The 57,671-nt window shown below is 41.3% G+C and carries 55 protein-coding genes (1 of these 55 running past the window's edge); 18 read left to right on the top strand and 37 right to left on the bottom strand.

What is annotated here, in order from left to right; genetic code table 11:
* From nagA to ACLN19_RS03200, 9 genes are all read right to left on the bottom strand, one after another.
* Positions 1-1,050: the 5' portion of an N-acetylglucosamine-6-phosphate deacetylase gene (gene nagA / locus ACLN19_RS03240; RefSeq protein WP_413383236.1), read on the bottom strand. The gene continues 96 nt to the left of window position 1, outside the view; 1,050 of the gene's 1,146 nt are visible here — the first part of the coding sequence; its start codon is at positions 1,048-1,050; the stop codon falls past the left edge of the window.
* Between the two features lie 174 nt (positions 1,051-1,224).
* Complete coding sequence (gene manA, locus ACLN19_RS03235; RefSeq protein ID WP_413383234.1) at positions 1,225-2,166, bottom strand: mannose-6-phosphate isomerase, class I; 942 nt, start codon at positions 2,164-2,166, stop codon at positions 1,225-1,227.
* A 166-nt stretch (positions 2,167-2,332) separates the two neighbouring features.
* Positions 2,333-4,351 carry an ATP-dependent DNA helicase RecG gene (recG, locus tag ACLN19_RS03230; protein ID WP_413383232.1) on the bottom strand — a complete coding sequence of 673 codons (2,019 nt, stop codon included), beginning with the start codon at positions 4,349-4,351 and terminating at the stop codon, positions 2,333-2,335.
* Position 4,352: 1 nt separating this feature from the next.
* Entirely contained in the window at positions 4,353-5,450 is a 1,098-nt protein-coding gene (gene alr, locus ACLN19_RS03225; RefSeq protein WP_413383230.1) for an alanine racemase, read from the bottom strand.
* On the bottom strand, positions 5,447-5,806 hold the full coding sequence (acpS, locus tag ACLN19_RS03220) for a holo-ACP synthase (protein WP_413383228.1): 360 nt from the start codon (positions 5,804-5,806) through the stop codon (positions 5,447-5,449). The genes alr and acpS overlap by 4 nt, the downstream gene beginning before the upstream one ends.
* 74 nt (positions 5,807-5,880) lie before the next feature.
* Positions 5,881-6,936 carry a 3-deoxy-7-phosphoheptulonate synthase gene (locus tag ACLN19_RS03215; RefSeq protein ID WP_413383226.1) on the bottom strand — a complete coding sequence of 352 codons (1,056 nt, stop codon included), beginning with the start codon at positions 6,934-6,936 and terminating at the stop codon, positions 5,881-5,883.
* Between the two features lie 2 nt (positions 6,937-6,938).
* Entirely contained in the window at positions 6,939-7,973 is a 1,035-nt protein-coding gene (locus ACLN19_RS03210) for a 3-deoxy-7-phosphoheptulonate synthase (RefSeq protein ID WP_413383224.1), read from the bottom strand.
* Positions 7,974-8,042: 69 nt separating this feature from the next.
* On the bottom strand, positions 8,043-10,583 hold the full coding sequence (gene secA, locus ACLN19_RS03205) for a preprotein translocase subunit SecA (protein WP_413383222.1): 2,541 nt from the start codon (positions 10,581-10,583) through the stop codon (positions 8,043-8,045).
* 127 nt (positions 10,584-10,710) lie between these two features.
* Positions 10,711-11,922: a pyridoxal phosphate-dependent aminotransferase gene (locus tag ACLN19_RS03200; RefSeq protein WP_413383220.1), complete on the bottom strand. Its 1,212-nt coding sequence runs from the start codon at positions 11,920-11,922 to the stop codon at positions 10,711-10,713.
* 214 nt (positions 11,923-12,136) lie between these two features.
* On the opposite strand from ACLN19_RS03200, the gene ACLN19_RS03195 reads away from it, so the two are divergent.
* Positions 12,137-12,589, top strand: a complete 453-nt coding sequence (locus tag ACLN19_RS03195) for a universal stress protein (protein WP_413383218.1) — start codon at positions 12,137-12,139, stop codon at positions 12,587-12,589.
* Positions 12,590-12,621: 32 nt separating this feature from the next.
* On the opposite strand, the gene ACLN19_RS03190 is transcribed toward ACLN19_RS03195, so the two are convergent.
* Positions 12,622-14,004: an HAD-IIB family hydrolase gene (locus tag ACLN19_RS03190; protein WP_413383216.1), complete on the bottom strand. Its 1,383-nt coding sequence runs from the start codon at positions 14,002-14,004 to the stop codon at positions 12,622-12,624.
* Positions 14,005-14,133: 129 nt separating this feature from the next.
* Between ACLN19_RS03190 and ACLN19_RS03185 the strand changes: the two genes are divergently transcribed.
* On the top strand, positions 14,134-15,096 hold the full coding sequence (locus ACLN19_RS03185; protein WP_413383214.1) for an asparaginase: 963 nt from the start codon (positions 14,134-14,136) through the stop codon (positions 15,094-15,096).
* 22 nt (positions 15,097-15,118) lie between these two features.
* On the opposite strand, the gene scrK is transcribed toward ACLN19_RS03185, so the two are convergent.
* The 3 genes from scrK to ACLN19_RS03170 all read right to left on the bottom strand — a co-directional run bounded on the left by scrK (position 15,119) and on the right by ACLN19_RS03170 (position 20,160).
* Positions 15,119-16,000, bottom strand: coding sequence for a fructokinase ScrK (gene scrK, locus ACLN19_RS03180; RefSeq protein ID WP_413383212.1), 882 nt, complete (start codon positions 15,998-16,000; stop codon positions 15,119-15,121).
* Between the two features lie 146 nt (positions 16,001-16,146).
* The gene (locus ACLN19_RS03175; protein ID WP_413383210.1) at positions 16,147-18,057 is read right to left on the bottom strand and encodes a sucrose-specific PTS transporter subunit IIBC; all 1,911 of its coding nucleotides are present in this window, start codon (positions 18,055-18,057) and stop codon (positions 16,147-16,149) included.
* A 177-nt stretch (positions 18,058-18,234) separates the two neighbouring features.
* Positions 18,235-20,160, bottom strand: a complete 1,926-nt coding sequence (locus ACLN19_RS03170) for a sucrose-specific PTS transporter subunit IIBC (RefSeq protein WP_413383208.1) — start codon at positions 20,158-20,160, stop codon at positions 18,235-18,237.
* Positions 20,161-20,340: 180 nt separating this feature from the next.
* Here ACLN19_RS03170 and ACLN19_RS03165 point away from each other — a divergent pair, with 180 nt between their 5' ends.
* Entirely contained in the window at positions 20,341-21,780 is a 1,440-nt protein-coding gene (locus tag ACLN19_RS03165) for a sucrose-6-phosphate hydrolase (protein ID WP_413383206.1), read from the top strand.
* A 12-nt stretch (positions 21,781-21,792) separates the two neighbouring features.
* Positions 21,793-22,758, top strand: a complete 966-nt coding sequence (locus ACLN19_RS03160) for a LacI family DNA-binding transcriptional regulator (RefSeq protein ID WP_413383204.1) — start codon at positions 21,793-21,795, stop codon at positions 22,756-22,758.
* Positions 22,759-22,790: 32 nt separating this feature from the next.
* Here ACLN19_RS03160 and nusB read toward each other — a convergent pair whose 3' ends face one another.
* The 5 genes from nusB to ACLN19_RS03135 form a co-directional block, all read right to left on the bottom strand.
* The gene (gene nusB / locus ACLN19_RS03155; RefSeq protein ID WP_413383202.1) at positions 22,791-23,237 is read right to left on the bottom strand and encodes a transcription antitermination factor NusB; all 447 of its coding nucleotides are present in this window, start codon (positions 23,235-23,237) and stop codon (positions 22,791-22,793) included.
* Entirely contained in the window at positions 23,230-23,619 is a 390-nt protein-coding gene (locus ACLN19_RS03150) for an Asp23/Gls24 family envelope stress response protein (RefSeq protein WP_413383200.1), read from the bottom strand. Before ACLN19_RS03150 ends, nusB begins: the two co-directional genes overlap by 8 nt.
* A 35-nt stretch (positions 23,620-23,654) precedes the next feature.
* Positions 23,655-24,215, bottom strand: coding sequence for an elongation factor P (efp, locus tag ACLN19_RS03145; protein WP_413383198.1), 561 nt, complete (start codon positions 24,213-24,215; stop codon positions 23,655-23,657).
* Between the two features lie 68 nt (positions 24,216-24,283).
* Entirely contained in the window at positions 24,284-24,745 is a 462-nt protein-coding gene (locus tag ACLN19_RS03140) for a deoxycytidylate deaminase (protein ID WP_413383196.1), read from the bottom strand.
* A gap of 13 nt (positions 24,746-24,758) precedes the next feature.
* The gene (locus ACLN19_RS03135) at positions 24,759-25,829 is read right to left on the bottom strand and encodes a M24 family metallopeptidase (RefSeq protein ID WP_413383194.1); all 1,071 of its coding nucleotides are present in this window, start codon (positions 25,827-25,829) and stop codon (positions 24,759-24,761) included.
* Positions 25,830-26,297: 468 nt separating this feature from the next.
* Between ACLN19_RS03135 and ACLN19_RS03130 the strand changes: the two genes are divergently transcribed.
* Positions 26,298-26,537, top strand: coding sequence for an XRE family transcriptional regulator (locus ACLN19_RS03130; RefSeq protein WP_413383192.1), 240 nt, complete (start codon positions 26,298-26,300; stop codon positions 26,535-26,537).
* Here the strand turns inward: ACLN19_RS03130 and uvrA are convergent.
* Positions 26,518-29,343, bottom strand: a complete 2,826-nt coding sequence (gene uvrA, locus ACLN19_RS03125) for an excinuclease ABC subunit UvrA (protein WP_413383190.1) — start codon at positions 29,341-29,343, stop codon at positions 26,518-26,520. The two genes, ACLN19_RS03130 and uvrA, sit on opposite strands and share 20 nt — an antisense overlap.
* A 222-nt stretch (positions 29,344-29,565) precedes the next feature.
* On the opposite strand from uvrA, the gene ACLN19_RS03120 reads away from it, so the two are divergent.
* The 9 genes from ACLN19_RS03120 to ACLN19_RS03080 all read left to right on the top strand — a co-directional run bounded on the left by ACLN19_RS03120 (position 29,566) and on the right by ACLN19_RS03080 (position 38,426).
* Positions 29,566-30,510, top strand: coding sequence for a magnesium transporter CorA family protein (locus ACLN19_RS03120; protein ID WP_413383188.1), 945 nt, complete (start codon positions 29,566-29,568; stop codon positions 30,508-30,510).
* A 33-nt stretch (positions 30,511-30,543) separates the two neighbouring features.
* A complete protein-coding gene (locus ACLN19_RS03115; RefSeq protein WP_413383186.1) occupies positions 30,544-31,215 on the top strand; it encodes a DUF1129 domain-containing protein in 672 nt (223 codons plus the stop codon).
* A 79-nt stretch (positions 31,216-31,294) separates the two neighbouring features.
* A complete protein-coding gene (locus tag ACLN19_RS03110; protein WP_413383184.1) occupies positions 31,295-33,625 on the top strand; it encodes an HAD-IC family P-type ATPase in 2,331 nt (776 codons plus the stop codon).
* A gap of 208 nt (positions 33,626-33,833) precedes the next feature.
* A complete protein-coding gene (locus ACLN19_RS03105; protein WP_413383182.1) occupies positions 33,834-34,316 on the top strand; it encodes a MarR family winged helix-turn-helix transcriptional regulator in 483 nt (160 codons plus the stop codon).
* Complete coding sequence (locus tag ACLN19_RS03100; protein ID WP_413383180.1) at positions 34,309-35,037, top strand: ATP-binding cassette domain-containing protein; 729 nt, start codon at positions 34,309-34,311, stop codon at positions 35,035-35,037. Before ACLN19_RS03105 ends, ACLN19_RS03100 begins: the two co-directional genes overlap by 8 nt.
* On the top strand, positions 35,034-36,554 hold the full coding sequence (locus ACLN19_RS03095; protein ID WP_413383178.1) for an ABC transporter permease/substrate-binding protein: 1,521 nt from the start codon (positions 35,034-35,036) through the stop codon (positions 36,552-36,554). The genes ACLN19_RS03100 and ACLN19_RS03095 overlap by 4 nt, the downstream gene beginning before the upstream one ends.
* Before the next feature lie 126 nt (positions 36,555-36,680).
* A complete protein-coding gene (locus ACLN19_RS03090; RefSeq protein ID WP_413383176.1) occupies positions 36,681-37,010 on the top strand; it encodes a PadR family transcriptional regulator in 330 nt (109 codons plus the stop codon).
* Positions 36,997-37,578 carry a DUF1700 domain-containing protein gene (locus ACLN19_RS03085; protein WP_413383174.1) on the top strand — a complete coding sequence of 194 codons (582 nt, stop codon included), beginning with the start codon at positions 36,997-36,999 and terminating at the stop codon, positions 37,576-37,578. The genes ACLN19_RS03090 and ACLN19_RS03085 overlap by 14 nt, the downstream gene beginning before the upstream one ends.
* Complete coding sequence (locus ACLN19_RS03080) at positions 37,575-38,426, top strand: DUF4097 family beta strand repeat-containing protein (protein ID WP_413383172.1); 852 nt, start codon at positions 37,575-37,577, stop codon at positions 38,424-38,426. Before ACLN19_RS03085 ends, ACLN19_RS03080 begins: the two co-directional genes overlap by 4 nt.
* 26 nt (positions 38,427-38,452) lie before the next feature.
* Here ACLN19_RS03080 and ACLN19_RS03075 read toward each other — a convergent pair whose 3' ends face one another.
* Positions 38,453-38,809, bottom strand: a complete 357-nt coding sequence (locus ACLN19_RS03075; protein ID WP_413383170.1) for a DUF1304 domain-containing protein — start codon at positions 38,807-38,809, stop codon at positions 38,453-38,455.
* 209 nt (positions 38,810-39,018) lie between these two features.
* Positions 39,019-39,768, bottom strand: a complete 750-nt coding sequence (locus tag ACLN19_RS03070; protein ID WP_413383168.1) for a CPBP family intramembrane glutamic endopeptidase — start codon at positions 39,766-39,768, stop codon at positions 39,019-39,021.
* 177 nt (positions 39,769-39,945) lie between these two features.
* On the opposite strand from ACLN19_RS03070, the gene ACLN19_RS03065 reads away from it, so the two are divergent.
* Positions 39,946-40,245, top strand: coding sequence for a YbaB/EbfC family nucleoid-associated protein (locus ACLN19_RS03065; protein WP_413383166.1), 300 nt, complete (start codon positions 39,946-39,948; stop codon positions 40,243-40,245).
* Positions 40,246-40,307: 62 nt separating this feature from the next.
* Here the strand turns inward: ACLN19_RS03065 and ACLN19_RS03060 are convergent, their stop codons facing one another.
* From ACLN19_RS03060 to ACLN19_RS03050, 3 genes are all read right to left on the bottom strand, one after another.
* Positions 40,308-41,051 (bottom strand): MerR family transcriptional regulator, encoded by a 744-nt coding sequence (locus ACLN19_RS03060; RefSeq protein ID WP_413383164.1) that lies wholly within the window; start codon positions 41,049-41,051, stop codon positions 40,308-40,310.
* A 108-nt stretch (positions 41,052-41,159) separates the two neighbouring features.
* Positions 41,160-41,759: a 3'-5' exonuclease gene (locus ACLN19_RS03055; RefSeq protein WP_413383163.1), complete on the bottom strand. Its 600-nt coding sequence runs from the start codon at positions 41,757-41,759 to the stop codon at positions 41,160-41,162.
* Positions 41,760-41,814: 55 nt separating this feature from the next.
* Positions 41,815-42,357 (bottom strand): DUF536 domain-containing protein, encoded by a 543-nt coding sequence (locus tag ACLN19_RS03050; protein WP_413383161.1) that lies wholly within the window; start codon positions 42,355-42,357, stop codon positions 41,815-41,817.
* Positions 42,358-42,483: 126 nt separating this feature from the next.
* Between ACLN19_RS03050 and aao the strand changes: the two genes are divergently transcribed.
* Positions 42,484-43,656, top strand: a complete 1,173-nt coding sequence (gene aao / locus ACLN19_RS03045; RefSeq protein WP_413383159.1) for an aminoacetone oxidase — start codon at positions 42,484-42,486, stop codon at positions 43,654-43,656.
* A 46-nt stretch (positions 43,657-43,702) separates the two neighbouring features.
* Here the strand turns inward: aao and ACLN19_RS03040 are convergent, their stop codons facing one another.
* From ACLN19_RS03040 to tsaB, 5 genes are all read right to left on the bottom strand, one after another.
* Positions 43,703-44,032: an AzlD domain-containing protein gene (locus ACLN19_RS03040; protein ID WP_413383157.1), complete on the bottom strand. Its 330-nt coding sequence runs from the start codon at positions 44,030-44,032 to the stop codon at positions 43,703-43,705.
* On the bottom strand, positions 44,019-44,720 hold the full coding sequence (locus ACLN19_RS03035) for an AzlC family ABC transporter permease (protein ID WP_413383155.1): 702 nt from the start codon (positions 44,718-44,720) through the stop codon (positions 44,019-44,021). Before ACLN19_RS03035 ends, ACLN19_RS03040 begins: the two co-directional genes overlap by 14 nt.
* A gap of 89 nt (positions 44,721-44,809) precedes the next feature.
* Positions 44,810-45,823, bottom strand: a complete 1,014-nt coding sequence (tsaD, locus tag ACLN19_RS03030; protein WP_413383153.1) for a tRNA (adenosine(37)-N6)-threonylcarbamoyltransferase complex transferase subunit TsaD — start codon at positions 45,821-45,823, stop codon at positions 44,810-44,812.
* A 9-nt stretch (positions 45,824-45,832) separates the two neighbouring features.
* The gene (gene rimI / locus ACLN19_RS03025) at positions 45,833-46,237 is read right to left on the bottom strand and encodes a ribosomal protein S18-alanine N-acetyltransferase (protein ID WP_413383151.1); all 405 of its coding nucleotides are present in this window, start codon (positions 46,235-46,237) and stop codon (positions 45,833-45,835) included.
* Position 46,238: 1 nt separating this feature from the next.
* Positions 46,239-46,931, bottom strand: coding sequence for a tRNA (adenosine(37)-N6)-threonylcarbamoyltransferase complex dimerization subunit type 1 TsaB (gene tsaB / locus ACLN19_RS03020; protein WP_413383305.1), 693 nt, complete (start codon positions 46,929-46,931; stop codon positions 46,239-46,241).
* A 174-nt stretch (positions 46,932-47,105) separates the two neighbouring features.
* On the opposite strand from tsaB, the gene ACLN19_RS03015 reads away from it, so the two are divergent.
* Positions 47,106-47,336, top strand: coding sequence for a DNA-dependent RNA polymerase subunit epsilon (locus ACLN19_RS03015; protein WP_413383149.1), 231 nt, complete (start codon positions 47,106-47,108; stop codon positions 47,334-47,336).
* 1 nt (position 47,337) lies between these two features.
* Positions 47,338-49,071, top strand: a complete 1,734-nt coding sequence (gene rnjA / locus ACLN19_RS03010; protein ID WP_413383147.1) for a ribonuclease J1 — start codon at positions 47,338-47,340, stop codon at positions 49,069-49,071.
* Between the two features lie 69 nt (positions 49,072-49,140).
* On the opposite strand, the gene glnA is transcribed toward rnjA, so the two are convergent.
* The 8 genes from glnA to rpsL all read right to left on the bottom strand — a co-directional run bounded on the left by glnA (position 49,141) and on the right by rpsL (position 57,423).
* Positions 49,141-50,487: a type I glutamate--ammonia ligase gene (gene glnA, locus ACLN19_RS03005; RefSeq protein ID WP_413383145.1), complete on the bottom strand. Its 1,347-nt coding sequence runs from the start codon at positions 50,485-50,487 to the stop codon at positions 49,141-49,143.
* A gap of 31 nt (positions 50,488-50,518) precedes the next feature.
* A complete protein-coding gene (locus ACLN19_RS03000) occupies positions 50,519-50,890 on the bottom strand; it encodes a MerR family transcriptional regulator (protein WP_413383143.1) in 372 nt (123 codons plus the stop codon).
* A gap of 75 nt (positions 50,891-50,965) precedes the next feature.
* Positions 50,966-51,496 carry an FUSC family protein gene (locus ACLN19_RS02995; protein ID WP_413383141.1) on the bottom strand — a complete coding sequence of 177 codons (531 nt, stop codon included), beginning with the start codon at positions 51,494-51,496 and terminating at the stop codon, positions 50,966-50,968.
* Between the two features lie 111 nt (positions 51,497-51,607).
* Positions 51,608-52,804 carry a phosphoglycerate kinase gene (locus ACLN19_RS02990; protein WP_413383139.1) on the bottom strand — a complete coding sequence of 399 codons (1,197 nt, stop codon included), beginning with the start codon at positions 52,802-52,804 and terminating at the stop codon, positions 51,608-51,610.
* Between the two features lie 123 nt (positions 52,805-52,927).
* Positions 52,928-53,938, bottom strand: coding sequence for a type I glyceraldehyde-3-phosphate dehydrogenase (gene gap / locus ACLN19_RS02985; protein ID WP_413383136.1), 1,011 nt, complete (start codon positions 53,936-53,938; stop codon positions 52,928-52,930).
* Between the two features lie 190 nt (positions 53,939-54,128).
* Entirely contained in the window at positions 54,129-56,207 is a 2,079-nt protein-coding gene (gene fusA / locus ACLN19_RS02980) for an elongation factor G (RefSeq protein ID WP_413383134.1), read from the bottom strand.
* 309 nt (positions 56,208-56,516) lie between these two features.
* The gene (gene rpsG, locus ACLN19_RS02975; protein ID WP_413383131.1) at positions 56,517-56,987 is read right to left on the bottom strand and encodes a 30S ribosomal protein S7; all 471 of its coding nucleotides are present in this window, start codon (positions 56,985-56,987) and stop codon (positions 56,517-56,519) included.
* Positions 56,988-57,009: 22 nt separating this feature from the next.
* A complete protein-coding gene (gene rpsL / locus ACLN19_RS02970) occupies positions 57,010-57,423 on the bottom strand; it encodes a 30S ribosomal protein S12 (RefSeq protein ID WP_115271088.1) in 414 nt (137 codons plus the stop codon).
* Positions 57,424-57,671 lie beyond the last annotated feature (248 nt).

Below are 57,671 nucleotides of genomic sequence, written 5' to 3'. Positions count from 1 at the left end.
ACTACCGCAGACATGGTCAATACCCGCTGATTTGGCTGCGACGTGACTGGCCATTTGAATCGCTTGATGAGGTGTCGCAATCCCCCAGTCAATCACATGCTTAACACCGTCTTTTAACTCTAAAATAGAACCTGCTAGACTACCACCGTCTTTAAGACGCGCTGTACCATCTTTGACAATCACAGGAAATTCACCCAGCATATAATCCCCTTCTGGACTACCCCCTGCGCTCATACAATCCGTAATCAAAGCCACATGGTCATAACCTTTATGCGTCATCAATATATGACAAGCCGCTGGATGAACATGATGACCATCACAAATCAACTCGGCATAGGTGTCTTCTAAGTCTAAGACAGCACCTACCATCCCTGGCTCTCTATGATTTAAGCCACGCATGCCATTATAAGCATGCACCCAGACACTAGCGCCTGATGCTACTGCACGTTTGGCCTCTTCATACGTTGCATTAGAATGCCCCAAAGCTATGATAATACCTTCTTTACTGAGCGTTTCGATAAAGGTATCAACCCCTTCTCGCTCAGGTGCGACAGCAATTTTTTTAAGCAAACCTTGTGCCGCTTCTTGCCAAGCTGCAAATTCCTCCAAGCTAGGATCTTTCATATAGTCTGGATTTTGAGCACCTTTATGCTCAGTCGTAAAAAATGGCCCCTCAAAGAAAATACCTTGAATCTTAGCGCCACGCTCACTACCTTTGACTTGTGCAATCGTCTGACAAATATCTCTCAATGTCTCAAAAGACGCCGTCAAAGCCGTTGGTAAAAACGAGGTGACACCTGTAGCTAACAAGGCCTCACTCATCGCTTTAAGACCTTCTTGTGAATTATCCATGACATCATGCCCAGCAAAGCCATGAATATGTGTATCCACCAAACCAGGGGCTATCGTTGAGCCTGTATAGTCAATCACCTCAGCGTCACTAGCGACATCTGAGCGCCATTTTCCAAAAGTATCGCCATTGATTTCAAGATAACCTGCTGGCTTCACCTGATCTTTGTAATAAAATGCATCTGCTTTGATATAATACATAATAACCTCTTTTCCGATGACAACTAAGAGTAGGAGATAGGATTGATATCAAATCCCATCTATTTCTCATTTTATTATACGCCTTCTTGACCCTAAGAACAAGATAAAAAGCAAGATAGAAAGAAAAGAAAAACAGGTCTTTCTTTCGTTCTTACTTTCAATTGTCTGATAATATTATAATTCACTCATTATAAAAGTCATCTGTCCTGATAACTGCCAGTCTGTGACATCACTTGGTAGGATAAAGTTATCAGCTTTCTTGATAGGATAGGTCTTGTCAGCTACACTAATCTCTCCTACGCCATCAATAAGTGTAAAAAGCTTGTAACTACTATCTTTACTAAGTGACACGTGTCCATCTAATTCCCATTTTTCAACGGTAAAAAAGCTGTTTGACATAAAGCGTGTGATAGCCAAGTCCCCTTGTTTTTGGTAGTGCTTACGATAGACGATAGGGTCTTTGATAGAGGTCACTGCCTTTGAATCTGCCAAGTGTAAATCACGGGCCACACCCTTAGAGTCAAGACGATCAAAATCATACACACGGTAAGTCGTATCACTAGACTGCTGTGTCTCTAAAATCACAATACCTGGACCAATGGCATGAAGCGTACCGCTAGGCACATAGAAAAAATCTCCCGCCTTGACAGGCACTTTCTTAAGAAGCGTCTCCCACTCTCCCTTATCAATAGATGACTCTAGCTCAGCTCTTGTCTTGGCATGATGCCCAAGAATAATCTCCGCACCTTCTTTAGCCTCTAAGATATACCAACACTCTGTCTTTCCCAACTCACCCTCATGCTCTAAGGCATAGGCATCATCAGGATGAACCTGAACGCTCAACCAGTCATTAGCATCTAAAATCTTAGTCAATAAGGGAAACTGCTGGTCATCTGCATCATTAAATAATTCAGGATGTTTGAGATACAACTGATCCAAAGTCCAACCCTTGAAATGTCCATTTTTAATCGTAGAGAGCCCATTTTGATGCCCTGAAATCCCCCAATACTCTCCAGTCTTGTCGCTTGGAATGTTTAAACCAAAGATAGTCTCAAGCTTATTGCCACCCCAGATCTTCTCATGAAGAACTGAGCTTAAAAATAATGGTTCTGCCATAATATACCTCCCATTTCTATCTATTCTTTGTTATTATCTGATAAATTAGCCTAAGATGCAAGAAAAAACATGCTAAAATGACTATATATTTTTAAAAATAATATAGACTTATATGTGACTTCTTACTTAGAAAACCAACAAAAAAACTGGTGTCAACCAGTTTTTACTAATCAAAGGCATGATGATCTTTTAAGTGCCCAACAATCAGCTGCCATCTTGGATCGTCTTGCCACTCTTTTTGAGCTACTATCTGACTAGCAACGCGGCGTGCTTCTTCTAAAATCGGATAATCTTCGATGACATCAGCCACTTGAAATTCAGGAATACCTGACTGTCTTGTGCCAAATACCTCCCCTGAACCTCTCATTTTAAGATCTTCTTCAGCTAAGACAAAACCATCTGTTGTCTCTGTCATGATAGTCATGCGTTTTTTCCCACTATCAGTCTTAGGGTTGGCTACTAAAATAGCATAAGATTGCTTGCTACCACGTCCCACGCGCCCTCTTAGCTGATGCAGTTGGCTAAGCCCAAAACGCTCGGCATCCATAATAATCATAATGCTAGCATTAGGGACATTAACCCCTACTTCGATGACCGTCGTTGATACCAAGACCTGACTATGACCTTCCTTAAAACGCTGCATCACTTGTTCTTTCTCGTCGTTTTTCATGCGACCATGGATAAGTGACACTTCTACAATACCCTCAAAATACTGACACAAATCCTCATAAAGAGCCGTGGCATTTTTTAAATCAAGGGTCTCTGATTCTTCTATCAAAGGGGATATAACATAGGCTTGTGCACCTTTTTGCACTTCTTGTTTTAACCAAGAAAGGACGGCATCTAGCTGTTCATGCTTGACCCAGCGAGTAACGATAGGTTTACGCCCTTTTGGCAGCTCATCAATAATAGACACATCCATCTCACCAAAAGCAGTGATAGCCAAAGTCCTAGGAATAGGGGTAGCTGTCATCATCAACACATCAGGATTATCCCCTTTTTCACGAAAAAGCCTGCGCTGATTGACCCCGAAGCGATGTTGCTCATCTGTAATAACCAATCCTAAACGGTGGTACTCTACCTTATCTTGAATCAGTGCATGAGTGCCGACAATCATATCCACACTTCCATTTTTAATCATCTCTAAGGTTGTTTTTTTGACAGCGGCTTTCATCCCTGAAGTCAAAATGGCAATCGAGAGTTCAGGAAAAAGCTGATGTAGACTCTCATAATGTTGCTCTGCTAAAATCTCTGTCGGTACCATGAGAGCAGACTGCAGACCAGCACTATGAGCAGCGTACATAGCTAGGCTAGCAATGACAGTCTTTCCAGAACCTACATCTCCCTGAAGCAGACGATTCATATGAGAAGCATCTGCCATATCCGCTAAAATCTCCTCTAAAGCTCTCTTTTGTGCACCTGTCAACTCAAAAGACAAAGAGGCTATCTTAGTATCAAGCAATGTCTGATCATAACTAATCATCTGACCTCCTGTTTTAAAGCGATTATCATGCTTTAAGGTCTGAAGGTTCATCTGAAAGTAAAACAATTCTTCAAACTTGACACGGCGAAGAGCTTGTTTATAGTCCGCTAGATGTTTAGGAAAATGCATAGCAACAATGGCATCTTGACGAGACAATAAGCGGTATTTGTCACGCAAAACCTCAGGAAGTGTCTCAGGAAGTGCCTCAAGGACGCCTGTTTGAAAGGCTTGGCTAATAGCTTTAACAAGACTTGACTGGCTGAGCCCTTGAGTAACATGATAGACAGGCTGCATCTCATCTTGCACTTGCGCAAGTACTTTCATGCCTGTCAAAGCTTTCTTTTTACTATCCCACTTACCAAAAACTGCTATATTATCACCCATCTGGAGCTTGTCCTTCAGATAAGGCTGATTAAAAAAACTCACAGCAATAACCAACTCGCCCTGCCTTAGCTTAAAGGTCAGTCGATTACGCTTATGCCCGTAATATTGCACAATAGCTGGTGTCGCAATCTCACCTGTCAAGACTGCCTTTTCCCCATCTAAAAGATCTAAGGCAGACCTTGCCTTATAATCTTCATAGCGAAATGGAAAATAAAGCAATAAATCCTCTAGCGTCTCTATGCCAAGTTGATGAAACTTTTGAGCAGATTTTTCGCCAATACCTGATAATTGTGTAATCGGAGATGTCGCAGATACCATATCATTCCCCTTTATAGATACGTGGGATACGGTCACTTAGCAGACAGACCACCTCATAATTGATCGTCCCACGCCAAGTCGCTACATCTGTCGCACAAATGCCATCTCCAATAAGGGTAACGACCGTTCCTAGAGGATATTTTTTAGGCAGGCGAATAGTGATTTGATCCATAGAGACACGCCCTACAATATCACAAAAAACACCATCCACTAGCACACGAAATCCCTGCATATCCCGTGTCCAACCGTCTGCATAACCAATAGGAATCGTCCCTATCCACTCAGTCTCGCAACTCTCATAAGTCGCCCCATAGCCCACATGATCTCCCCTTTCCACGCACTTAACATGAACCAAGCTAGACATCAAACAAAGAGCTGGCTTTAGAGGATAAGGGAGCTCTAAGGCTGTATTACTCGGATTAAGCCCATAGAGGACAAGACCTAGACGTACCGCATTAAAAACGCTCTCGCTATGCCACAAGCTGGTTGCTGAATTGCTGGCATGCACTAGCTTGGGACAATCGTCTAATTCTGATAAGAGCTTTTTAAAAGCTGTCAACTGCTGGTTAAAATACGTCGTATCTGCTTCATCTGCTGTCGCAAAATGTGTAAATATACCTTCCACAAGAGCGCCTAGACTCCGTAAGGTTTTAATCGCCTGATTAGCTTCTTGGCTCGTCCTAAACCCAATACGACCCATACCTGAATCTACCTTAATATGACAGCGCAAGCCTTCTATGCTTTGAGCTGTCTCAAGCGCTAAATCCAACCACTCTTGGCTAGCTACCGTTATGATAAGGTCATGCGCAAGCGCTAGCGCTAGCTCTTCTGGCATAACGACTCCTAAAATCAAAATAGGCTTGTCAATCCCTGCCTCTCTGAGCTCTAAGGCTTCATCAATATTGGAAACGCAAAACCCATCCGCTTGATCAGATAGTGTTTTAGCTACCCTAACAGCTCCATGACCATAAGCATTAGCTTTGACAACTGCAAAAATCTGCTTATCCTCTGGCAAATGAGACCGAACAGCCTCCAGATTAGCCACAATAGCTGTCAAATCAACTTGAGCTACTGTTGGACGATGAATACTTGAAATCATTTCTCTTCCTCCAAAATAACACTAGCCTGTGCTACATTACCACTATGCGAAATGGACAACCATACTTTTCCCGAAAAAGGAGACTGATTGACAAAAGGAGCCCCTAAACGGTCATTTAGCACTTCAATATCTTTAAAGGACAATTTCCCAATACCTGTGCCCATCGCTTTAGAAAAGGCCTCCTTAGCGGCCCAACGTCCTGCTAAAAACGTCGCCTGACGTCTTGAGCTAGTAAAACTATTAAAAATAGTTCTCTCTTTTGGTGTCAACAGACGCTCTAAAAAGCGCTCTTTTTTTTCATAGACCTGCCATATCGCATCAATCTCTTGTATATCTATACCATGTCCCACAATCATCACACACCTCTATATACAAAAAGAAAGACTAAAGCTAGCCAGAGGACTGGCAGTTAGTCTTTACTTCTTTTCTTTTAGAAAATCAACTCCTCAAACGAGTCATGACTAAGGGTTGCATGAATTTCACGAATGAGTTTTTCTGTCTTATCCCAGCCAAGACAAGGGTCAGTGATTGACTTTCCAAAAACATCTGGATGATCTTGACGACCATCTTCGAGATAAGACTCAATCATAAAGCCACGCACATAACGGTTAATTTTATCACTCCAATCACGGTTAATCAAGGTTTGACGCACAATACGGATTTGCTCCATATATTGCTTACCTGAATTATCGTGGTTGGTATCAATCACGATAAACGGATTTTTAAGTCCCATAGCTTCATACTTATCAATAGCCTTAATCAAACTATCATAGTAGTAGTTTGGAAGGTTATCGCCATGCTCATCCAAAGCCCCACGTAAAATCGCATGCGCTAGAGGATTACCGTCCGTCTCTACCTCAGCATTATTGTAGATAAAGTTTTGTGAGCCTTGCGCTGCGTAAATGGCATTAAGCATGACATTTAGATTTCCTGAGGTTGGATTTTTCATCCCTGTGGGATTGTCAATGCCTGACGCGACAAAGCGATGTTCTTGATCTTCCACAGAGCGAGCACCGATAGCATGGTAAGAGACCAAATCATCAACCAAACCTAGGTTGGATGGGTAGAGCATCTCATCAGCAGTGGTTAAGCCTGTCTCTGTAATCACACGATAGTGGAGATGACGAACGGCTGCAATCCCGTTGATTAAATCAGGTAATTTAGAGGTATCAGGCTGGTGCATAAGACCTTTGTAGCCATCGCCATTAGTCCTTGGTTTTGCGGTATAGACACGCATCACCATAAAAATTTTATCCTTGACTTGCTCTTGAAGAGCTGCTAAACGCTTAGCATATTCGATCACTGCCTCTTCATTATCAGACGAGCATGGTCCAATCACCAAAAGCAAACGCTCGTCCTCGCCCTTAATAATGCGAGCAAGTTCTTCATCACGCGCTTCTTTACGCTCTAAAAAGGCGCCCTCTAGTTTTGATAATTCTTTCACTTGTGCAATATCAATTGTTGCACTTTTTTGATGTATTCCCATTTCTATTTACCTTCTAAGGTTGCGTAAATCTCACGCACCAACTCTTGTGTTTTGTCCCAACCAAGACAAGGGTCAGTAATAGATTGCCCAAAGACTTCAGGCTGATCCTGACGCCCATCTTCAAGGTAAGACTCAATCATAAAGCCACGCACATAACGCTTAATCGTATCACTCCAATCACGGTTGATCAAGGTCTGACGTACAATACGGATTTGCTCAAGATATTGCTTACCAGAGTTATCATGATTAGTATCGATGACGATAAAAGGATTCGCTAAGCCTTGCTCCTTATATAGCTCAATAGCTTCTAAAAGCGTGTCATAGTAGTAATTAGGGATGTTTTTACCAGATTCATTGAGTGCCCCACGTAAAATGGCATGCGCTAGAGGATTACCACTAGTTTCGACTTCTTCATTGTTGAAGAGGAAAGTTTGCTTATTTTGAGCAGCATAAATACCATTGTACATCACCTTTAGATTGCCAGAAGTGGGATTTTTCATGCCTGTTGGGACATCAAAACCAGACGCCACAAAGCGGTGTTGCTGATCCTCAACAGATCGCGCACCAATAGCCACATAAGAGACTAAATCTGACACCAAAGGCCAATTTTCTGGATAAAGCATCTCATCAGCAGTTGTCATACCTGTCTCTGTAATCACACGATAGTGAAGATTACGAACAGCCTTGATACCGTTGATCAAGCTCGGTGCAGCATCTGTATCTGGCTGGTGCATAAGTCCCTTGTAGCCATCGCCATTCGTTCTTGGCTTGGCGGTATAGACACGCATCACCATAAAGACACGATCTTTAACTTCCTCTTGCAATTTCGCTAAACGCTTAGCATATTCTAAAACAGCCTCTTCATTGTCTGATGAGCATGGGCCAATGACCAAAAGCATACGGTCATCTTCGCCCTTCATGATCGCCTCTAGCTCACGGTCACGAGCTTGCTTAATCTCTAAGGCTTGTCCACTTAATTTTGAGAGGCTACGAACCTCATCGACGTTGATTTTAGGGCTGAGTGATTTAAATGACATGATAACTCCTCTATTTAGGTATCTTTTAATAAAATGAGGAGCCTAGCTTAATCAGCTATAAGCTAGTCCTCAATGTTGTTTACGAGCGTGACAATTTTTGTATTTTTTGCCAGAACCGCATGGGCAAGGGTCATTTCGCTTCACATCGGTAAAATCGAGAGCTTCAGCTGGCGTAGCTGTGGCTCCTACTGGCTTAGCATTGATATTTGCGGTAGCTGTTGTTGTCGCATGGATTTCAGCACGTTCACGCTCTTGTTCATGAATTTGTGCTTTCATCATCGTACGCGTCACTTCAAACTCAATAGCTCCAATCATATCTTGGAACATACGAAAACCTTCTGTTTGATATTCGACAATCGGATTATTTTGAGCGTATCCACGTAAGCCAACAGCATTTCTAAGCTGGTCTAGGGCATCGATATGCTCTGTCCATTTATTATCTACCACCATCAAAATCAAGACTTTCTGGAATTCAATAACGGCTTCTGGACCCTTTAACTTAGCGATTTGTTGGTCATATACTGCCAAGGCACGTTGATAAAGCTCTTCTTTAATAGCCTCATCCTTAAGATTTCGCAAATCAGAAAGACCGATAGATGTCTCTGGAACCAAGACTGAGCGAGCAAAGGTCACAATAGCTTCAAGAGCATCGTTGCGACTAGCACTTGCTCGACTATGACTATCCACCGCACGTCCAATAGTACGCTTAATCATCGCTTGAATTTCTGGTGTCAAATCACGCTCCGCCACAATGACATCGTAGCGATTAGCATAGATGATTTCACGCTGTTCACGCATGACATCATCATATTGTAAGACTTGTTTACGCGTATCGTAGTTATTACCTTCAACGCGTTTTTGGGCAGACTCTACCTGACGCGTCAGCATACGAGACTTGATGACGGTATCATCGTCATGCATGTTCATACGCTCAAGAACCGCCTTGATACGATCAGAACCAAAGCGACGCATCAAATCATCTTCTAAAGAGAGATAGAATTGCGATTCCCCTGGGTCACCTTGACGACCTGAACGTCCACGCAACTGATTGTCAATACGGCGGCTCTCGTGACGCTCTGTTCCGATGACACAAAGCCCACCGAGCTCACGAACACCCTCACCGAGCTTAATATCGGTACCACGTCCAGCCATATTGGTCGCAATAGTCACAGCACCACGCTGTCCAGCGTTCATAATGATTTGGGCCTCTTTAAAGTGGTTCTTGGCATTGAGAACCTCGTGAGCAATACCTGCTTGTACCAGCTTTTTCGACAATAAATCACTGGTTTCAACAGCCACTGTACCCACAAGAACAGGCTGTCCTTTGGCATGATGTGCACGAACATCCTCTACCACAGCATCAAACTTAGCATTGAGACTTGGGTAGAGCAAATCAGGATGATCAACACGCTGAACAGGACGATTAGTTGGAATAGGAATGACACGCATGTTATAAATTTCGCGAAACTCTTCTTCCTCAGTCTTTCCTGTCCCAGTCATCCCTGATAGCTTACGATACATACGAAACATATTTTGGTAAGTGATAGAAGCGCTGGTCTTTGATTCTTCTTGGATAGGGACTGATTCTTTTGCTTCGATAGCTTGATGAAGCCCATCAGAAAAGCGACGTCCCTCCATTGTACGTCCCGTAAACTGGTCAACGATAAGAATTTCCTGCTCTTCACTAACCACATAATCAATGTCTAACAACATAATGTAGTTTGCTCGCAAAGCATTATCTATGTAGTGAGTCAAGGCAACATTTTCAATGTCGTAGAGATTATCAAGATTAAAGTAGGCCTCTGCCTTATCAATCCCTGAGTCAGCTAAACCAATAGTCTTTGTCGGCACATCTATGATATAGTCATTAACCGTCAAGGTTTTGACAAATCGATCCGCACGGATATAAAGTTGATTTGTCTCTGAGCTGACAGGACCTGAGACAATAAGAGGCGTTCTCGCCTCATCAATCAAGACCGAATCAACCTCGTCAACAAGGGCATAATTTAGAGGACGCTGTACCATATCTTCTTTACGGACAACCATATTGTCACGAAGATAGTCAAATCCAACCTCAGAGTTGGTAGAGTAGGTTATGTCACAATTATAGGCCTCACGTTTTTCAAAGGGTGACTTAGCGGCTAGGTTGATCCCAACAGATAAACCAAGCCAACTATAAACCTCTCCCATCTCTGTCGCATCACGCTCGGACAGATACTCATTAACCGTGATAACATGCACACCATCACCTGATAAAGCATTGAGATAAACAGGCATCGTCGCCGTCAAGGTTTTTCCTTCCCCTGTGCGCATCTCTGGAATATCTCCATGATGAAGAACAATGCCTCCCATAATCTGAACACGATAAGGAAAGAGCCCCAAGACGCGCTTAGCTGCCTCACGGACAACTGCAAAAGCTTCTGGCAAAAGATCATCCAAACTTTCCCCATTTTGATAGCGTTGCTTAAATTCTGGCGTCTTTGCTTGTAACTGTTCGTCACTTAGGGCTGCCATCTCATCAGCATAAGACTCGACTTTCTTTGCTGTTCTTTCTAATTTTCGCAATTCACCCTTATCGTTTTCGACGATACTTCTTAGAAGATTTGCCATTCCTTTTCCTTTCGATAACTATACTTAACTAACCAATTCTATCACATTTTCCAAGCCTTTTCAAGATAACACCTAAAGGCTTATGAAAAAGTAGGTTAGAGCTTCACACTCCAACCTCTCTTGTCTTTTAGCGCTTATATTGTTCCAAAAAGCGACTGAGTTTTGTTTGCAATTCACTAAGCTCATCTACTCGTGGTAGATAAACAATTCGAAAATGATCTGGCGTATCCATATTAAACCCACGACCATGAGTCAGGAGCACTTTTTCCTGCTTTAAAAAGTTCAAGACAAAGTCCTCATCATCGTCAACACGATACATATTAAGATCTATCTTAGGAAAAATATAGAGCCCAGCATTTGGTTTTACCGCAGATAGACCTGGGATATCCTTAATGGCCTCATAGATAAAATTGCGTTGCTCATAAATACGCCCACCTGGATGGAGAAGCTCATCAGAAGATTGATAGCCTCCTAGCGAGGTTTGAATCACTTGCTGCGCTAATACATTTGAGCAGAGGCGCATATTTGACAGCATATTTAACCCTTCAATGTAGCCTTTAACATGCTGTTTAGGTCCTGCCAGAACCATCCAACCTACACGAAATCCGCAGACACGGTGGGACTTTGATAAGCCTGACATGGTCACTGTAAAGACATCTTTGGCTATACTTGCAATAGGAATATGCTTTTTGCCATCCATGACTAAGCGATCATAGACCTCATCAGCAAAAATCAACAAATCATTACGGCGCGCAATATCAACGATATCCTCTAGTAACTCCCGTGGATAGACCGCACCTGTCGGATTATTCGGATTGATAAGGACAATGGCCTTAGTATTTGACGTGATCTTTGATTTGATATCATCGATATCAGGAAACCAGCCAGCTTGTTCATCACAAATGTAATGCACTGCTTTGCCTCCTGCTAGACTGATACAAGCCGTCCAAAGCGGATAATCAGGCATAGGCACCAAGACCTCATCACCATTATCAAGAAGGGCTTGCATTGACATGGAAATCCCCTCACTGACACCATTGACGACATAGATGTCATCAATATCAACATAAATGTCTTGCAATTGATAATACTGCATAATCGCCTTACGTGCTGAAAAAATCCCTTTGGAGTTGGAGTAGCCTTCAGAATTTCTAGCGTTACGAATCAAATCACGAATAACCTCATCAGGCGCCTCAAAACCAAATTCTGCTGGATTACCTGTATTTAGTCTTAAAATTTTCTCGCCGTTAGCTCTCATGCGGTTAGCCTCTTCTAAGACTGGACCGCGAATATCATAAGCCACATGCTCTAGTTTATAGGATTTATCAAATAATTTCATACTTACTACCTCGTGTCCTTATTATAACCTAAATCCTCTGAAAAAAGAAATTATTTTCTACTGACGTATCTTTAGGGTAAAAACAAAAGAATGTTTAAACAATTTCATAATTTTTGCACAATCTCTTTTCCCTTTCTCAAAAAAAGAGTATAATAAAGGTGAAAGTAAAAAGACTCACTGATAGTCTATCTACCAGCGAGCTAAGGAGGTTTTTATGTCTCATCAATACCAACACATTATGGTCGCTATCGATGGTTCTTACGAATCAGAACTCGCTTTTGAAAAAGGTGTTAATGTCGCTCTTCACGATGGTGCTGAGCTGATTTTAGCCCATGTCATCGACACCCGTGCCTTACAAAGTGTAGCCACTTACGATAGCTACATTTACGAACGCTTAGAAAACGAAGCCAAGAGTGTCTTATCTGATTATGAAAACCAAGCTAAAAAACGTGGCTTAAATAAGGTTCGCAAGATTATTGAATTTGGCAATCCAAAAACTCTTCTTGCTCGTGATATTCCTGATAAAGAAAATATCGACCTTATCATGGTGGGCGCCACAGGACTCAATACCTTTGAGCGCTTATTGATTGGATCCTCATCTGAGTATATTTTACGTCATGCCAAGGTCGATTTATTGATTGTACGAGATTCTGATAAGACCTTTTAACTTAAAAAGTCAGCTAGAAAGCTGACTTTTTCTTATTTTCGTCTCAAAGACTGCTGCAATTGACGGTCTAATTCACGCTTTATCATAGGTTCTGGGGCAAAACGTTCCTCCCAGTCATCTGGCTTTAAAATCTTATGCGTCACAGGATCAAAGTGCGCTTTTCCATCAGGGAAAATCTTGCCCATATTAGCCTCATGAACTGTATCAAAGAAAGGCTTTGGATCTACCCCCATCAAGACAAAGGAGCCATAGGTGAAGTAGAGCAGATCTGTCAGGGCATCTACCTCACCCACCAGCGGTGTTTCTGGATGATCTTTTGAGGAGACCTTTTGTGCGGCCGCATCAAGAGCTTCATGCAAAGCCGTTAAGCTTTTGTGAAAGGCTTTTATATCACCTTGACTAGCTGCATATAAAAACTCAACAATTTCCTCAACCTTAAAGGCTGAACGGTGTGTTGCTTCTGTAATGTCATACAAACGTGGGGTGTCATTGGTCTCACCATCCATAAGATGATGAAAAGCCTTGACTTTATTAAAATTAGGATCTTTACTATCAAACTGCCCTTCTCGCTCTACGTGGATAAGACCATAATGAGATAGCGCTTTAGCGATACCATCATTATTGTTTGAGGCAGTCGTATAGTCAGCTAGCGCCTTAACCCTGTCATCAGCATTACCCATTGCCACACCCAAACCAACGCCTGAGAGCATCTCTAGGTCGTTTTCAGAGTCCCCAAAAGCCATCACTTCTGACAAATCAAAACCAAAAAGCTCACCAACCCTCTCAATGCCTCGGATTTTTGATTGTTTAGCACAAATGATATCTGCCGAATAGGGGCTACTACGTGTGATTTTAAGGGTCGGAAATTTCGAGCGAATCTTGTCCGTCTCGCCTTCTGTCGCAACCATGACAATTTGATACACTGGCTCACGCATAGCCGTATAGAGCACATTGATATTTTGTGGTTTAATACGCCTTATCAAATGTTTGAAACTACGCTCTACTGTTTTGGCCATCTTTCTAGGCACAATACTTGAGACCACCTGACCAAAACGGCTAGTTCCCATGCCGATGATGCCTGAGCCTAGAAGACCTGACGCCGTTCCTAGAGAAATCTCACGACGCTTATCACTGGCATATCGAATCAAGCGATAGATCATAGATTTGGGCAATTGCTTAGCAAACAAAACCTTATCCCTTGTGTATATATACTGACCGTTATAAGTGATAGCCACATCAAGACCTAGATTTTCCAAGTAAGGCTGCACAAAGCTAGGACCACGCCCAGTTGCCACGCCGACAAAACAACCCTGCTCTTTTAAATCCTGAATCGCTAACCGCGTTGACTTTTGAATACTTTTTCTGTCATTCAATAATGTGCCATCAATATCAAAAAATACTGCCTTGACTGCCAAATCGTCCCTATCCCCTCTAGCTGACCTCAGCTCAGTTATTTGACTCCTTTTAAAACAACCTGAGCTTGTTACAAAGTTCTTTTATGTTAAAATAGATTATATCATAATTTTGGAAAGAAGATTGACCAAATGACAAAAATCCTTGCCCTCCATACAGGAGGTACTATCTCAATGAACGCAGACAACAACGGGCAGGTCAATTCAAACACTGAAAATCCCATAGCACAACTCTCTTTTGATATGGCAAACCTTGACATTGACAGCTTTGATTTTCTAAATCTCCCTAGCCCTCACATCACTCCAAAACACATGCTTTCTCTCTATCATAAAATCAGAGAAAGTGCTGGAAAATACGACGGAGTCGTCATTACACATGGTACAGATACTCTGGAGGAAACGGCTTATTTTTTAGATACCATGACGCTTCCTGATATTCCTATCGTCCTGACAGGTGCTATGCGTAGCTCAAATGAGTTAGGCAGTGACGGTGTTTACAACTACCTATCCGCTCTTAGAGTCGCTAGCCACAAAGCTGCTAGAGATAAGGGAGTACTTGTGGTGATGAATGATGAAATCCACGCTGCTAAATACGTCACCAAAACCCACACCACCAACGTCTCAACCTTCCAAACACCTACTCACGGTCCTTTGGGTATTATCATGAAACACGAGATTCTTTTTTTCAAAACAGCCGAAGCCCGTGTGCGCTTTAATCTTGAGCACATTTCAGGGACAGTCCCCATCGTAAAAGCTTATGCTGGTATGGGAGATAGCGGTATCATCAGCTTTTTAAACCCTGATAACATCGACGGTCTCGTCATCGAAGCCCTAGGAGCTGGCAATGTCCCTCCAAAAGCTGCCGATGAAATAGAGCAACTTATCTCAGCAGGCGTCCCTGTAGTTTTAGTCTCTCGCTGTTTTAATGGTATTGCAGAACCTGTCTATGCTTACCAAGGGGGAGGTGTTGCTCTAGCTAAGGCTGGTGTCATGTTCGTCAAAGAATTGAACGCTCCCAAAGCTAGACTTAAACTGCTCATTGCTCTTAACGCTGGACTAAAAGGACAAGCCTTAAAAGATTATATTGAGGGATAAAAAAAGAGCCTAGGCTCTTTTTTTAGCGTTCTGATATACGTTTTGCTAAAGCAAAGTTCCCCAAAGTTGCAGAACCATTTTCAGCTACGGCTGGCGTCACGATATACTCATTCACATCTGGAGTTGGTAGATAGTTGTTCATCAGACCCTCAAATTTTTCACGAACACGCTTAAGCATATGCTCTTGTCCCATGACACCTCCTCCAAAGACAATGACTTGAGGGCGATATAAAAGGGTTGCTTGAACAGCAGCTTGAGCGATATAGTAGGCTTGCACATCCCAAACCGTAGAATTTTGCTCAATCAATTCACCGCGTGTCCCTGTACGCGCTTCAAGACTAGGACCAGCAGCCAAGCCCTCTAAGCAACCATTATGAAATGGACATGTCCCTACAAAATCATTGGCACGGTCTTGAGGATGAACAGCCACATAAGTATGTCCAGCTTCCGTATGACCAAGGCCTCCGACAAACTCACCGCGCTGTATCGCTCCAGCACCAATGCCTGTCCCAATCGTATAATAAACTAAACTATCAACACCTGTTCTGACCATCGCCTCACCGTAGGCAGAACTATTGACATCTGTTGTAAAGTAAAAAGGGATTTTAAATTCTTTAGAAATCAGACCAACCAAATCAACATTAGACCAATGTTCCTTTGGAGTCTTTGTGATGTAGCCATAAGTTGATGAATTTTCATCAATATCAATGGGGCCAAAAGAGCCGATAGCAACACCTACCAAATCTTCTTCAAAACGCTTGAAAAAAGCTACTGTACGCTCAATCGTTTCGTATGGTGTTGTTGTGGGAAATTGTACTTTTTCAACAATTTGAAAGTCCTCATCACCGACTGCACAGACGAATTTTGTCCCGCCTGCTTCCACACTTCCATATAATTTTGCCATAATATGAATTCCTCATCTCTTTATTATATTCTCTATTATACCTCAAATAATCCTACTCAGGTACTAAATCACTGTCAAATCCTAACTTTTAAAAAGAGTTTGGGATATACATCTCAAACTCTTATCTACCTAGCTAGGCTAGAGGCTTATTTGACAACTAAAAGGTCATCACCGACTGCCACCTCAGTATTGGCGTCTGCCATAACTTCCTTATAGTCTGCTGTATTTGTGATGATGATCATTGTTGTATCATCAAGTCCAGCTGCTTTAATCTCTTTAGTATCAAAGGTTCCAAGAACGTCACCTTTTTTAACTTTTTGATTAGCTTTAACCTGTTGTTTAAAGCCTTTACCATCCATAGATACAGTGTCAATACCAATATGGATAAGAACTTCAGCACCACTATCTGAGCGTAACCCATAAGCATGTCCTGTTTCAAAAGCGATTTGGACAACACCATCTACAGGTGAATAAACGGTATCACCACTTGGCTTAATCGCAATTCCTTTACCCATCGCTTCAGAAGCAAAGACAGGGTCAGCCACATCGGCCAAGGCTACTGTCTGACCAGCAAGTGGGCTTGCTAGTGTTTCTGCTTTGACAGCTGTATTTTCTTTAACATCAGTAGGGTTAGCTTCTTCGTAAAGCTCTTCTGTACGCTCTTCTTCAGTTTCTTTATCTTCATAACCAAACATATAAGTCAAGACAAAGGCAAGAGCAGTAGTGGCAAGTACCATGATGACGTATTTAAGTACTTGACCATTCAAATAGAGGAGTGTTCCTGGGATGATTGTAATCCCAAAACCAGTACCCGCAAGGTCAAAGATAGACGCTAACCATCCGCCTGCTGCACCAGCAATAAGACCCATAACAAATGGTTTACCAAAGCGTAAGTTGACCCCAAAGATAGCAGGCTCAGTGATACCCAATCCTGCAGAAAGAGCTGCTGGGAAGGCAAGAGCTTTTAATTTTTTAGATTTTGTCTTAACACCAACGGCTAAAGTTGCACCAGCTTGCGCTGTCATAGCAGCAGTGATAATAGCGTTAAATGGATCGCGTCCATCTGCGGCAATCAATTGTGACTCAAGTAGGTTGAAGATATGGTGAACCCCTGTCACAACGACGAGCTGGTGAAGACCACCAATGATAAGCCCAGACAAGCCAAATGGTAGAGACAAGAGGAATTTAGTGGCAATAAGAACGTAGTCTTCGATAGTATGGAAGATAGGTCCGATGACAAAAAGAGCCAAGATTGACATAACAAGGAATGTCAAGAACGGAACTACCAAAAGATCTAAGACATCAGGTACTTTTTTGTGCAACCATTTTTCAAACTTAGCACCAAACAAACCAACAAAGAAGGCTGGAAGGACTGAGTTTTGATAACCTACAACTGGAATGAAGCCAAAGAAGTAGAGTGGGCTAGCATCACCAGAAGCCACTGCCCAAGCATTTGGCAAGGTTGTGTTAACCATCATCAAACCAAGCACCAAACCAACGATTGGATTGCCTCCAAAAACGTTAAAGGCAGACCAACAAATCAATGCTGGGAAGAAAGCAAAGGCTGTATCTGTCAAGACAACCGTATAAGTGTAAAAGTCTGATGATGAGAATGCTTCAGACGTTGTACCAAACAACGAAAGAATCGTATCGTTGTTGATAGCGCCACGAATTCCCATGAAAAGACCTGTCGCTACGATAGCTGGAAGAAGTGGGACAAAGACATCACCAAACGAGCGAATAGCACGTTGGAACCAATTGCCTTGTTGTGCTGCTTGAGCCTTTTGGTCTTCTTTTGACGCTGTTGGCAAACCAAGCGCTACCACTTCATCATAAATTTTGTTGACAGTACCTGTCCCAAAAATAATCTGGTACTGACCTGAATTGAAGAAAGCTCCCTGTACTTTCTCAATCTTTTCCACAGCGTCTTTATTGATCGCTGATTCATCTTTTACCATGATACGTAGGCGTGTTGCACAGTGCGCTACACTGTTGACATTGCCACGACCACCGATGGCATCGATGACTTGTTTTGCAATTTCTGTATTAGAAACCATCTGCAAAATCTCCTTTTTCCTTTTTTATCCATTGAAACGTGAAAGCGTTTCACGACTTTACTCTATGAGTATAACATTTTTAAAAGATATGTCAAGCGTTTGGCAGAATTTTTTCTTTTTTACAAAAATTGAGACTCGACTTAAACAAAAAAGAGCCCAAGGCTCTTTGACATTGATTTAGCTAACCTCGATTAAGGGTTGAGCGGCTTTGACTGTATGACTAGCTAAAGGCTTGATCGTCGTATAGTCAGAGCTATTGGTAATGACAAGCATGGTTGTATCCTCAAGCCCTGCTTCTTTGATTTTAGCACCATCAAAATAACCTAGTAGATCTCCTTTTTTAACAACTTGATTCGCTTTAACGTTTGGCACAAAACCGTCTCCATTCATCGATACGGTGTCAATACCAATGTGAATCAATAATTCCACACCTTCAGTTGAACGTAAGCCATAAGCATGACCCGTCTCAAAAGCTATCTGCACCACCCCATCAAAAGGAGCGTAAATCTGATTAGTACAAGGCTTAATGGCAATCCCTTTACCCATAGCTTCAGATGAGAAGACAGGGTCATTGACCTGACTTAAAGGAATCAGGTCACCATCCAAGGGACTAAAAATCATCTCTACGCGAGACAGAGACTCTTCAGCTGGAGCTGTTTGAGGAGCATCCGACTCACTATCTGGCCCTACTACATCAACTACAGGCGCAAAAACGCTAGCCATTTGGCGTTTACCATACACATAAGTCAAGATGAAAGTAACAGCAAAGCTGATAACGACACAAATAGCATAATAAGGAATAGACGGTGCGTTAATGGAGAGAAATCCTAAAAGTCCTGCTGAGCCAAGAGAGACGGCGACGACATTTAAAATACCTGCGACGGCTGCTGCCACCGCTGATCCGATTAAGGCACAAAAGAAGGGAAACTTGTATTTAAGGTTGACACCAAACAAGGCAGGCTCTGTGATACCAAGTAAAGCCGACACACCAGCTGAGGACGTCAAACTTTTTGTCTTGGCATCTTTAGCTAAGAAAAAGACGGCAAAAGTCGCTGCCCCTTGGGCAATATTGGCCATAGAAGCCACTACAAAGATAAAATCGCCGTGCCCTATTCCATTAGTCCAAGCTGATAGCAATTGTGTTTCGATCGCAGGAAATGATTGGTGAAGACCGGTCATGACGATAAGAGAATAAGTCCCTCCAAAAATCCCCATACCAATAAAGCCTGTGGTATTGTATAACCATACAATAGCATCTGTGATAGCATTGGATAAAAATAGCATGACTGGTCCTATGACCGTAAAAGTGAGAAAACCTGTAATCATCACCGATAAAAGCGGTGTAAAGGTAAAGTCAATGGATGATGGCAACTTTTGATGGAAAAATTTCTCCAAAACGGCTAACAACCATACCGCAGCCAAGACAGGAATCACCTGATAAGCGTAATTGGTCTGAGCTATCTGAAAGCCCATAATGTCCCAATAAGCTTCTGAGCCACCCAACTGAGGTGTGGTCATAATCATCCCCATAGCTGCCCCTAAAAAGGGATTGGCACCAAAACGCTTAGCAGCTGAAATACCAACCAAAATAGGCAAAAACATAAAAGGAGCTGCTGACATGAGCTGAATCATATCAGAAATCCCTTGAATGGCAGGGTACATCTCCTCGATAGACTGCGGTCCAAAAAGACCCGTTGAGGTCAAAAAATTCCTCAGCGCCATCAATAGACCACCTGCAACTAAAGCTGGAATAATCGGCACAAAAATATCTGACAAGAGCTTGATAAAGGCCATAATTGGATTAAAAGCCTTATCCTTACGGACTAACTCTTTTAAATCATCTGTTGACACTTCTGACAGGCCTGTTTCTTTAATCAAGGCATCGTAAACAAAATTAACATCACCAGCACCGATAATGACTTGATACTGGCCATCAATCTTAAAAGTTCCCTTGATATCAGGATTGTTGTCTAGGGCCTTTTGATCCACCTTAGTATCATCTTTTAATACCAGACGAAGTCTTGTGGCACAATGAGCTGCAGCGATAAGATTGTCTCTACCAACTGCTGCAATGACATCAGTGGCTACTTTAGCATAATCCATACAATAACTCCTTTGTCGCTTTCTCTGAAAACGTTTTTATAATATTTCTTTAATTATTTTATCACTTTTAAAAAAGATGTCAAGCGTTTGACATTTTTTGTCTTTTTTACGTTAAATCATTGCTTTTTAAGGCGAAAACGTTTACTATATCAATATAATCATTAACAATGGGAGTATCTTATGAATTTACCAACAGAAGTTCGTTATCGTCCATATTCGGACTGGAGTCAAGAAGAAATCGCTACCATCAAAAAGCATATGGCGCAATCACCTTGGCATGCTAGCTATCATATCGAGCCTAAAAGCGGGCTTTTAAATGACCCAAACGGCTTTTCTTACTTCGATGGCAAGTTTCATCTCTTCTATCAAAATTGGCCTTTTGGAGCTGCCCACGGTCTCAAACAATGGGTACACACAACAAGTGATGATTTGGTGCATTTTACAGAAACAGGTGTCACTCTTGAGCCTGATCACCCACATGATAGCCATGGGGCTTACTCAGGAAGTGCTTATCCTATTGATGACAAGCTCTTTATCTTCTACACTGGAAATGTCCGTGATGCCAACTGGGTACGTGATCCCCTTCAAGTAGGTGCTTTCATGTCAAAAGACGGCGATATTGACAAATGTGATGAGGTCCTCATTAGACAACCTCAAGATGTCACAGAGCATTTTCGTGATCCTCAAATTTTCAATTACGAGGGCGATTTTTATGCCATTATCGGCGCACAAAGTCTGGACAAAAAAGGCTTTATCAAGCTCTACAAAGCTGTGGACAATGATGTCTTAAACTGGGAGTTTGTCGGTAACTTAGACTTTGCTGGCACAGGTAGTGAATACATGATTGAATGTCCTAATCTCGTCTTTGTCGATAACAAACCTGTGCTTATCTACAGCCCACAAGGACTCGACAAGACTGAGTTAGACTATCAAAACATCTACCCCAATACTTATAAAATAGCCGATAGCTTTGATCCCAAACAAGCACGTCTCAACAACCCTTCAGCCATTCACAACCTTGACTATGGCTTTGAAGCTTACGCTACTCAAGGATTTAATACCCCAGATGGTCGAGCACTTATTGTTAGCTGGATTGGCTTACCTGACGTTGACTATCCTAGTGACCGCTATGACTATCAAGGAGCTATGAGTCTTGTCAAAGAACTCACTATCAAAGATGGGAAACTCTACCAGTACCCTGTCGCAGCTATCAAAGACTTGCGTGTGTCTAAGGAAAGCTTTTCTGATAAAGACATGAGCCAAAACACTTATGAGCTAGAACTTGATTTTGCTGCAGATACTCAAACTGACATTGTCCTTTTTGCTGATAAAGACAAAAAAGGACTTGTGCTTAGCGTCGATACTCAAAATGGTATCGTCACACTAGATCGCTCACAAGCAGGCGAACAATACGCTAGTGCCTACGGAACAAGCAGAAGCTGTGATATCCCTCGCGGTAAGACAAGTGCCTCTATCTTTGTGGATAAGTCTATCGTTGAAATCTTTATCAACAATGGTGAGAAGGTCTTTACCAGCCGTGTCTATCCATTTGCTGACCAAAATGGTATCTATGTCACAAAAGGAGACGTGTCTGGTGACTATTTTGAGCTAAAAGCATAGAATGAGGCTCTTATGGTGACAAAACTAACTGATGTCGCGAAATTAGCAGGTGTCAGCCCCACCACAGTCTCTCGTGTCATCAATAAAAAAGGCTATCTTTCCCAAAAAACGATTGATAAAGTCCAAGCAGCCATGAGAGAGTTAGGCTATAAGCCTAACAATCTGGCTCGTAGTCTGCAAGGAAAATCTGCCAAACTCATCGGGCTGATCTTTCCTAATATCAGCAATATCTTCTATGCCGAACTCATTGAGTACCTAGAGATTGAACTCTTTAAACTAGGCTATAAAACCATTATCTGTAATAGTGAAAATGACCCCACTAAAGAGCGTGATTATCTGGAAATGTTGGCTGCTAATCAGGTTGATGGTATCATCTCAAGTAGCCACAATTTAGGCATTGACGATTATGAAAAAGTCGAAGCTCCTATCGTTGCTTTTGACCGTAATCTAGCGCCAAATGTCCCTATCGTGTCCTCAGACAACTTTCAAGGTGGCATTTTGGCTGCTAAAACCTTGGAAAAAAATCACTGCCAAAACATTATCATGATTTCAGGAAGTGACAACTCCGACTCACCCACAGGCTTACGCCAACTTGGCTTTTCCTATCATCTCAAACATAAGGCTAGGGTTATCTCTATTCCTAGAAACTTATCGCCTGTTCGTCGTGAGATGCAAATCAAAAATACACTGATGTCTCATCGTCCTGACGGTATCTTTGCCTCAGATGATCTGACAGCTATGGTCGTGATGAAGGTCGCTGAAGAACTTGGCATGTCTATCCCTCATGACCTCAAAGTCATCGGCTACGATGGGACTCAATTTATCCAAAATTACTTTCCGCAATTGACAACAGTCAAGCAGCCTATTGCTGACATTGCCGCCCTTTGCATTGAGATTCTCATGAAAAAGATGGCTAAAGAAAAAACAGCTAAGGACTATATCCTACCTATCAGCCTCCATGCTGGTAGCAGTAGCTAAAAAACACCAACCCTAGGGTTGGTGTTTTTATCTTATACTTCTGCTTGGTCTTCCTTGACAAATTGGCTCAAAACGCCGTTAATAAATTTAACAGACGATGGCGCTGCATATTTTTTAGCAATTTCAATGATTTCGTTGACAGCGACACGGTCAGGTGTTGCTTCATAAGCAGTAATCTCAAACATACCTAAACGCAACAAAGCCTTATCAGTCAACGTCAGACGCTCAAGTGACCAGCCTTCTTTCAACTTCTCAGAGATATGCTTATCAATCTCTGGCGTATTGTCCACAGTCCCTTTGACAAGAGTCAATAAAAACTCTGGTAGATTAAGCTCAGTATCCTCTGAGACAGGCTTATCATAGCTATAAGCAAAATAGCTAGCTTCTAAAAAATCACCGCCAAACTCAAGGCTAAAGAGTGCCTGAAAGGCACGCTCACGTAAATCACGTCGTGAATCAATTATTTCCCTTCTAGTCATCCAAGAAATCCTCATCAAATAGTGATTTCATATCTGGCTTAGGTGTCTTTTCTGGCACGATACCTTCAACGTGAATATTGACCACTGAGATAACCACTTCTGCCATATCATAGACAGATGACTTGACAGCCTGTTGGATAGCCATAGAGACCGCAGGGACATTGACCCCATACTGAAGCGAGACGTAGATATCAGCTACTACTTCACCATCTTCATTAGTTGTCAAATAAACACCCTTGCTAAGTGTTGGTTTACTCAAGCTATCTGTCACACCTTTATTGCGGAGGGAGTGAACACCTTCTACTTTTGTCGCAGAAATACCTGTAATCACTTCGAGTACACGAGGGGAGATGACAATATCTCCAATAGTTTCACTGACCATAGTTTATCCTTTCTTATTCTAATGAAAACAAGATGTTAGGCACGAGAGACGTATGTTCCTTCTTGCGTATTGATAACCAATTTTTGACCTGCTTCGATAAAGTCTGGTACGTTGACAACAAGACCTGTCTCAAGAGTCGCTGGCTTACCAGATCCCGTAACGGTTGCACCTTTGATAGATGGTTGTGTCTCTGTTACAGTCAACTCAACCGTCGTTGGCACTGTCACACCAATCACTTCTGTACCGTAAAATTGGATTTTAACATCGGCATTTTCAAGGATGTAGAGAAGTTCTTCTTTGACATTAGCGACTGGAATTTCATATTGTTCATAGTTTTCAGTGTCCATGAAGTAAGCTGTATCATCCATTTGGTAGAGGTATTGGGCTGGGCGTGTTTCGATGATAGCCTGCTCAAATTTTTCCTCTGGACGATAAGTCGTGTCAAAGGTTGATCCTGTACGGACATCACGCAACTTCATACGCATAACAGTATTTCCCTTACCTGGTTTGTGGTGACTTGCTTCAAGGACTTTGATGAGCTTGCCATCAGCAGTCTCAAAAGTCATACCAGCTTTAAGTTTACTTGCTTCAATCATGTATTTTATACCTCTTGTTAATTGTTAATCACCTCATTTTATCATAAAACGAAGTGATACTCAACCTTTTACGATGAGCTATCCCCACCTAGATGGACATCTGGCACACGGTGCTTTAGATACGTCACCTTCTTCTTCTCCAAAAGCTCAATAGCAAAAGGATGGGGGCGATAAGCTGTTTTATAGGTGATTTTCTTGATACCAGCTTGAAGCAGGGCCTTCGTACAGTTGATACACGGAAAATGGGTCACATAAATCTCTGTATTATTCGTTGAGATACCTTCTTTAGCACACTGGATCAGAGCATTCATCTCTGCATGGACTGTACGGATACAGTGTCCGTCTTCCATATGATGTCCCGCTTCACTACAATTATCTAAACTAGAAACACCGCCATTATAGCCTGTGGCGATGATACGGTTGTCTTTGACAAGTACAGCTCCGACAAAGGCACGATTACAAGTAGAGCGTTTTGAGATAAGCTCCGCATTTGCCATAAAATAATCCTGCCATGATAGACGTCCATCCACTTCTAAATACCTCCTAGAGAATAATCAACTCTTTTGGGGCTAAGGTGAGTACCTCACACCCTGTCTTTGTGATAAGGATATCATCTTCGATACGTACCCCGTATTTGCCATCAAGATAAATCCCTGGCTCATCTGTAAGCGTCATACCTGCTACTACCTTGTCATCTGATTTACCAAAATACGGAATTTCATGAATATCTAGGCCAATGCCATGTCCAATACCATGTGTAAAGTAAGCGCCGTATCCAGCCTCTTCAATCACGCGCCTAGCGATCTTATCATAATCACGATACGTCATGCCTTCACAAACAGCGTCAATCAAGGCTTGATTACTCGCTAAAACGCAGTCATAAATGGCACGCTCCTCATCACTTGGCTCACCGATATGAATCGTGCGTGTCATATCACTGACATAGTGCTCATAATAACACCCAAAATCTAAGGTCAGCATCTCGCCTTGTCTGATAATCTTGTCTGTCGCCACACCGTGTGGCATCTCAGAACGAGCACCAGAGGCAACAATAAACTCAAAAGATGGGCCTGTCGCACCTAGCTCACGCATGCGAAAGTCTAAGAAATTCGACACGTCAAGCTCTGTTGTGTGATTGGGCTTGATAAAATCCAGAACATCATGGAAAGCTTGATCAGAAATCTGGCAAGCTTTTTTGATAATCGCAATCTCATCCTCATCCTTAACCATCCGTAAACGCTCAATCACGTGAGACATAGGCAACAGACGATAAGCACTAAAGGTAGTCTCAATCTCCTTATAGGTACGATAAGACACCTCATCGTCAAAGCCAATCGTTGCGATATTATCCTCAGCTATCAGCTGACTAAGCGCTACAAATGGCTCTCTAGACTCGATAATATCAACATCATGGACAGTCTCTTTAGCCATTAAGCTGTAACGCGAATCTGTCACTAAGACACGGCGCTTACTACTGATAAAAAGGGTCGCCTCTGTCCCATGAAAACCACTAAGGTAGTAAATATTGGTCAGATTAGTGACCAATAAAGCATCACAAGCTATCTCCCTTAAGACAGCTTCACACGCTTGTAATCTCTGTTTTTGGTATCCCATAGTCATCTCCTTAGCTTTTTTACCTCTATTCTAGCATGAAACCCAAAAGAATTCTATGATTTATGGCTCTTCTCCAAGCTAAAAAAAGAAGACAAAAGTCTTCTTTACAGGTTATCTCCACACCATATACCAGTTAGTTATAACTTACAAATAAAAACGGAGGTAAAGATATGGAAACTAGCCTAGTAACAATAATCGGCGAAGTGACTGCTCTAGTAACGGCATTAACGCTATTGATTAAAGCAATAACAAAGCTGATTATTGTTATAAAGGAAAAGCCCCAACACTACGAAGGCAAACACCGTAAGCGTTAGGGCTGAACACTAGTAAATGGGGCGTAAGCCCCTGCTACTAGTGTTAGTATATCATGGTTATTTAAAAAATGCAATTTATAGTAACGTTGCTTATGTTTATTATTTTCTTATGGATTTACAAAGAAAATCACAAAGACGATTAAGGGGGTAAAAAATGACACCACTTACAACTAAGGTAGAGCGCTTGCTGGCTAGTGAGCTGACGACCTACCGCATCGGTAAAGATGCCAAGGTTAATGACGTATCTATTGACCGTTACCGTAAAGGTAAGGCAAGCATTGCCAACATGCCTTTGGGTGTTGCTGAAAAGCTTGGGGCTTACTCTGATAAGTATTTCAAAGCACAAAAAGAAGACAAACGTCTTCTTTTTTGGTCTAATCTAGTTTTTGTTTGAGGTATTGTCCTGTATAGCTCTTAGGATTTTGAGCGACGTCTTCTGGTGTGCCTGTGGCAACAATCTGCCCACCACCGACACCTCCTTCAGGACCTAAGTCAATCAAATAGTCTGCTGTCTTGATGACATCGAGATTGTGCTCGATGACAAGAACTGTATTACCATCATCGACAAAACGCTCTAAGACGGTCAAGAGCCTAGCAATGTCGTCCGTATGAAGCCCTGTTGTTGGCTCATCTAAAATATAGAGGCTCTTGCCAGTGGAGCGCTTATGAAGCTCACTAGCTAATTTCATGCGCTGAGCCTCACCTCCAGATAAGGTCGTAGCTGACTGACCTAGCGTGACATAGCCAAGCCCCACATCTTTGATGGTTTGCAGTTTTCGCACAATTTTAGGAATAGCTGCAAAGAAGTCCACCGCATCGTTGACCGTCATCTCTAAAATATCGGCGATATTTTTTTCTTTATAGTGTACCTCCAAGGTCTCACTGTTGTAGCGTGTTCCGTGACAGACCTCACAAGGGACATAGACATCAGGCAAGAAGTGCATCTCAATCTTGATAATACCATCTCCAGAACATGCCTCACATCGACCACCCTTGACGTTAAAGGAGAATCTTCCTTTCTTGTAGCCACGAATCTTAGCTTCATTGGTCTGTGCAAAGAGGTCACGAATATCGTCAAATACGCCTGTATAAGTCGCTGGATTAGAGCGTGGTGTCCGTCCGATAGGACTTTGGTCAATATCAATCAAGCGATCGACATGCTCAATGCCCTCAATACTCTTGTGCTTGCCTGGCTTATCTGAATTACGGTTGAGCTTTTGAGCGACTGCTTTTTTGAGGATACTGTTGATAAGTGTGGATTTCCCAGAGCCAGACACACCTGTCACTGCGATAAGCTTACCTAGTGGAAACTTGACGTCCAGATTCTGCAAGTTGTTTTCAGAAGCTCCCTTCACCTCAATAAAATGACCATTACCCACACGACGCTCACTAGGGACAGGAATGCTTTTCTTACCAGAGAGATATTGGCCTGTGATAGATTTTTTGTTTCTAGCTACTTGTTTGGGTGTACCTGAGGCGACTATCTCACCGCCAAAGACACCTGCCCCAGGTCCCACATCAATCAGCCAGTCTGCCTGCATCATGGTATCCTCATCATGCTCAACAACGATGAGGGTATTGCCTAAATCACGCATTTTTTTCAGACTAGCAATCAAGCGGTCATTGTCACGCTGATGCAGACCAATCGATGGCTCATCCAAGACATAGAGGACACCGCTCAAATTGGAACCTATCTGTGTGGCTAGGCGGATACGCTGACTTTCACCACCAGACAAGGTCCCTGCTGAACGAGAAAGCGTTAGGTAATTTAGCCCTACATTATTTAAAAAGGTCAAGCGGTCTTTTATCTCCTTGACAATCGGCCTTGCAATAGTCTCTTCGTTAGTGTTTAATGTCAACTTCTCAAGGACAGCCAGATGGTCTCCAATAGACAACTCTGATAATTGTCCGATATTGAACCCTTCTGGTCCGCCTACACGCACACTTAGGGCTTCTTCATTGAGGCGGTAGCCATGACAAGTCGTACAGGTCAGCTCATTCATATACCCCTTCATGACATTTCGTGTAAAGTCACTACTCGTCTCATGATAACGACGGTTAATATTGGTCACAACACCCTCAAAAGGAATATCAATGTTACGCTCACCACCAAAATCATTGACATAATGAAAATGAAATTCACGCTCCCCAGATCCGTATAAGACCAAGTCCTTCTCTTCATCAGACAAGTCCTTAAATGGTGTATCCATATCCACACCAAAAGTTGTCATCGCCTGCTCAAGCATAGTCGGATAATAATTAGAAGAGATGGGATTCCAAGGCGCTAATGCGCCCTCGCGCAAGGTTTTGCTATCATCTGGGATAACCATGTCAAGATCCACTTCCAGCTTATTACCTAAGCCATCACAGGTCGGGCAAGAACCAAACGGCGCATTGAATGAAAAGAGACGAGGCTCAAGCTCTGGAACGGTAAATCCACAGACAGGACACGAATAATGCTCTGAAAACAAGAGCTCTCTCTCATCCATGGTATCAATAATCACATAACCATCTGATAGGTAAAGAGCGGACTCCACAGAATCAAACAAACGGCTACGAATCCCCTCTTTTTTGACCAAGCGATCGACCACTATCTCAATATCGTGCATCTTGCTCTTAGATAGCTCTGGCACTTCTGTCACATCGTAAATGGTCCCATCCACACGTACCCGTACATAACCATCCTTTTGAATCTTCGCAAAAGTTGTTTTGTGCTGCCCTTTTTTACGACGAATAACGGGTGCTAAAATCTGCATACGTGTCTTATCAGGAAGCTCTAGTACCTGATCGACAATCTGCTCGACTGATGTGGCGGTGATAGCACCATGTCCATTTTTACAGTAAGGCACACCCACACGAGCATACAACAGACGCAAATAATCATTGATTTCAGTAGCTGTACCAACCGTTGAACGAGGATTTTTACTGGTTGTTTTTTGGTCGATTGAGATGGCTGGGCTTAGCCCATCGATGCTATCGACATCTGGCTTTTCCATATTGCCCAAAAACTGCCTAGCATAAGCTGATAAGCTCTCTACGTAGCGTCTTTGACCTTCTGCATAGATGGTATCAAAGGCCAAACTCGACTTCCCAGAGCCTGATAGACCTGTCACAACCACAAGCTTATCTCTAGGAATCTCAACATCAATATTTTTTAAATTGTGCGCACGCGCACCATGTATCACTAATTTATCTTGCATAAGTTAGGCTTTAGCTAGCTAACGCTATCCTCCTTACTTTCTTGTTATCATCTCTTCATTATACCAAAACTCAGCTAAAAAAGGGCGTGAAAAATCTCGCTCTTTTTCTCACATACACCCTATCTTATTCCTCCTAAAATCACAAAAAAGCATTTCCCAAATGACCTGATTTTTAGTATAATAAAACATACGTGCATAAAACGTTTAAAAAGGAGGGACGCTATGAAGCAGCTGTTTTTATCAACCGCACTAGATTTCAATAAAATTGACACCTTCGAGCCTGGCGCTTGGATTCATCTGGTCAATCCTTCACAGGAAGAATCTATGCAGATTGCTGAGCAGTTCAATATTGACATCGCTGACTTGAGAGCGCCTCTTGACGTTGAGGAAACTTCTCGTATTGCTGTCGAGGATGACTACACCTTGATTATCGTGGACGTGCCAACCTATGAAGAGCGTAGCAACAAAAGCTACTACGTGACTATTCCTTTAGGTATCATCGTCACAGACAATGCTGTCATCACCACCTGTATCGAAGAGTTGACTTTATTTGACACCTTTTTTGAGCGCCGCGTTAGAAATTTTTACACTTTTATGAAGACACGCTTTGTTTTTCAGATTCTCTATCGCAATGCGCAGCTCTATCTGACTGCCCTACGCTCTATTGACCGTCAAAGTGATAAGCTGGAAGCTGAGATGGCCAATGCCACACGTAACGAACAGCTAATTGATATGATGGAGCTTGAAAAATCCATCGTCTATCTAAAAGCCTCTCTCAAGATGAATGAGCGTATTGTCAAAAAACTCTCAAGCAATGCTAGCAGTCTTAAAAAATACATCGAAGATGAAGACCTGCTAGAAGACACCTTGATTGAGACACAACAGGCCATTGAGATGGCAAGTATCTACGAAAACGTCCTCAATGCCATGACCGAAACGTCTGCTGCTATTATCTCCAACAACCAAAATACCATCATGAAAACCTTGGCTTTAATGACCATGGCACTTGACATTCCCACAGTTATCTTCTCGGCATATGGTATGAACTTTCAAGATAACTGGCTACCACTAAATAGCATGCCCCATGCCTTTTGGTATGTCGTCTTAATCGCAGCAGGCCTTAGCCTCTTGGTTGTTGTCTATTTTATCCGCAAAAAATGGTTCTAACAAAACCCACACTATCACCTTCAAGGAGACTTTATGACTACCCACAATTACCCACAATTAACCCACAAAAATCAAGAATTCATCTATATCGCTACTAAGCAACTAAGACAAGACGGTAAGTCTGAGCAAGAAATCACAGATATTATCAACGACGTCATGCCTGTTATTATTGAAAACCAAGAAAAAAGCATCCCTGCTCGTAATATCCTTGGTGCACCTACCGTTTGGGCGGCTTCATTTTCACAATCAGAAGGTAGCAAAGAGCACCAAGCTAGCCAAAAAAATACCAATCCTTGGCTTATGTGGCTAGATACGTCACTTCTTTTTATCGGTATTATCGCCCTTGTCAATGGTTTAATGCTTCTCTTTAATGCTAAGACAGCTACCAACGGTCTCTTTTCTATCCTGACACTTGGCTTTGGTGGAGGGGGCGCTATGTATGCGACCTATCATTTTGTCTATCGCCACCTCGGCAAGCCTAAGAGTGAGCGCCCTAGCTGGTTTAAAGCTCTCTTTATGATTGCACTGGCAACCCTTCTTTGGCTTACCCTTGTCTCTATCATCACGTTACTACTTCCTGCTAGCTTCAATGTCGCACTACCTTATGGTTTACTCTTCTTATTATCCCTTGTAAGCCTTGGTTTGCGCTACTACCTCCAAAAGAAATACAATATTCAAAATAGCTTAGCACCTACACCAAAATAAACCCTAAAGCTAGATGAAACAAATCTCCTTACAACTTGTTTCGTCTAGCTTTTTTATCATCTTGTGTTATAATAATCATATGAAATATTCATGGTCAAACGAAGGACTTTCAAAAGCTGAAGTTGAAGCTGCCTTTGCCAGTGGTAATGTCAATCATATCACCAAAGAAAAGCAAAATGGTTATTGGCAAATCATCAAACGCAATGTCCTCACCCTATTTAACCTTTTAAATCTCTGTATTGTCCTTGCCCTTTTTCTAGTGGGTGCTTGGTCAGATACTGTCTTTTTTCTCGTCATCATCATCAATGCGCTCTCTGGTATATTAGTTGAAGTGCGGGCAAAACGTATGATTGATAGACTCAATCTCCTCAGCCAAGAGCCTGTACGAGTGATTAGAGAGGCCAAAGAGCAGCTGCTTTCAGCTGAGCAGCTAGTCTTAGGTGATCTGATCGTCTTATCCACTGGTGATCAAATCCCTAGTGATGCTAGAGTGGTTTCTGGTTTTGCTGAAGTCAATGAAGCTATGCTGACAGGTGAGAGTGATCTCGTCCAAAAGCCTATCGGCAGTGATATTTTAGCAGGTAGTTTTCTTGTCAGTGGGCATATTCATGCCATCATCACCAAAGTCGGTGATGACAACTATGCCGCCAAACTCATGAAAGAAGCCAAAAAAGACAAGGCAGTCGGCTCTCGCATCATTCAATCACTCGATCGTATCGCTTCCTTTACAGGAAAAATCATCCTCCCTTTTGGGATTGGGCTATTACTTGAGGCTATCTATCAACAACACCTCTCTCTCAAAACAGCAGTCGTCTATACCGCATCGCCTCTTCTTGGTATGCTACCAAAAGGTATCGCTCTTTTGACCATAACCGCCTTGCTGACAGCTGTTATCAAGCTAGGACGCCAAAAAGTCCTCGTACAGGAGATGTACTCCGTCGAGACACTCGCTCATGTCGATACGCTTTGTCTCGATAAGACAGGAACCATCACAGAAGGCAAGATGCGCGTTGAATCCATTATTCCCCTACATCAGACAAGTAAAGAAGAGCTACAAGAAGCCCTCACGACTTACATCACTGCTAGCGAGGATAATAATCCTACGGCAAAAGCGCTTCGAGATTCCTATGGTCAGCAGCTTAATAAAGAGCGCATCATCACCTCTATTCCTTTTTCCAGCAGTCGCAAGTGGGGAGCTATCCAATTTGCAGAGCTAGGTGTCTTATACTTAGGAGCTCCTGAGGTTTTGATGTCAGAGCGTCCAGAGCAACTGCTAAAAGAACAATCACATGGCTCAAGGCTCCTTGCCTTATGTATCAGCCACAAAGCGCTTGATGTCGAAAAGCTCACTCCTGCAGACGACCTCAAAACACTAGGCTTGGTTGCTATTTCTGACCCTATCCGAAAAGGGGTTAAACAAACACTTGATTATCTCAAGACACAAGACGTTGATCTGCGCATCATCTCTGGTGACAACCCTATCACTGTGTCTAATATTGCTAAAAAAGCAGGTTTTGACAACTACCACTCCTACTTGGACTGCTTTCAACTCACAGAAGCTGAACTATCAAAAAAGATTGCAGATACCACTATCTTTGGTCGTGTTTCCCCTGAACAAAAACGTCAGATTATCCGTGAATTAAAAGAAGACGGCAGAACAGTCGCTATGACAGGAGACGGCGTTAATGATATTTTGGCATTACGTGAGGCAGATTGTTCCATTGCCATGGCCGAGGGTGATCCTGCCACACGCCAAATTGCCAGCCTCGTGCTTTTAGAGTCTGACTTTAATGATGTCCCTGAAATCTTGTTTGAAGGACGACGAGTGGTCAATAACATTGCTCGTGTGGCTCCTATTTTTCTGGTAAAGACAGTCTATTCTTTTATTCTAGCTAGCCTTTGCCTTATTAGCCCTGTCTTTGGGGAAACCATTATTTTCCCATTTACACCGCTACAAATCACTCTAGCCGATCAATTTATGGAAGGGCTCCCGCCATTTCTTCTTAGCTTTGAAAAAAATAATAAGCTAGTCGAAAAAGACTTTCTCAAGACAGCTATCTTAAAAGCTATCCCTAGTGGGCTTTTGATTACAGCAGGTGTCCTCTTTAGTCGTGTCCTTGCTTACTTATTGGCTTGGCATATCAGTGAACAGCATGCCTTAGCGTACTATATCTTGGGTATGGTGACTTTGCTATCGGTCTGCCGAGCTTGCTGGCCACTTAATCTCTGGCGCGGACTTCTCCTTTTTATCTGGTCATTTTTAGGCTTTATCATCTCAGCTTACTATCTCTACGATTTGCTAGAAATCAGCCCACTCACTCAGCCTATTCTAAACGCTCTGATAAGCTTTATGGCTGTGGCGTGTCTGGTCTTTTGGCTCTCAGATAAATGGATCACTAAACACTATTAAAAGCGCCTAGGCGCTTTTTTAGTAATACAAAATGAAAGGGCGCTTGATAACTCAAGCGCCCTTTCAGGAGATTTATGAAAAAGAAAAGTTTTAGGATGACTATATTATATAAACGCTAGCTTAAAGAAACCTTAAACACATTTTAATTGATTAGATGTTAATGGCATGCTATACTAGATAAATATTTCTATATAGAAAGGTTTTGTTGATGAACAGTCAAAAAGGAGAAAAAGGCGGTTACTTGACCCTTCATATCCGCTTATTAAACGGACGTTTGTTTAACAAACTACTTGCTAAGGAAAAAAAGGCACTCTACTCTGCTGAGCAAGGCAAAATCTTAAGCGTTTTGTGGCACAAAGAACCTCAGACAGCAACAGACTTAGCCCTACAGACAGGGCTTGCCAACAATAGCTTGTCTATTATGCTAAAACACTTAATCCAAAAAAATCTCATCTATGCTCAGACACACCCTACCGATAAACGGAAAAAAAACTACTATCTAACACCGCTAGGCCGCAAGCAACAAACCATTGGACAGCACGTCAGCCAAGAACTTGCTGCTATTTTTTACAAGGACTTTTCAAACGACGATATCGCTCAATTTGAAGCTTATCTAGAGCACATCAAAGCAAACCTTGAAGAAGCACTCTATAACGCCAACAACAAGCCTAAGGAGAAACATCATGATTAACTTCTCACACATCTATCAACATTACAATGACAAAAACGTTTTAGAAGATATCACTCTTGATATTAAAGAGGGAGAATGCTTTGTACTGGTAGGTCCTAGTGGTAGCGGTAAAACAACACTACTAAAAATGATAAACCGCCTCGTCATTCCCAGCCAAGGAAGCATCCAACTAGACAACAAAGCACTCGAAAGCTATGACCTGAGAAGCTTGCGTCTTGAGATAGGCTACGTCCTTCAGCATATCGCCCTCTTTCCCAATCTCACAGTAGCTGAAAATATCGCGCTGATTCCCAAAATGAAAGGTTGGTCAAAAGAGAGACGCGATAGAGACATCAAGTACTTGCTAGACAAGGCAGGTCTTAATCCCAACGATTACTGGAATCGCTACCCAAAAGAGCTTTCTGGAGGCGAACAACAACGTGTCGGTATTTTGAGAGCCATCATCACCAAACCAAAATTGCTCTTGATGGATGAGCCCTTTTCAGCGCTTGATCCTATCTCGCGGCGTCAACTGCAAGACTTGACCAAGAACTTACAACAGGAGTTTAAAATGACCTTGGTCTTTGTCACCCATGACATGACAGAAGCCATGCGCTTAGCTGATCGTATCTGTGTTTTACATCACGGTAAAATCCTTCAGATAGATAGCCCAGAAAATCTTAAAAAATCCCCTAAAAATGCCTTTGTTGCCCGTTTGTTTGAAAAGGAGGACAAGTCATGACGACACTTTTAACTACCTTTCAAGAGCGCTTTTCAGACTGGACACAAAGTCTCCTAGAACATATCCAGATTTCACTGTTAAGTTTACTGATAGCCCTGCTAATCGCTATTCCCTTAGGGATTGTCATCAGCCAATCTAAACATGCTAGTCGTTGGTTACTTCAAGTGACAGGTGTCTTTCAGACGATTCCGTCTCTAGCCCTACTTGGCCTCTTCATTCCTTTTACAGGTATCGGGCTTTTGCCAGCTGTCCTTGCTCTTGTCATCTATGCACTCTTTCCCATCCTCCAAAACACCGTCACAGCTTTAAGACAAATTGACCCTAATCTTATCGAAGCCGCGCAAGCCTTTGGTATGACACGCTGGGAGCGTCTTAAAACCTTTGAACTTGCTCTTAGCCTACCTGTTATCATCTCTGGTGTTCGGACAGCTACGGTCATGATTATTGGAACTGCCACACTAGCTAGCTTGATTGGCGCAGGAGGTCTTGGCTCATTTATCCTCCTTGGTATAGACCGCAATAACCCCTCACTCATCCTTATCGGTGCTGTCTCGTCAGCTCTCTTAGCGATTGGCTTTAGTCTTGTCATTAGTTTTTTGGAAAAAGTCAAGCCTAAAACCATTCTCATCGCTCTTATGACAATGATCCTTAGTCTAGCGCTTTCTTATAGTCCTAGCTGGATTCAGCCAAACAAACCAAAAGAAATCGTCATTGCAGGAAAGCTTGGATCTGAGCCTGACATCCTTATCAACATGTATAAGCTCCTCATCGAAGATAAAACTGACCTAAACGTCACCCTCAAGCCTAACTTTGGCAAAACTAGCTTTCTCTACCAAGCTCTCAAATCAGGTGATATTGACATCTATCCTGAGTTTACAGGTACCATCACCTCCAACCTACTAAAAAGCCCACCTAAGCTAGACAACAACCCTCAAGCTGTCTATCAAGCTGCACGAGATGGTATTTTCCAGCAGGACAAACTCAGCTTACTGACACCTATGGCTTATCAAAATACCTACACACTAGCTGTCTCACAAGATTATGCCAAAGAGCATCAGCTAAAAACCATTAGTGACCTCAGCAAAGTGGCCGATAGCTCCAAAGCAGCTTTCACACTCGAGTTTACAGACCGAAGTGACGGCTATAAAGGGCTCGAAAGTCTTTATGGATTAACACTTCATGTGTCAACGATTGAGCCTTCCTTACGTTATCAGGCTATTGCTAATGGTGATGTTAGCATTATTGATGCTTATTCTACCGATAGCGAGCTCATCAAGTACAATCTTGTCACCCTCACAGATGATAAATCACTCTTTCCTCCTTACCAAGGCGCACCGCTCATGCGCTCTGATACCCTCAAGCAATACCCAGAATTAAAACCAGCTCTCAATCAACTAGCTGGGCGTATCTCAGAAACTGATATGCAGGAGATGAACTATCAAGTTGCTGTCAATCACAAATCAGCTGCTGCTGTGGCTAAAGATTATCTCCTCAAGCATAAGCTTCTCACTCCTTAAAAAGCCTCTACAAAGAGGCTTTTTCTTGTGATTTTTCTGATAGTTTCTATTGACAAACCCTATATATAAAATTATAATATATATAAATTCAATATATAAATTATAACATATCAAAAGGAGGTTCTTATGCATCATTTCCCCACTTCCTCTGCAGTCATTGAGTTCTTGATATTAGCTATTATTGACCAAAAAGATTCCTATGGCTACGAGATTAGCCAAACTATCAAATTATTGGCTAACATCAAAGAATCGACACTCTATCCCATCTTGAAGAAGTTAGAAAAGGCAGGCTTTCTAAATACCTACTCACAAGAATATCAGGGACGACAACGTAAATATTACCATATGACAGCACTTGGGCAATCTCAGCTAGCTTTTTTAAAAGAAGAATGGGTAGCTTATAATCACATCATCTCAGGTATTATTGAAGGGAGTATCAGACATGACAAAAACTGAGTATTTAGAGGCATTGAGTCATCATCTACGCAAACTACCACAAGCAGACTATCAAGAAGCTATGGCTTATTTTACAGAGTATTTTGATGAGGCAGGACCAGACCAAGAAGCGACCCTCATCAAAGAATTAGGCTCACCTCAAGAGGCCGCTAAAGACATCATCCACAATATCTTAGGAGAGTCTATCACTTCTAAACAAAAAGCTTCTCAAAAACGCTCGTCCGCTCAACTTTTAGGCATCGCTATCTTAGCCATTTTAGCAGCACCTATGGGTATACTTATCTTTATCACTTTACTAGGAATGCTATTGACAGCTCTCGCTGTCTTAGTTACTGGCGCTATCTTAGCCATTATCTTAATAGCTGTTGGCGGATTTTATCTCTTTGATAGCTTCTCACTGCTTAATCAAGTGTCTTTGCCAGCAGCAGGGCTTGGCTTTGGTGGAGGCTTGGCTGCCCTTGGGATTGGGTTATTAGGAGTCTTTATCGTCATTGAACTAACTAGACTCTGTAGCTATCTTATCCTCGTCATTGCACACAAGGTTACTAAGAAAGGAAAAACAGTATGAAAACATGGGAAAAGATTGTCTTAGGATTAGGACTGTTACTGACCTTTTTAGGCGTGATTATCCTCATTATGTCTTACCAGGCAGGAGCTCTAGATGACCTCAAAGCTAAAGCTCAAGAAACGGTTAAAACACAGACTAAGACTCTGGATAATTTTGATACACTAACTATTGCTAGTGACGAACACATCACTATCAAGACAGCTAACATCTCCAAGCCCACCATTTCCTACCAAAATACAAAATATCAAAAAACAAGCTATACGCTTAGCGACAAGACGCTAACCCTTCGAAATCAAGTCAGTCCTGCTAGCTATACCATCAACCCTGGTCTTTTAGAATTAGCTAGAAATCTCTCTGAAATTAGCTCTGGTATCACACTGACCCTACCTACCTCTATGCGTCTAAAAACCATCCAAATCAACTCTGCTAGTCTTCTTCTAAATCAAGTCAATCTGGATAACCTAACGCTAAAAACAGATAGTTACATCTCGATTAGCGACAGCCAAATCAGTCACTCAAGCATTGATACTAACTACTATATCACTATCGAACAATCTAGTATCACAGATAGCACAATTACCAGTCATTACGATAACATTGAGCTAGATAATATCATCGCTAGTCAAAGCACTTTTACAGCCATAGGAGCTGATATGGAAGCACATCAAGCAACCTTCAAAGGAGCTAATAGCATCACAGCCGATACTGTCGATATCAGCCTTGATGACTATAATCTCACTCTCATCACCAAAGACAATATAGACAACTTAGAAACTAGCGACAAGCTGACGCCTTCAGCAGACAATCAGCTTACGATCACCAATGCTTATGATATTAGTATTAACTAAAAAAAACGCTCTATACGAGCGCTTTTTTAAACTAATAAACTTAATAAAGCTAAAATAGCAGGACCACCTTGCAACAACAAAATTTTCTTATTAGCCGTTAGAGCACCGTAAATAGCTGCACCTGTAACAAATAGTAAAAAGACCGTCACAAGCTCTGTACTTTGTGATACCCAGATGCCATAAAGCAAGAAAAGTGCCACTAAACCATTGTAAATACCTTGATTTTTAAACAGTTTATCCACTGTCTCGTCTTTTAAAACCTCTTTTGACATAGCAAAAGCACGGCTAGTCGCATCAGATTGCGTCGCAATTGTTTCTAAGTAAAAAATATAGATGTGCTCTAAGCCAACCAAAGTCGCCAAAATCATTGTGATAATACTCATGTCCTTTTTCTCCTTTTTATTTAATTGTGCATTATATCACTAACGTATTATAGTCTAACCCAAGTCAATCTAAATAGCAAATTATCTGACTACAAAATGAAAGGGCGCTTGAAAACTCAAGCACCCTTTCAGGAGATTTATGAAAAAGAAAAGTTTTAGGATGACTATATTATATAAACGCTAGCTTAAAGAAACCTTAAACAGTATTCTTAACCCCAATTGACAATCACATAAATAAAACTTGTCCCAAACATGTCAAATAAAGCATGTGCTAAAAAGAACGGAAGTAAATTTTTGACCTTATACGTATATAACAGATAATAAATAATCCCAAAGACAAGCCCAATCACTGTCGCCCACATTAAACCTAGATAGGTATGGAAAGCAAAACGAATAAGGACAGCAAAGACAAGCGATGACCATTTATACTTGTCACTGACAGAAGGCATCAAACCTAAAAAGAAAAATTCTTCATAAAAACCATTTAAAAGACTGTAAATGATAGCTAAAGGTGATAGCGCTAGAAATTTATTGATGACAGCTGAAAAACTAATGTAAGGTAAAATAGCAGGATTAAAATAATTATAAGAACCGCTCAAAGTCGTCACGACATCACCAATAAGACCCACAATGGTAAAAATCACAACAACCCAACCTAAAGTTGACCACTTAAATGACATCGGTAGCTGCTTAAAATCAAAACGACGCAACCATAAATACCCTAAGGCAAGTAGCAAAAGAACCACCTGAAGCGTCAAATTACTAGAGTAAGCCGCTCCATCAGTGGTTGTATTTTGACTAGTCGTTGTAACGACACTAACGGCTAAAACACCAATACTTTGGAGATACTGCTTTGTCGATAACACTATAAAATACCCAAACATAATGAGTGTCACCACTAGCAGGTCATACCACTTGAGTGTTTTTAACGACTCCTTTGAACGAATAGCTGAGAACATATAAGCTCCTTTATCAAGAATAGTTTTAGTATTTTGAATACTTTGATTATTCTATCTAGTGAAACTTAAAAATATCTATAAAAATCAAAAGACATTTCACGCATTCTATGATATAGTATAAAGGCATATAAAGACTTGCTATAACTCAATCTATCAGAAAGGAATCTTAAAAACATTATGATGAATATGCAAAATATGATGCGACAAGCTCAAAAACTTCAAAAACAAATGGAGTCTAAACAAAAAGAACTCGCTGCAACTACATTTACCGCCTCATCAGCTCAAGACTTAGTGAGCGTTACATTTACTGGTGACAAGCAACTGGTCTCTATTGATTTTAAAGAAGCAGTCGTTGATCCAGATGATATCGAAACCTTACAAGATATGACGACACAAGCTATCACTGCTGCTCTTGAACAAGTCGATGCGGCTACTCAAAAAACAATGGGAGCCTTTGCAGGAAAATTACCATTTTAAGATAAAAACGTCTAGGATTAGTATCCTAGACGTTTTTAGTTTACAAATCATTGACACACCCGTTATTCTTGATTCTTATCACGCATAACCTCCAAGCAATAAGACGTTTTCTGACAGTAGGGACACTTCAGACGACGTGTTTTAGGCGTATGATAGGCAAACAGCCACTGCCAAAGCTTTGGATGAAAAGTATGATGGCAACTAGGGCAAAGGTAGTCAACCTCTTTATAATATACCATCACTAAATTAAAGACACAGATGATAAAAAGAATCGATATACTGATTTGTATGACAGGATTGGCTTTCTCTCCCAAAAGCTTCTCTAATAGATAGGATACTCCTATAAAAATAACGATTAGTATCCCCAATAACATCATAGTCTTTACAGCATGTTTACGCCAATTAGTTTTATCTTTCATGACAAATGAGATATCTAATAGACTATCCACAGAAGGCTTTTGTGACTGCTTAAGAGTCGCTCTAAGCTTTACAGAGTTGTCAAGTTGTTCTTTTTTCTTATCTAAATCATCTTCTAAACGCGCAATATGCTCTGCTAATAACAAATCAAGGGTCGCTTGTGCTTCTTCTTGGGCCAAGATAGTTTTAACTTGCTCAATGGAAAAATCCAACTCCCTCAAAAAACAAATCACTCTCAGCTTTTCTAAGTCAGCTGACGTATAAATACGCCGTCCTCCCTCACTTAGTGCAGACGGTAGTAAAAGCCCACGTTTATCGTAATATTGCACCGTCCGTACCGAGACATTAGCAAGCCTTGCTAGCTCTCCTGTGGAATAAGTCTTAGACACTCCCCTCACCTCACTTTCTATCACAAGATATAAAGGCCTTTTTGATCTTGTGACATTAGTTTAGCATATAACCCAAGGTCATTAGCAAGTCATTAGCTAAATTATTTTTTAGTCTTCTAAAAATTGTGCTAAATCACCAAAAGCAGCAAAGGGATTGTCTATGGCTGACGTTTCTCTCTCATCTAATAGGGCTTTATTTTTATCAAACTCTAAAAACGTCTCATAAACTAAGGCTGTCATACGAGCATCCTCTAGACTATTGTGGCTCTTGCCTGAGATGCCTAGAAAATCTGCAACTGTGTGCAACTTAAGATTGGCAATACCTCCCAAATCACTACTACGACGCTCATACGCCTCGTCAAATATATCTAGCACATACTGGCTTGACAAATCAAGCCCATAACTGTCAAGAAGTGGTAAATCACTCTTTACAGCATTGTAACCCACCAAATCTGTATCACCTATAAAGGCTTTAAAATCTTCCAACACCTTATCTAGCTTTGGCGCATCTTTTAGCTTGTCCGCGGTAATACCTGTCAGACCATTGATAAAGGACTGTAAGGGAACATCACTGTAAACATAGGTGTCAAATTTGTCAACTTCCTTATGATCCTTAAATTTTACAGCAGACACCTGAATAATATGACTCACCTCATCAACTGTATTAAATTCTAAGTCAAAAGCAATATAAGTATCTAGTGTTTTCATCTATCTTCTCCTAGAAAAAAAGAGAGTACATGCACTCCCTAATGTCTGTTTGTTACTAACCAAATAAACGTGCGAAAAAGCCTTTTTTCTCTTCACTCTGCTCCGTCTTAGCTTTTTCTTCTTGCTCTTCTTGCTTAATTTGGATTTCTTCTACCTCAGCTTTAGCTTCATCAAGCTCTAATTGCAAACGCTTAGTATCCTCCATCGCTGCTAAAGTGAGTTGCTGCTGTTGATCTAGCTGCTTGTCCTTTTCTGCAATCTGAACATCCTTGATATGCAGTTGCTCATCTTTAGTATTTAACTGCACATCCTTAGCTTTTAATTGCTCATAAAGACGCGTAATTTCAGTGTTTTTCTCATCCACTAAAATCTCTAAAAGCTCACGACGTTGTGTCTCTTCATCGATAGGTTCATCTTCAAAAATCGTCTTTTTGTAAATCTCTTCAAGCTTCTCTAGTCCCTCACGATTGACAACAGTTACACCTTTGTCATTTTTAGAGACAAATTCTTCTGGAAGAGACTTGACACGATTGTTAACTGCTTGACGGCTAACGCCTAAAATCTCAGCAATTTCACTAACTGTCTTTTCTATTGCCATAATGCCCTCTTCTACTGATTTCATTATAAAAAATACTACCACAATCATAGCCTATTGTCAATTTAGATTACAAATGGAAAAGTTTCTAAACTATCCAATCCCCTCTCTTTATGCTATGATAGAGCTATGAAAGATTTTGAAACTATTATTATCGGAGGTGGCCCTGCTGGTATGATGGCTGCCATCGCCTCTTCTTTTTACGGCAGTAAAACGCTTCTCATTGATAAAAATCGTCGCTTAGGTAAAAAGCTCGCAGGTACAGGTGGAGGACGCTGTAATGTGACCAATAACGGTAGTCTTGATGATCTGATAGCAGGTATTCCAGGCAATGGTCGTTTTTTATACAGTGTTTTTTCCCAATTTGACAACCACGATATCATTCGTTTTTTTGAAGAAAATGGTGTCTCTCTCAAAGAAGAAGATCACGGTCGTATGTTTCCTACTACAGATAAATCAAAAACCATTATCACTGCACTTGAGCAAAAAATCAAAGAACTAGGTGCTACTATTTTGACACAGACTGAGATTGTCTCTGTCAAAAAAGAGGAAAATACTTTTGTCCTTAAATCTTCTGATCAGACCTTCTCTTGTCAAAAACTAATTGTCACAACAGGCGGTAAATCCTACCCTTCCACAGGCTCAACTGGCTTTGGATATGATATTGCTAGACATTTTGGGCTCCATGTCACACCACTAGAGGCAGCTGAGAGCCCGCTATTGACGGACTTTCCTCACAAACGCTTACAAGGCATCTCCTTGACAGATGTGACCCTATCTTATGACAAACATGTGATAACGCATGATTTGCTCTTTACTCACTTTGGCTTATCTGGTCCGTGCGCACTAAGACTATCTAGCTTTTTGACAGGTGGCGAGACCATCAAGCTCGATTGCCTACCTACTGAAACATCCCAATCTATCATTTCCACACTAGAGAGCGAGCGTGAAAAGTCACTAAAAAATGCACTCAAGACCTGGTTTCCTGAACGTTTAGCCGATTATCTAGCACAAGATTTACCAGCCAAGGTCAAACAACTCACCGATAAAGAAAAAGATATCCTCATCACGCGCATCAAAGCACTTAGCATTCACGTCACTGGAAAAATGTCTTTAGCCAAATCCTTTGTTACCAAAGGAGGGGTAAACCTTAAAGAAATCAATCCTAAGACCTTAGAAAGCAAAAAAATCCCTGGTCTTCATTTCGCTGGAGAAGTCCTTGACATCAACGCCCACACAGGTGGCTTTAATATTACCTCAGCTCTAGCGACAGGGTGGGTTGCAGGGAGCCCCCATTACTAATATCTCCAAAAAAAGGCAGCTAAAGCTCCCTTTTTTTCTATCTCAACTAACTAAATACTAAACGTAAGATTGCCATCGTTATAACACCGACAAGAACGGCCAATAGGATATTTTTATACCTTATAGCGACCAGAAGCGTTGGGCACAAAGCTAGGAGCTCTAACCATTTTATAGAGGCAAGTCGCCCTTTTTCTTCATCTAAAACACTAGATAGCATCAACGCAAAAATAATGGATAAAGGCAAATACCTCAAAAAATGGATAACAAGGTCAGGAAGAGTCTTATACTGCACCACAATAAATGGAGCAATTCTTGGCACAAACGTCACCAAACCACACAATAAAATAACAATCAAAACCGTACTATTTAGCGTCACGATACATCACCCCCACACTACAACCACTCAATGTTGCTAGCAATACAGCCACTGATTCTGAGAAAAATAAGGTCAAAAGCACATAAGCAACTAAAACGGTTAGTAAGATTAGTAACACTTTTTTGACTTTCTCAATCATCATAAGAGCCTCTAGTTGTGCTGCAAAAAGAGCAACAAACATAGCAACCAAAGCAAAATCTAAACCAAATAATTCTGGTGAAGGGATATACTGTCCTACAATACTACTTAGAAAAACAGATAAAACCCAAGTCACATAACTCGCTATGTTATTGCCGTGCATCCACGATGTCGATATGCTCTGATGATGCGCATATTCATTGAGCAAGACACCATAGCTCTCATCTGTAATCAAACTACCAATCAAAATACCATGCTTCAAGCCAACCCCCTTAAAAATCGTTGTAGCCTGTAAGCTCATCAATAGATGACGTAGATTGATCAAAAAAACACTCATAACAATGGACGATATAGGAGCTTTGGCATAAAGCATAGCACACATCACAAACTGAGCACTACCTCCATAGACAATAACACTCATCAAGCCCATCTCAATAGGGCTAAGCCCAGAGCTTGCCCCTACTACACCACAGGCTAGTCCAATACTAATATAGCCAAGTGCAGTTGACAAGGAAGCTCGTACTCCCCCTATAAAGCTATTAGCTGACATGACACCCTCCTTATCCTAATAGCCTTATTATAGCACATAGCTTATAGGAGACAAGCTACTTTTCAAAATAAAAAAGCCTTAGCAGGCTTTTACTCCATAGAAGAGAAGGCCAGACTAGGCTTAGCATTTAAATCAAGACCTGCAAAATGCCCTTTTTCATACTCAATAGCTGCTGCCAGAGCAATCATACCCGCATTGTCTCCACAAAGGCGCAGTGGCGGTATAACAAGATCAATATCATCTAATTCACTAGCTAAGCGCTCGCGCAGTCCTTGGTTAGCAGCAACTCCTCCTGCCACAACTAACATTTGCGACGGATACATCGCTAATGCTTTTTGGGTTTTTGCCATCAAGATATCCAAGACAGCTGCCTGAAAAGAGGCTGCAAGATTTTCCTGAGACAAAGTCTCGCCTTTTTGTTTAGCATTATGATAAAGATTGATAAAAGCCGATTTTAACCCTGAAAATGAAAATTCTAGGTTATCTTCCTTCATCATGGCACGCGGAAAATCATAAACGTCCTCACCTTGATGAGCTAGCTGATCAATTTCACGCCCAGCAGGATAAGTCAAGCCCATAACACGACCAACCTTGTCATATGCCTCACCAACCGCATCATCACGCGTTTCACCAACAATCTGATAATCGCCTGGTTTTCTCACATAAACAAGCTCTGTATGCCCACCGCTAACCAACAAAGCCATCAACGGATAAGACAACTCCTTAACACTACGAGCTGCCATGAGATGGCCTGCCATATGATTAACAGGAATCAACGGCAAATGATTTGCCCAAGCAAAAGCTTTGGCTGCACTAATCCCTACTAATAAAGCCCCCACCAGGCCTGGACCGTAAGTCACTGCCACAGCGTCTAAATCACTAGGTTTTAAATTAGCCTCACTAAGAGCATCCTTAAAACAAGCAGTAATCACCTCAACATGATGTCTGCTCGCAACCTCAGGTACCACACCCCCAAATCGTTTATGACTCTCGACTTGACTGGCAATGACATTACTCAGTATTTCCGTCTGATTTTTCACAATCGCAACACTAGTCTCATCACACGACGTCTCTACTGCTAAAATATAGCTATCTTTACCCATGATTTCTCCTTAACGTTTCATAATAATGGCATCTTCTAGTGGTTCTTTGTAATAATTGTGCCGCATACCTATAACCTTAAAACCAGCTGACTGATAGAGCTGTTTGGCTCTATGATTGGAAGCTCTCACCTCTAAAAAGATATCTCCATCTATAGCTGCTATCTTATCTAGTAAGAGTCGTCCATATCCTTGTCCTTGGTAGTCTTTTTTGACAGCGATATTGGTCACCTCACACTCACCTACTAGCTGTTGGAGAGCCAAAAAACCAACCATAGTCTCCTTGTCATACACAAAAAAATAATCTGTATCTTCTTTATCAAGGTCAGCTTTCACCTGCTCATAAGTCCAAGGTGCTTGTGTATAAACATCACACAATATCTCATAAATAAGATCTGCTTGTTCTTTTTTAGACATCTTAAACACGCTTGACATAATGTTCATTTCCCGAGAGTGTATGTGTCTTTAGCCAATTTTCCTCAGCTTCAACACGCTTAGCGTAGTTTGGTACAAAGGCATCAATGTCCTCTACTGATAAATACTGTCCTTTTAGCCCAATCAAAGCTGCATTTGGAAATGATTCCGATACTTTTGCTTTGGGTAATCCCTCTTTGATCACATCTTCAAAAAGCGCTGTTTCCCCAACAAAATGAACCCTTTCTCTCCCTTTAAGAACTTCTAACACTTCCTCAAAGCTTGCATGACGATCTGCCATGAGGGACTCACCATTTTGATAAAAGCCTACATAGACATTTTGGCGTCTCGCATCCATGATAGGCACGACCAACTCGTCTTTATCAGCCTCTCCAGTAAGCGCATAGAGACTTGACACTCCTACCAAATCAATCCCTAAACTATAGGCCAACATCTTAGCCGTTGCCACTGCTACGCGTAAACCCGTATAAGACCCTGGACCTTTTGCCACAACGATTCGCTCTAAATCCTCTGCTTGCCACCCCACACTTGTCATCAGAAAATCAATGGTCGGCATCAGACTAGTACTGTGATTTTTTTTGATAGCAAGCAGACTCTCTGCCATCAGAGACTCACCATCCAAAAGCGCTACAGATAAGGCTTTACTGGAAGTATCAAATGATAAAACTTTCATGATTCACTTTCCTTCTACTTGATTGTCTCTATTATTTTATGATATAATTGTAATAATTGCAACGAATCAAGGTTAAATCTACTACACGATACAATTTCATAGGTCACAATCAAGTCCCATAGGGCTTGATACATTTGTAGTCTATTGATTAAGCACTTGATAATAGAAAGGATTGACATGATTTATAAAGTTTTTTATCAAGAAACCAAACAAACCAGCCCACGCCGTGAACAAACCAAAGCCCTTTATCTCGATATTGACGCTGAAAATGAGCTGTCTGGACGTATCAAAGCTCGTAAACTTATCGAAGAGCATACCGCCTATAATGTCGAGTTTATCGAATTACTATCAGACAAACATCTCGAATATGAAAAAGAAACTGGCGTTTTTGAAATAACGGAGTTCTAATATGTCACAAATACACTTAAAACCAGAGGAGGTCGGTGTTTACGCCATCGGAGGACTTGGCGAGATTGGTAAAAATACCTACGGTATCGAATATCAAAATGAGATTATCATTGTCGATGCTGGTATCAAATTTCCCGAAGATGATTTGTTCGGTATTGATTACGTCATCCCTGATTACTCATATATCGTCGAAAATAGCGACCGTATCAAAGCTCTTGTTATCACCCACGGTCACGAAGACCATATCGGTGGTATCCCTTTTCTTTTAAAACAAGTCAACGTCCCCATCTACGCGGGACCTCTCGCCTTAGCTCTAATTCGTGGAAAGCTAGAAGAGCATGGTCTTTTAAGAGATGCCAAGCTCCACGAGATAAACGCTAACACAGAGCTTACGTTTAAGCATCTCAGTGTGACTTTTTTCCGCACTACACACTCTATTCCAGAGCCATTAGGTATTGTCATTGATACCCCTCAAGGAAAAATCGTTTGTACAGGGGACTTTAAGTTTGACTTTACACCTGTTGGTGAGCCTGCTGATTTACATCGTATGGCAGCTCTTGGCGAAGAAGGCGTCTTATGCCTATTATCCGATTCTACAAACGCTGAGATACCTACATTTACCAACTCTGAAAAAGTTGTCGGCCAATCCATCATGAAGATTATTGAAGGTATTCATGGACGTATCATATTTGCCTCCTTTGCTTCAAATATCTTCCGTTTACAACAAGCAGCTGAAGCTGCTGTCAAGACAGGACGTAAAATTGCTGTCTTTGGACGTTCTATGGAAAAAGCCATCGTCAACGGTATAGAGCTTGGTTACATAAAGGTACCTAAGGGAACGTTTATCGAACCAAACGAACTCAAAGATTACCATGCTAGCGAAGTCATGATTATGTGTACGGGAAGCCAAGGTGAGCCTATGGCAGCTCTTGCCCGTATCGCCAATGGAACACATAGACAAGTGACCCTCCAACCAGGTGATACCGTCATTTTCTCATCTAGCCCTATTCCAGGAAATACAACCAGTGTCAACAAGCTAATCAATACTATTCAAGAAGCAGGCGTCGATGTTATCCATGGTAAAATCAATAACATTCATACCTCAGGACACGGCGGACAGCAAGAGCAAAAACTCATGCTCCGCCTTATCAAGCCTAAGTACTTCATGCCTGTCCATGGTGAGTATCGCATGCAAAAAATTCATGCAGGACTAGCCCAAGATGTTGGTGTTGATAAAGACAATATCTTTATCATGGAAAACGGTGATGTGCTTGCCCTGACCAAAGATAACGCACGCCGTGCAGGACACTTCAATGCTCAAGATATCTATGTGGATGGTAATGGTATCGGTGACATCGGTGCAGCTGTCTTACGCGATAGACATGATTTATCTGAGGATGGTGTCGTCCTTGCTGTTGCGACTGTGGACTTCAAGTCTAAGATGATTTTAGCAGGTCCTGATATTCTCAGTCGTGGTTTTATCTACATGAGAGAGTCTGGTAGCCTCATTCGTGAAAGCCAGCGTATTCTCTTCAATGCTATTCGTATTGCTCTTAAAAACAAAGAAGCTAGTATCCAGTCTGTCAACGGTGCTATTGTCAATGCGTTGCGCCCATTCCTCTATGAACGGACCGAAAGAGAACCTATCATCATCCCTATGGTCTTGACCCCTGATAAACAACAGGCAAAGGATGCTCCTAAAAAAGGAAAACAACATCATAAACCTAAAAAATAAGCTAGTCTCCTAGCTTATTTTTTGATAAGCAAAAAAGCTGGATCAACCAGCTTTTTAATCTTCATAGAATTAGTACAAATCAAGGTAATTATCAATTTCCCATTGAGAGACAAAGGCAGCATAGCTAGCCCACTCAATACGTTTAGCTTCAAGGAAGTTTGTCGTAATATGATCGCCTAAGGCCGCTTTAACCACTTCATCCTCTTCTAATGCCTTGAGAGCATTGTGAAGCGTTGATGGTAAATCAAGCACACCAGCAGCTTTACGTTCAGCAGGAGACATAACATAGATATTAGACTCAATTGGAGCTGGAGCTTCAATCTTATGCTTAATCCCATCAAGTCCAGCTTCTAGTAAAACAGCAAGAGCTAAATAAGGATTAGCTGTCGGATCAACCGAACGCAATTCCAAACGTGTCCCCATACCACGTGAAGCAGGAACGCGAATCAATGGAGAGCGATTACGTCCTGCCCAAGCAATATAAACAGGCGCTTCATAACCAGGAACCAAACGTTTGTAAGAGTTTACTGTCGGGTTCATAATAGCTGTAAAGCTATAAGCATGATGCATCAAACCGCCAAGAAAAGCATAAGCTGTCTCAGACAATTGCATGCCTCTTGGATCTTCTGGATCAAAGAAAGCATTATTGCCCTCTTGGTCAAACAGTGACATATTACAGTGCATACCAGAACCATTGATACCGAATTTAGGCTTTGCCATGAAAGTAGCATAAAGCCCGTGTTTACGTGCAATCGTTTTAACGACTAATTTGAAAATTTGAATATTATCACAAGCCTTTAGAACATCTGCATATTTAAAGTCGATCTCATGCTGTCCAACAGCAACTTCATGGTGACTCGCTTCAACTTCAAATCCCATTTCTGTCAAGACATTCACAATTTCACGACGTGTGTTATCAGCTAAGTCTGTCGGCGCTAGATCAAAATAACCACCACGGTCATTTACCTCAAGTGTTGGCTCACCTCTCTCATCCAACTTAAAGAGGAAAAACTCTGGCTCTGGACCAAGGTTAAACGATTTAAAACCAGCCTCTTCCATATGCTTAAGCGCACGTTTTAAATTACCACGTGGGTCCCCAGCAAAAGGCTCACCTTCAGCGGTATAAATATCACAAATCAGACCAGCTACCGCACCGTTTTCCCCTCCCCAAGGAAAAACAGTCCAAGTATCAAGATCAGGGTAGAGGTACATATCAGATTCATTGATACGGACAAAGCCTTCAATGGAAGAACCATCAAACATAGCTTTGTTGGATAGTACCTTAGTCAACTGTTCGTCTGTTGCTGGAATTTCGACATTTTTAAGTGTTCCAGCAATATCTGAGAACATTAAACGTAAAAAAGTTACATTTTTTTCTTTTACTTCACGACGAATATCTGCTGCTGTGATTGCCATCTTATCTCCTTAGATTTACTAACACTAACGCTTAAAAGCGACCTTTGCCAATGGTTTGTGAAGGGGTCAAAAAACGACCTTGATTTTGAAGTTCATCATGTAAGATACGTCTCACATCCGCATCTGTCAATGCTTGCTGTTTTTGCAATTTACGGTCTTTACGATCAGCATACTCACGCTTGATAGCAGCGATATTGAGGCCCTCATCCAGAAAATCTTTGATTTCTAGCAAGCGATCCATATCATTTAATGAAAACATACGACGATTTCCAGATGTTCTCTCTGGTGCTATCAGCCCTTGGTCTTCATAGTAGCGAATTTGCCTAGCTGATAAGTCCGTCAATTTCATGACCGCACCTATCGAAAACAAAGCCATACTGCGTCTTAGTTCCTTACCTCCCATGACGTCCTCCTTTCACTACTCCATTATAAAATGATTATGAAACAATGTCAAGTGCTTATGTTAGATTTTATAACATCACTGTGATTTATTTTCTTTTTTGAGTATCTTCTGACGTAACCAGTCAATATCTGTATTGACCAAAGTTGCCACAAAAACACCACAAAAGGTCTCAAATATCCGTGTGAAAACATAGATAATCGTATTGCCCGTCGGAATAGATAGCGTAATAATCAAAAGCGCCGACACTGCTCCAATAATCCCTGCTTTATTGTCAATAGCAACATTTATCATAATACAAAGCATGGTCAACAAAGGCACCACAAACAAGGTGACCCAGAATGCTTCATGAAATGTCAGCTTTAAGAGAAAAAATATAAGGGATAATAAGCCACCTATGCTATTGCCGACAATACGTGACAAGCCAAAATGAATACTCTTATCAAAGTCCTCACGCAAGCTAAAAACTGCTGTTAAAGCGCCAATTTGCAGGCCTTCCCAGTCAAAAAAATGAAATACCAACAGTACAATAAATACAGCCAGCCCCGTCTTTAAGGTGCGCATACCTAAATGAAATTTACTCAAGTCAAATTTATATTTTTTCAGCATAATGCCTTCCACCACTTATAATAATTCCATTCTATCATAAAAGCCTTAAAACCAAAAGATGTGAACATAAGCTGTGATCTACAAAAAAAGATGGCCTTAGCCACCTTTTTCTTATTTGTCTGTAAGAGCTGCAAGACCTGGCAAGACTTTACCTTCCAATAACTCCATAGAAGCTCCACCACCAGTAGAAATCCATGAGAATTTATCAGCACGTCCAAGGTTAATGGCTGCTGCTGCTGAGTCTCCACCACCGATGATTGATTTAACACCAGGTTGTTTAACGATAGCATCCATAACACCAATAGTACCTGCTTGGAAATCAGGGTTTTCAAAGACACCCATAGGACCATTCCACACGACTGTCTTAGCGCCTGTAAGAGCTTCGTCAAACTTAGCGATAGATTTTGGACCAATGTCAAGACCAAGGAAACCTGGGTCAACTGCTTCAGCTTCAGTATCTTTAACTTCAGTATAGTCTGCAAAAGCATTAGCTTCTTTTGAGTCAACTGGTAAAATCAATTTACCATTTGCTTTTTCAAGAAGTGATTTTGCCACATCTAATTTATCTTCTTCCACAAGAGAATTTCCGATTTCAATACCTTGTGCTTTAAAGAAAGTATAAGTCATACCACCACCGATAAGCACTTTATCAGCTTTTTCAAGAAGGTTTTCAATAACACCAATCTTGTCAGATACTTTTGAACCACCAAGAATAGCTACAAATGGACGCTCAGGTGTTTCAACGGCTTCTTGGATATAAGCAATTTCATTTTCAAGAAGGAAACCAGCAACGGCTTTGTCAACATTTGCTGAAATACCAACATTTGAAGCGTGTGCACGGTGTGCTGTACCAAATGCATCATTAACAAAAATACCATCACCAAGACTTGCCCAATATTTACCAAGTTCTGGATCATTTTTAGATTCTTTCTTGCCATCAACATCTTCAAAACGAGTGTTTTCTACAAGCAAGACATCGCCATCTTTCATATCAGCAATAGCTGCTTCCAAGGCTTCACCACGTGTCACACCTGGGAAGATAACTTCTTGACCAAGTTTTTCAGATAAATCTTTCGCAACTGGAGCAAGAGATTTACCTTCTTTATCAGCTTCTTCTTTCACACGTCCAAGGTGAGAAAAAAGAATTGCACGACCACCTTGTTCAACAATATATTTAATTGTTGGAAGTGCCGCTGAGATACGGTTGTCATTAGTGATAACGCCGTCTTTCAAAGGTACGTTAAAGTCAACACGAACGAGGACTTTTTTACCTTTCAAATCCACGTCTTTAACAGTCATTTTAGCCATTAGTAAAGACTCCTTATTATTTTTGTACTCTTTTATTATACCATATTTTTCACAAAGTTTCGTAAAAGAATGCAAATATCAAAAAAGAAACTAGATAAATCTAGTTTCTTTTTCTAACAAAAATTATTTAGCAATTTTTGCGAAGTATTCAAGTGTACGAACAAGTTGTGAAGTGTATGACATTTCGTTATCATACCATGAAACAACTTTAACCAATTGATTACCATCAACAGTTTGTACTTTAGTTTGAGTAGCGTCAAACAATGAACCGTATGAGATACCTACGATATCTGAAGATACGATTTGGTCTTCAGTGTATCCGTAAGATTCGTTTGAAGCTGCTTTCATAGCTGCGTTTACTTCTTCAGCAGTTACATCTTTGTCAAGAATAGCTACCAATTCAGTAACAGAACCAGTTGGAACTGGAACACGTTGTGCAGCACCGTCAAGTTTACCGTTCAATTCTGGGATAACAAGACCGATAGCTTTCGCAGCACCTGTTGAGTTAGGTACGATGTTTGCTGCAGCTGCACGAGCACGACGAAGGTCACCACCGCGGTGTGGAGCGTCAAGAGTGTTTTGGTCTCCAGTGTATCCGTGGATAGTTGTCATCAAACCTTGTTTGATACCAAAAGCATCATTCAAAGCTTTTGCCATTGGTGCAAGACAGTTAGTTGTACATGAAGCACCTGAGATAACTGTTTCTGTACCATCAAGGATATCATGGTTAGTGTTGAAAACGATAGTTTTAACATCGTTACCACCTGGTGCAGTGATAACAACTTTCTTAGCACCATTTTCATGGATGTGTTTTTCAGCTTTTTCTTTAGAAGCAAAGAAACCTGTAGCTTCAAGAACGATATCTACACCGTCAGTTGCCCAGTCGATGTTTGCTGGATCGCTTTCAGCAGAAACTTTAACGAATTTACCGTTAACTTCAAATCCACCTTCTTTTACTTCAACAGTACCGTCGAAACGACCTTGAGTAGTATCGTATTTCAACAAGTGTGCAAGCATTGCTGGATCTGTAAGGTCGTTGATACGAGTTACTTCAACACCCTCAACATTTTGGATACGACGGAAAGCAAGACGACCGATACGACCGAAACCGTTAATACCAACTTTAACTACCATTAGTGATTTCCTCCTTATGAAAATCAAATAAATAATATTTAGAGGACTAGCCTCTTAGTTAATGTGAAAAGATTAACTTGACTAAATGTACAAGTCCTTTCAACACTACATATTATATAACTATTTCTATAAAATTGCAATATTTTTACTGATATAACTAAAAAAAGTGCCTAGGGCACTTTTTTAGAGATTATTCTCCGTTATTTTTTTTGATGATTTCTTCTTGAACAGATTTTGGTACATCTTCGTAGTGGTCAAATACCATCATGAAAGTACCGCGTCCTTGTGTTGCAGAACGAAGAACAGTCGCATAACCAAACATTTCTGCAAGTGGTACATAAGCACGTACAACTTGTGTGTTACCACGAGCTTCCATACCATCAACACGTCCACGACGAGCTGTCACGTGACCCATAACATCACCAAGGTTGTCTTCTGGTGCTGTAATTGTCACAAGCATCATTGGCTCAAGGATAACTGGTTGTGCGCTCTTAGCGGCTTCTTTAAGGGCAAGAGAGGCTGCAATCTTGAAGGCAGTTTCAGATGAGTCAACATCATGGTATGATCCATCGTAAAGTTTAGCTTTAATGTCAACCATTGGGTAACCCGCAAGGACACCGTTAGCCATTGATTCTTCCAATCCTTTTTCAACAGCAGGAATAAATTCACGAGGGACAACACCACCGACGATAGCATTTTCAAACTCGAAACCTTTACCTTCTTCATTTGGTGTAAATTCAATCCAAACATCACCAAATTGACCTTTACCACCAGATTGGCGTTTGAAGAATCCACGTGCTTGAGTGCTTGCACGGAATGTTTCACGGTAAGATACTTGAGGAGCACCTACATTAGCTTCAACCTTGAATTCACGTTTCATACGGTCAACAAGGACATCCAAGTGCAACTCACCCATACCAGAGATAACTGTTTCACCTGTTTCAACGTTTGTTTCAACGCGGAATGTTGGGTCTTCTTCAGCCAATTTTTGAAGAGCGATACCCATCTTATCTTGGTCTGCTTTAGATTTTGGCTCAACCATAAGTTGGATAACTGGTTCTGGCACTTCGATTGACTCAAGAATAACTTTCGCTTTTTCATCAGTCAATGAATCACCAGTTGTTGTATCTTTCAAACCAACAGCTGCCGCAATATCACCAGAGTAAACTGTCTCGATTTCTTTACGTGTGTTAGCGTGCATTTGAAGGATACGTCCGATACGTTCACGTTTACCTTTAGTTGTATTCAAAACATATGAACCTGAGTTAAGAACACCAGAGTAAACACGGAAGAATGTCAAACGTCCTACAAATGGGTCTGTCATAATCTTGAAGGCAAGGGCTGCAAAAGGCTCTTCATCAGATGCTGGACGTGTTTCTTCTTCGTCAGTATCTGGGTTAACACCTTTAATCGCAGGAATATCAAGTGGACTTGGAAGGTAATCAAGTACCGCATCAAGCATCAATTGAACACCTTTGTTTTTGAAGGCAGAACCACAAAGTACAGGGTAAAATTCAACGTTGATAGTTGCTTTACGGATAGCAGCTTTCAATTCATCGTTTGTGATTTCTTCACCTTCAAGGTATTTCATCATGAGGTCTTCATCAGTTTCGGCAACAGCTTCAACCAATTTTTCACGGTATTCTTCAGCTTGTTCAAGGTATTCTGCTGGAATATCTTCTTCAAGAATATCTGTACCAAGGTCATTTGTGTAAATTTCAGCTTTCATCTTGATAAGGTCGATGATACCACGGAAATCATCTTCTGAACCGATTGGCAATTGAATTGGATGTGCGTTAGCTTGAAGACGGTCATGAAGCGTGCTTACTGAGTAAAGGAAATCTGCACCGATTTTATCCATTTTGTTGGCAAATACGATACGTGGAACCCCGTATTCAGTCGCTTGACGCCATACTGTTTCTGTTTGAGGCTCAACACCTGATTGAGCATCAAGAACTGTCACCGCACCGTCAAGAACACGAAGAGAACGTTGTACTTCAATAGTGAAGTCCACGTGCCCTGGTGTGTCAATGATATTTACACGAGTGTCTTTCCATTGCGCTGTTGTAGCGGCAGAAGTGATTGTGATACCACGTTCTTGCTCTTGCTCCATCCAGTCCATTTGTGACGCACCTTCGTGAGTTTCACCAATTTTGTGAATCTTACCAGTGTAGTAAAGGATACGCTCAGTTGTAGTTGTTTTACCGGCATCAACGTGAGCCATGATACCGATATTACGAGTTTTTTCAAGTGAAAATTCGCGTGCCATTGTTTTCTCCTATAATTTTTTAATTTACAAAAACTATTATACCATTATTTGTAAAAAACGGATAGGCAGGACCTACCCGTTTTTACTGATTTCTTGTTTTTACCTTCAATTTGACAACTAAGCAAACTGAAGGTTTAGGGATTAAAAATGCTAAAAACACTGTTAATAAAGGCTTTAGCCACTTTAAATCACCTACTTATACCTAACAGACTAAAGACTCATAAAAGGGAGCCCTACGTCATATGCAAAACATATGACCGTAATATCACTCTTTTATAGTCTATTCTTAGTCTTTTTAGTATCAGGTGATTACCAACGGAAGTGTGCAAATGCACGGTTCGCTTCAGCCATACGGTGAGTATCTTCACGTTTCTTAACTGATGCACCTGTGTTGTTGGCAGCATCCATGATTTCTTTTGCTAGACGATCTTTCATAGTGTGTTCACCACGAGCACGTGAAGCATTTACCAACCAACGAAGACCAAGTGTTGTACGACGTTCTGGACGTACTTCAACTGGGACTTGGTAGTTAGAACCACCAACACGACGTGCACGTACTTCAAGAACAGGCATGATATTTTCCATAGCTGTTTCAAATACTTCAAGTGCATCGTTACCTGTTGATTCTTTAATTTGCTCAAAAGCATCGTAAACGATAGTAGCAGCTGTACCACGTTTACCATCAAGCATTACACGGTTGATAAGACGTGTAACGATTTTTGAATTGTATAATGGATCTGGTAATACTTCGCGTTTTGGCGCTTGGTTTTTACGACTCATTTTCTCTTACCCTCCTATTTTCTTACCCTTTAGGGCGTTTTGCACCGTATTTAGAACGGCTTTGTTTACGGTCAGCTACACCTGCTGTATCAAGTGCACCACGAACGATATGGTAACGTACCCCTGGAAGGTCTTTTACACGTCCGCCACGGATAAGCACAACACTGTGTTCTTGAAGGTTGTGTCCGATACCTGGGATATAAGCTGTTACTTCGATAAGGTTGCTCAAACGTACACGAGCGAATTTACGAAGGGCAGAGTTAGGTTTTTTAGGTGTCATTGTTCCAACACGTGTCGCAACACCACGTTTTTGTGGTGATGAGATATTTGTAGGAACTTTTTTGTGACTGTTGTAACCAACGTTAAGCGCTGGTGATTTAGATTTTTCTACTTTAGATTTACGTGGTTTACGAACCAACTGGTTAATTGTAGGCATCTACATTCTCCTGTTTTTTTAGTTTTGGTTAAAAGAAACGATGGTGACATCTTTCTTTTTGTGTGTACTTTGCAACTATTGTCAGCACGTCTCTGTACACTTTTGAGAGACCAAAAGTAAAAAGTACCGTCTAGTATAATAGCACATTTTTTAGCTATCGTCAATAGATGATACTCTTTAAATTTTAACTTAACCTTTTTCTACCATTTGTCAAGCCTTTCAAGGTATTTGACAAAAAATATTTAGAG

Source organism: Streptococcus lishijunsis (genome assembly GCF_047290665.1).
Lineage (GTDB): Bacteria > Bacillota > Bacilli > Lactobacillales > Streptococcaceae > Streptococcus.
This window is presented reverse-complemented; position numbering and strand designations above follow the sequence as displayed.

What these genes read in the sequence shown, in the direction of transcription:
- aao (WP_413383159.1), top strand. Translation starts at nt 42,484, where the DNA reads ATGAAAGATTTTGAAACTATTATTATCGGAGGTGGCCCTGCTGGTATG.
- ACLN19_RS03110 (WP_413383184.1), top strand. Translation starts at nt 31,295, where the DNA reads ATGAAATATTCATGGTCAAACGAAGGACTTTCAAAAGCTGAAGTTGAA.
- ACLN19_RS03195 (WP_413383218.1), top strand. Translation starts at nt 12,137, where the DNA reads ATGTCTCATCAATACCAACACATTATGGTCGCTATCGATGGTTCTTAC.
- ACLN19_RS03065 (WP_413383166.1), top strand. Translation starts at nt 39,946, where the DNA reads ATGATGAATATGCAAAATATGATGCGACAAGCTCAAAAACTTCAAAAA.
- ACLN19_RS03135 (WP_413383194.1), bottom strand. Translation starts at nt 25,829, where the DNA reads ATGGGATACCAAAAACAGAGATTACAAGCGTGTGAAGCTGTCTTAAGG.
- ACLN19_RS03130 (WP_413383192.1), top strand. Translation starts at nt 26,298, where the DNA reads ATGACACCACTTACAACTAAGGTAGAGCGCTTGCTGGCTAGTGAGCTG.
- ACLN19_RS03100 (WP_413383180.1), top strand. Translation starts at nt 34,309, where the DNA reads ATGATTAACTTCTCACACATCTATCAACATTACAATGACAAAAACGTT.
- ACLN19_RS02995 (WP_413383141.1), bottom strand. Translation starts at nt 51,496, where the DNA reads ATGCTGAAAAAATATAAATTTGACTTGAGTAAATTTCATTTAGGTATG.
- efp (WP_413383198.1), bottom strand. Translation starts at nt 24,215, where the DNA reads ATGATTGAAGCAAGTAAACTTAAAGCTGGTATGACTTTTGAGACTGCT.
- ACLN19_RS03165 (WP_413383206.1), top strand. Translation starts at nt 20,341, where the DNA reads ATGAATTTACCAACAGAAGTTCGTTATCGTCCATATTCGGACTGGAGT.
- secA (WP_413383222.1), bottom strand. Translation starts at nt 10,583, where the DNA reads ATGGCAAATCTTCTAAGAAGTATCGTCGAAAACGATAAGGGTGAATTG.
- ACLN19_RS03215 (WP_413383226.1), bottom strand. Translation starts at nt 6,936, where the DNA reads ATGGGAATACATCAAAAAAGTGCAACAATTGATATTGCACAAGTGAAA.
- ACLN19_RS03115 (WP_413383186.1), top strand. Translation starts at nt 30,544, where the DNA reads ATGACTACCCACAATTACCCACAATTAACCCACAAAAATCAAGAATTC.
- ACLN19_RS03160 (WP_413383204.1), top strand. Translation starts at nt 21,793, where the DNA reads ATGGTGACAAAACTAACTGATGTCGCGAAATTAGCAGGTGTCAGCCCC.
- ACLN19_RS03075 (WP_413383170.1), bottom strand. Translation starts at nt 38,809, where the DNA reads ATGAGTATTATCACAATGATTTTGGCGACTTTGGTTGGCTTAGAGCAC.
- uvrA (WP_413383190.1), bottom strand. Translation starts at nt 29,343, where the DNA reads ATGCAAGATAAATTAGTGATACATGGTGCGCGTGCGCACAATTTAAAA.
- rpsG (WP_413383131.1), bottom strand. Translation starts at nt 56,987, where the DNA reads ATGAGTCGTAAAAACCAAGCGCCAAAACGCGAAGTATTACCAGATCCA.
- glnA (WP_413383145.1), bottom strand. Translation starts at nt 50,487, where the DNA reads ATGGCAATCACAGCAGCAGATATTCGTCGTGAAGTAAAAGAAAAAAAT.
- tsaD (WP_413383153.1), bottom strand. Translation starts at nt 45,823, where the DNA reads ATGGGTAAAGATAGCTATATTTTAGCAGTAGAGACGTCGTGTGATGAG.
- nusB (WP_413383202.1), bottom strand. Translation starts at nt 23,237, where the DNA reads ATGACTAGAAGGGAAATAATTGATTCACGACGTGATTTACGTGAGCGT.
- ACLN19_RS03175 (WP_413383210.1), bottom strand. Translation starts at nt 18,057, where the DNA reads ATGGTTTCTAATACAGAAATTGCAAAACAAGTCATCGATGCCATCGGT.
- recG (WP_413383232.1), bottom strand. Translation starts at nt 4,351, where the DNA reads ATGGTATCTGCGACATCTCCGATTACACAATTATCAGGTATTGGCGAA.
- rimI (WP_413383151.1), bottom strand. Translation starts at nt 46,237, where the DNA reads ATGTCTAAAAAAGAACAAGCAGATCTTATTTATGAGATATTGTGTGAT.
- ACLN19_RS03200 (WP_413383220.1), bottom strand. Translation starts at nt 11,922, where the DNA reads ATGAAATTATTTGATAAATCCTATAAACTAGAGCATGTGGCTTATGAT.
- ACLN19_RS03000 (WP_413383143.1), bottom strand. Translation starts at nt 50,890, where the DNA reads ATGGGAGGTAAGGAACTAAGACGCAGTATGGCTTTGTTTTCGATAGGT.
- ACLN19_RS03015 (WP_413383149.1), top strand. Translation starts at nt 47,106, where the DNA reads ATGATTTATAAAGTTTTTTATCAAGAAACCAAACAAACCAGCCCACGC.
- manA (WP_413383234.1), bottom strand. Translation starts at nt 2,166, where the DNA reads ATGGCAGAACCATTATTTTTAAGCTCAGTTCTTCATGAGAAGATCTGG.
- ACLN19_RS03090 (WP_413383176.1), top strand. Translation starts at nt 36,681, where the DNA reads ATGCATCATTTCCCCACTTCCTCTGCAGTCATTGAGTTCTTGATATTA.
- ACLN19_RS03070 (WP_413383168.1), bottom strand. Translation starts at nt 39,768, where the DNA reads ATGTTCTCAGCTATTCGTTCAAAGGAGTCGTTAAAAACACTCAAGTGG.
- ACLN19_RS03035 (WP_413383155.1), bottom strand. Translation starts at nt 44,720, where the DNA reads ATGTCAGCTAATAGCTTTATAGGGGGAGTACGAGCTTCCTTGTCAACT.
- ACLN19_RS03055 (WP_413383163.1), bottom strand. Translation starts at nt 41,759, where the DNA reads ATGAAAACACTAGATACTTATATTGCTTTTGACTTAGAATTTAATACA.
- ACLN19_RS03080 (WP_413383172.1), top strand. Translation starts at nt 37,575, where the DNA reads ATGAAAACATGGGAAAAGATTGTCTTAGGATTAGGACTGTTACTGACC.
- ACLN19_RS03210 (WP_413383224.1), bottom strand. Translation starts at nt 7,973, where the DNA reads ATGTCATTTAAATCACTCAGCCCTAAAATCAACGTCGATGAGGTTCGT.
- scrK (WP_413383212.1), bottom strand. Translation starts at nt 16,000, where the DNA reads ATGGCAAAATTATATGGAAGTGTGGAAGCAGGCGGGACAAAATTCGTC.
- rpsL (WP_115271088.1), bottom strand. Translation starts at nt 57,423, where the DNA reads ATGCCTACAATTAACCAGTTGGTTCGTAAACCACGTAAATCTAAAGTA.
- ACLN19_RS03105 (WP_413383182.1), top strand. Translation starts at nt 33,834, where the DNA reads ATGAACAGTCAAAAAGGAGAAAAAGGCGGTTACTTGACCCTTCATATC.
- ACLN19_RS03185 (WP_413383214.1), top strand. Translation starts at nt 14,134, where the DNA reads ATGACAAAAATCCTTGCCCTCCATACAGGAGGTACTATCTCAATGAAC.
- ACLN19_RS03120 (WP_413383188.1), top strand. Translation starts at nt 29,566, where the DNA reads ATGAAGCAGCTGTTTTTATCAACCGCACTAGATTTCAATAAAATTGAC.
- ACLN19_RS03050 (WP_413383161.1), bottom strand. Translation starts at nt 42,357, where the DNA reads ATGGCAATAGAAAAGACAGTTAGTGAAATTGCTGAGATTTTAGGCGTT.
- acpS (WP_413383228.1), bottom strand. Translation starts at nt 5,806, where the DNA reads ATGATTGTGGGACATGGTATAGATATACAAGAGATTGATGCGATATGG.
- fusA (WP_413383134.1), bottom strand. Translation starts at nt 56,207, where the DNA reads ATGGCACGCGAATTTTCACTTGAAAAAACTCGTAATATCGGTATCATG.
- rnjA (WP_413383147.1), top strand. Translation starts at nt 47,338, where the DNA reads ATGTCACAAATACACTTAAAACCAGAGGAGGTCGGTGTTTACGCCATC.
- ACLN19_RS03095 (WP_413383178.1), top strand. Translation starts at nt 35,034, where the DNA reads ATGACGACACTTTTAACTACCTTTCAAGAGCGCTTTTCAGACTGGACA.
- ACLN19_RS03150 (WP_413383200.1), bottom strand. Translation starts at nt 23,619, where the DNA reads ATGGTCAGTGAAACTATTGGAGATATTGTCATCTCCCCTCGTGTACTC.
- ACLN19_RS02990 (WP_413383139.1), bottom strand. Translation starts at nt 52,804, where the DNA reads ATGGCTAAAATGACTGTTAAAGACGTGGATTTGAAAGGTAAAAAAGTC.
- alr (WP_413383230.1), bottom strand. Translation starts at nt 5,450, where the DNA reads ATGATTTCAAGTATTCATCGTCCAACAGTAGCTCAAGTTGATTTGACA.
- gap (WP_413383136.1), bottom strand. Translation starts at nt 53,938, where the DNA reads ATGGTAGTTAAAGTTGGTATTAACGGTTTCGGTCGTATCGGTCGTCTT.
- ACLN19_RS03170 (WP_413383208.1), bottom strand. Translation starts at nt 20,160, where the DNA reads ATGGATTATGCTAAAGTAGCCACTGATGTCATTGCAGCAGTTGGTAGA.
- ACLN19_RS03085 (WP_413383174.1), top strand. Translation starts at nt 36,997, where the DNA reads ATGACAAAAACTGAGTATTTAGAGGCATTGAGTCATCATCTACGCAAA.